The sequence below is a fragment of the Thalassospira alkalitolerans genome (assembly GCF_002115745.1).
In the GTDB taxonomy this organism is placed as follows: domain Bacteria; phylum Pseudomonadota; class Alphaproteobacteria; order Rhodospirillales; family Thalassospiraceae; genus Thalassospira; species Thalassospira alkalitolerans.
Genome location: NZ_JFKB01000018.1, coordinates 1 through 57,671 on the forward strand (window position 1 = coordinate 1; position 57,671 = coordinate 57,671).

The 57,671-nt window shown below is 53.0% G+C and carries 51 protein-coding genes (1 of these 51 running past the window's edge); 19 read left to right on the plus strand and 32 right to left on the minus strand.

Annotated elements, in window-relative coordinates; all coding sequences use genetic code 11:
* Nucleotides 1–2,286 (minus strand): CHASE domain-containing protein (locus tag TALK_RS18585; RefSeq protein WP_139833881.1); only part of this gene is annotated, 2,286 nt, incomplete at its 3' end.
* A gap of 252 nt (nt 2,287–2,538) precedes the next feature.
* On the opposite strand from TALK_RS18585, the gene glpQ reads away from it, so the two are divergent.
* The 5 genes from glpQ (at nt 2,539) to TALK_RS18610 (ending at nt 8,330) form a co-directional block, all read left to right on the plus strand.
* Entirely contained in the window at nt 2,539–3,585 is a 1,047-nt protein-coding gene (glpQ, locus tag TALK_RS18590) for a glycerophosphodiester phosphodiesterase (RefSeq protein ID WP_085620659.1), read from the plus strand.
* A 188-nt stretch (nt 3,586–3,773) separates the two neighbouring features.
* Nucleotides 3,774–4,376, plus strand: coding sequence for an NAD(P)H:quinone oxidoreductase (wrbA, locus tag TALK_RS18595; protein WP_085620660.1), 603 nt, complete (start codon nt 3,774–3,776; stop codon nt 4,374–4,376).
* A 219-nt stretch (nt 4,377–4,595) separates the two neighbouring features.
* On the plus strand, nt 4,596–5,459 hold the full coding sequence (locus tag TALK_RS18600) for a pirin family protein (protein ID WP_085620661.1): 864 nt from the start codon (nt 4,596–4,598) through the stop codon (nt 5,457–5,459).
* 223 nt (nt 5,460–5,682) lie between these two features.
* A complete protein-coding gene (locus tag TALK_RS18605; protein WP_085620662.1) occupies nt 5,683–7,374 on the plus strand; it encodes a methyl-accepting chemotaxis protein in 1,692 nt (563 codons plus the stop codon).
* Nucleotides 7,375–7,487: 113 nt separating this feature from the next.
* Entirely contained in the window at nt 7,488–8,330 is an 843-nt protein-coding gene (locus TALK_RS18610; protein WP_169715075.1) for a substrate-binding domain-containing protein, read from the plus strand.
* 130 nt (nt 8,331–8,460) lie between these two features.
* On the opposite strand, the gene TALK_RS18615 is transcribed toward TALK_RS18610, so the two are convergent.
* Entirely contained in the window at nt 8,461–9,675 is a 1,215-nt protein-coding gene (locus TALK_RS18615) for an NADP-dependent isocitrate dehydrogenase (RefSeq protein ID WP_085620664.1), read from the minus strand.
* A 408-nt stretch (nt 9,676–10,083) separates the two neighbouring features.
* Between TALK_RS18615 and TALK_RS22165 the strand changes: the two genes are divergently transcribed.
* Complete coding sequence (locus TALK_RS22165; protein WP_169715076.1) at nt 10,084–10,254, plus strand: hypothetical protein; 171 nt, start codon at nt 10,084–10,086, stop codon at nt 10,252–10,254.
* 53 nt (nt 10,255–10,307) lie between these two features.
* On the opposite strand, the gene TALK_RS18620 is transcribed toward TALK_RS22165, so the two are convergent.
* Nucleotides 10,308–10,967 (minus strand): TetR/AcrR family transcriptional regulator, encoded by a 660-nt coding sequence (locus TALK_RS18620; protein ID WP_085620665.1) that lies wholly within the window; start codon nt 10,965–10,967, stop codon nt 10,308–10,310.
* A gap of 94 nt (nt 10,968–11,061) precedes the next feature.
* On the opposite strand from TALK_RS18620, the gene TALK_RS18625 reads away from it, so the two are divergent.
* Complete coding sequence (locus TALK_RS18625) at nt 11,062–12,165, plus strand: HlyD family secretion protein (RefSeq protein WP_085620666.1); 1,104 nt, start codon at nt 11,062–11,064, stop codon at nt 12,163–12,165.
* A gap of 1 nt (nt 12,166) precedes the next feature.
* Nucleotides 12,167–13,762: a DHA2 family efflux MFS transporter permease subunit gene (locus tag TALK_RS18630; protein ID WP_085620667.1), complete on the plus strand. Its 1,596-nt coding sequence runs from the start codon at nt 12,167–12,169 to the stop codon at nt 13,760–13,762.
* Between the two features lie 128 nt (nt 13,763–13,890).
* Here the strand turns inward: TALK_RS18630 and TALK_RS18635 are convergent, their stop codons facing one another.
* The 8 genes from TALK_RS18635 to TALK_RS18670 form a co-directional block, all read right to left on the minus strand.
* Nucleotides 13,891–15,546, minus strand: coding sequence for an alkaline phosphatase D family protein (locus TALK_RS18635; protein WP_169715077.1), 1,656 nt, complete (start codon nt 15,544–15,546; stop codon nt 13,891–13,893).
* A 387-nt stretch (nt 15,547–15,933) separates the two neighbouring features.
* A complete protein-coding gene (locus TALK_RS18640; protein WP_085620669.1) occupies nt 15,934–16,896 on the minus strand; it encodes a DMT family transporter in 963 nt (320 codons plus the stop codon).
* A 159-nt stretch (nt 16,897–17,055) separates the two neighbouring features.
* Complete coding sequence (locus tag TALK_RS18645; protein ID WP_085620670.1) at nt 17,056–17,943, minus strand: carbohydrate ABC transporter permease; 888 nt, start codon at nt 17,941–17,943, stop codon at nt 17,056–17,058.
* Complete coding sequence (locus tag TALK_RS18650; protein ID WP_085620671.1) at nt 17,940–18,863, minus strand: carbohydrate ABC transporter permease; 924 nt, start codon at nt 18,861–18,863, stop codon at nt 17,940–17,942. The genes TALK_RS18645 and TALK_RS18650 overlap by 4 nt, the downstream gene beginning before the upstream one ends.
* Before the next feature lie 79 nt (nt 18,864–18,942).
* A complete protein-coding gene (locus tag TALK_RS18655) occupies nt 18,943–20,208 on the minus strand; it encodes an ABC transporter substrate-binding protein (protein WP_085620672.1) in 1,266 nt (421 codons plus the stop codon).
* 14 nt (nt 20,209–20,222) lie between these two features.
* Nucleotides 20,223–21,347 carry an ABC transporter ATP-binding protein gene (locus tag TALK_RS18660; protein WP_085620673.1) on the minus strand — a complete coding sequence of 375 codons (1,125 nt, stop codon included), beginning with the start codon at nt 21,345–21,347 and terminating at the stop codon, nt 20,223–20,225.
* Nucleotides 21,344–22,129, minus strand: a complete 786-nt coding sequence (locus TALK_RS18665) for a DeoR/GlpR family DNA-binding transcription regulator (protein WP_085620674.1) — start codon at nt 22,127–22,129, stop codon at nt 21,344–21,346. Before TALK_RS18665 ends, TALK_RS18660 begins: the two co-directional genes overlap by 4 nt.
* Before the next feature lie 202 nt (nt 22,130–22,331).
* Complete coding sequence (locus TALK_RS18670; protein WP_085620675.1) at nt 22,332–23,354, minus strand: NAD(P)/FAD-dependent oxidoreductase; 1,023 nt, start codon at nt 23,352–23,354, stop codon at nt 22,332–22,334.
* 210 nt (nt 23,355–23,564) lie between these two features.
* Here TALK_RS18670 and TALK_RS18675 point away from each other — a divergent pair, with 210 nt between their 5' ends.
* Complete coding sequence (locus TALK_RS18675; protein WP_085620676.1) at nt 23,565–24,059, plus strand: RrF2 family transcriptional regulator; 495 nt, start codon at nt 23,565–23,567, stop codon at nt 24,057–24,059.
* Between the two features lie 132 nt (nt 24,060–24,191).
* Nucleotides 24,192–25,118 carry a LysR family transcriptional regulator gene (locus TALK_RS18680; RefSeq protein ID WP_085620677.1) on the plus strand — a complete coding sequence of 309 codons (927 nt, stop codon included), beginning with the start codon at nt 24,192–24,194 and terminating at the stop codon, nt 25,116–25,118.
* A gap of 151 nt (nt 25,119–25,269) precedes the next feature.
* On the opposite strand, the gene TALK_RS18685 is transcribed toward TALK_RS18680, so the two are convergent.
* The 7 genes from TALK_RS18685 to TALK_RS18715 all read right to left on the minus strand — a co-directional run bounded on the left by TALK_RS18685 (nt 25,270) and on the right by TALK_RS18715 (nt 32,779).
* Complete coding sequence (locus TALK_RS18685) at nt 25,270–26,340, minus strand: cytochrome-c peroxidase (RefSeq protein WP_085620678.1); 1,071 nt, start codon at nt 26,338–26,340, stop codon at nt 25,270–25,272.
* A gap of 333 nt (nt 26,341–26,673) precedes the next feature.
* Nucleotides 26,674–28,038: an aminotransferase class III-fold pyridoxal phosphate-dependent enzyme gene (locus TALK_RS18690; RefSeq protein WP_085620679.1), complete on the minus strand. Its 1,365-nt coding sequence runs from the start codon at nt 28,036–28,038 to the stop codon at nt 26,674–26,676.
* A 3-nt stretch (nt 28,039–28,041) separates the two neighbouring features.
* The gene (locus TALK_RS18695; RefSeq protein ID WP_085620680.1) at nt 28,042–28,854 is read right to left on the minus strand and encodes a carbon-nitrogen hydrolase family protein; all 813 of its coding nucleotides are present in this window, start codon (nt 28,852–28,854) and stop codon (nt 28,042–28,044) included.
* Nucleotides 28,855–28,866: 12 nt separating this feature from the next.
* Nucleotides 28,867–29,910: an extracellular solute-binding protein gene (locus TALK_RS18700; RefSeq protein WP_085620681.1), complete on the minus strand. Its 1,044-nt coding sequence runs from the start codon at nt 29,908–29,910 to the stop codon at nt 28,867–28,869.
* A 33-nt stretch (nt 29,911–29,943) separates the two neighbouring features.
* Nucleotides 29,944–30,786 (minus strand): ABC transporter permease, encoded by an 843-nt coding sequence (locus TALK_RS18705; RefSeq protein WP_085620682.1) that lies wholly within the window; start codon nt 30,784–30,786, stop codon nt 29,944–29,946.
* Nucleotides 30,786–31,706: an ABC transporter permease gene (locus tag TALK_RS18710; RefSeq protein WP_085620683.1), complete on the minus strand. Its 921-nt coding sequence runs from the start codon at nt 31,704–31,706 to the stop codon at nt 30,786–30,788. The genes TALK_RS18705 and TALK_RS18710 overlap by 1 nt, the downstream gene beginning before the upstream one ends.
* On the minus strand, nt 31,706–32,779 hold the full coding sequence (locus TALK_RS18715) for an ABC transporter ATP-binding protein (RefSeq protein ID WP_085620684.1): 1,074 nt from the start codon (nt 32,777–32,779) through the stop codon (nt 31,706–31,708). The genes TALK_RS18710 and TALK_RS18715 overlap by 1 nt, the downstream gene beginning before the upstream one ends.
* A gap of 86 nt (nt 32,780–32,865) precedes the next feature.
* On the opposite strand from TALK_RS18715, the gene TALK_RS18720 reads away from it, so the two are divergent.
* Entirely contained in the window at nt 32,866–33,678 is an 813-nt protein-coding gene (locus TALK_RS18720) for a helix-turn-helix transcriptional regulator (RefSeq protein ID WP_085620685.1), read from the plus strand.
* A gap of 92 nt (nt 33,679–33,770) precedes the next feature.
* Here TALK_RS18720 and TALK_RS18725 read toward each other — a convergent pair whose 3' ends face one another.
* Nucleotides 33,771–34,355 carry an LOG family protein gene (locus tag TALK_RS18725; RefSeq protein ID WP_085620686.1) on the minus strand — a complete coding sequence of 195 codons (585 nt, stop codon included), beginning with the start codon at nt 34,353–34,355 and terminating at the stop codon, nt 33,771–33,773.
* 438 nt (nt 34,356–34,793) lie between these two features.
* Here TALK_RS18725 and TALK_RS18730 point away from each other — a divergent pair, with 438 nt between their 5' ends.
* The 4 genes from TALK_RS18730 (at nt 34,794) to pssA (ending at nt 38,920) form a co-directional block, all read left to right on the plus strand.
* Nucleotides 34,794–35,786 carry a hypothetical protein gene (locus TALK_RS18730; RefSeq protein ID WP_085620687.1) on the plus strand — a complete coding sequence of 331 codons (993 nt, stop codon included), beginning with the start codon at nt 34,794–34,796 and terminating at the stop codon, nt 35,784–35,786.
* A 212-nt stretch (nt 35,787–35,998) separates the two neighbouring features.
* Nucleotides 35,999–37,192: an Ig-like domain-containing protein gene (locus TALK_RS18735; protein WP_085620688.1), complete on the plus strand. Its 1,194-nt coding sequence runs from the start codon at nt 35,999–36,001 to the stop codon at nt 37,190–37,192.
* Nucleotides 37,193–37,334: 142 nt separating this feature from the next.
* Nucleotides 37,335–38,060, plus strand: coding sequence for a phosphatidylserine decarboxylase (locus tag TALK_RS18740; RefSeq protein WP_085620710.1), 726 nt, complete (start codon nt 37,335–37,337; stop codon nt 38,058–38,060).
* Nucleotides 38,060–38,920: a CDP-diacylglycerol--serine O-phosphatidyltransferase gene (pssA, locus tag TALK_RS18745; RefSeq protein WP_085620689.1), complete on the plus strand. Its 861-nt coding sequence runs from the start codon at nt 38,060–38,062 to the stop codon at nt 38,918–38,920. The genes TALK_RS18740 and pssA overlap by 1 nt, the downstream gene beginning before the upstream one ends.
* A 207-nt stretch (nt 38,921–39,127) precedes the next feature.
* Here pssA and TALK_RS18750 read toward each other — a convergent pair whose 3' ends face one another.
* From TALK_RS18750 to TALK_RS18775, 6 genes are all read right to left on the minus strand, one after another.
* Nucleotides 39,128–40,117, minus strand: coding sequence for a hypothetical protein (locus tag TALK_RS18750; RefSeq protein WP_085620690.1), 990 nt, complete (start codon nt 40,115–40,117; stop codon nt 39,128–39,130).
* 129 nt (nt 40,118–40,246) lie between these two features.
* On the minus strand, nt 40,247–41,119 hold the full coding sequence (locus TALK_RS18755) for a hypothetical protein (RefSeq protein WP_139833882.1): 873 nt from the start codon (nt 41,117–41,119) through the stop codon (nt 40,247–40,249).
* Nucleotides 41,120–41,296: 177 nt separating this feature from the next.
* Nucleotides 41,297–42,217, minus strand: coding sequence for a transporter substrate-binding domain-containing protein (locus TALK_RS18760; protein WP_085620692.1), 921 nt, complete (start codon nt 42,215–42,217; stop codon nt 41,297–41,299).
* A gap of 506 nt (nt 42,218–42,723) precedes the next feature.
* Nucleotides 42,724–45,918 (minus strand): efflux RND transporter permease subunit, encoded by a 3,195-nt coding sequence (locus TALK_RS18765; RefSeq protein ID WP_085620693.1) that lies wholly within the window; start codon nt 45,916–45,918, stop codon nt 42,724–42,726.
* Between the two features lie 27 nt (nt 45,919–45,945).
* On the minus strand, nt 45,946–47,127 hold the full coding sequence (locus TALK_RS18770) for an efflux RND transporter periplasmic adaptor subunit (RefSeq protein WP_085620694.1): 1,182 nt from the start codon (nt 47,125–47,127) through the stop codon (nt 45,946–45,948).
* A 98-nt stretch (nt 47,128–47,225) separates the two neighbouring features.
* Nucleotides 47,226–47,828 carry a PadR family transcriptional regulator gene (locus TALK_RS18775; protein ID WP_085620695.1) on the minus strand — a complete coding sequence of 201 codons (603 nt, stop codon included), beginning with the start codon at nt 47,826–47,828 and terminating at the stop codon, nt 47,226–47,228.
* Nucleotides 47,829–48,226: 398 nt separating this feature from the next.
* On the opposite strand from TALK_RS18775, the gene TALK_RS18780 reads away from it, so the two are divergent.
* Complete coding sequence (locus TALK_RS18780) at nt 48,227–49,483, plus strand: helix-turn-helix domain-containing protein (RefSeq protein WP_085620696.1); 1,257 nt, start codon at nt 48,227–48,229, stop codon at nt 49,481–49,483.
* Nucleotides 49,484–49,682: 199 nt separating this feature from the next.
* On the opposite strand, the gene TALK_RS18785 is transcribed toward TALK_RS18780, so the two are convergent.
* From TALK_RS18785 to queC, 6 genes are all read right to left on the minus strand, one after another.
* Complete coding sequence (locus tag TALK_RS18785) at nt 49,683–49,907, minus strand: hypothetical protein (RefSeq protein WP_085620697.1); 225 nt, start codon at nt 49,905–49,907, stop codon at nt 49,683–49,685.
* 4 nt (nt 49,908–49,911) lie between these two features.
* Complete coding sequence (locus TALK_RS18790; RefSeq protein ID WP_211274849.1) at nt 49,912–50,316, minus strand: hypothetical protein; 405 nt, start codon at nt 50,314–50,316, stop codon at nt 49,912–49,914.
* Between the two features lie 78 nt (nt 50,317–50,394).
* Nucleotides 50,395–50,574: a hypothetical protein gene (locus TALK_RS18795; RefSeq protein ID WP_085620698.1), complete on the minus strand. Its 180-nt coding sequence runs from the start codon at nt 50,572–50,574 to the stop codon at nt 50,395–50,397.
* Nucleotides 50,575–50,840: 266 nt separating this feature from the next.
* Nucleotides 50,841–51,632, minus strand: a complete 792-nt coding sequence (gene queE / locus TALK_RS18800) for a 7-carboxy-7-deazaguanine synthase QueE (RefSeq protein ID WP_085620699.1) — start codon at nt 51,630–51,632, stop codon at nt 50,841–50,843.
* On the minus strand, nt 51,629–52,108 hold the full coding sequence (gene queD / locus TALK_RS18805; protein ID WP_245830043.1) for a 6-carboxytetrahydropterin synthase QueD: 480 nt from the start codon (nt 52,106–52,108) through the stop codon (nt 51,629–51,631). The genes queE and queD overlap by 4 nt, the downstream gene beginning before the upstream one ends.
* A gap of 70 nt (nt 52,109–52,178) precedes the next feature.
* Nucleotides 52,179–52,928, minus strand: coding sequence for a 7-cyano-7-deazaguanine synthase QueC (gene queC, locus TALK_RS18810; RefSeq protein ID WP_085620700.1), 750 nt, complete (start codon nt 52,926–52,928; stop codon nt 52,179–52,181).
* 307 nt (nt 52,929–53,235) lie between these two features.
* Here queC and TALK_RS18815 point away from each other — a divergent pair, with 307 nt between their 5' ends.
* Nucleotides 53,236–54,309: a 2,3-butanediol dehydrogenase gene (locus TALK_RS18815; RefSeq protein WP_085620701.1), complete on the plus strand. Its 1,074-nt coding sequence runs from the start codon at nt 53,236–53,238 to the stop codon at nt 54,307–54,309.
* A gap of 168 nt (nt 54,310–54,477) precedes the next feature.
* Here TALK_RS18815 and TALK_RS18820 read toward each other — a convergent pair whose 3' ends face one another.
* Nucleotides 54,478–55,347 (minus strand): class I SAM-dependent methyltransferase, encoded by an 870-nt coding sequence (locus TALK_RS18820; RefSeq protein WP_085620702.1) that lies wholly within the window; start codon nt 55,345–55,347, stop codon nt 54,478–54,480.
* Nucleotides 55,348–55,923: 576 nt separating this feature from the next.
* Here TALK_RS18820 and TALK_RS18830 point away from each other — a divergent pair.
* Nucleotides 55,924–56,466, plus strand: a complete 543-nt coding sequence (locus tag TALK_RS18830; RefSeq protein ID WP_085620704.1) for a hypothetical protein — start codon at nt 55,924–55,926, stop codon at nt 56,464–56,466.
* Nucleotides 56,466–57,671: the 5' portion of a tyrosine-protein kinase family protein gene (locus TALK_RS18835; protein WP_085620705.1), read on the plus strand. Its footprint extends 609 nt past the window's final position; the window shows 1,206 of its 1,815 coding nt (coding positions 1–1,206); it begins with the start codon at nt 56,466–56,468; its stop codon lies beyond the right edge, outside the window. The genes TALK_RS18830 and TALK_RS18835 overlap by 1 nt, the downstream gene beginning before the upstream one ends.

The window sequence follows — 57,671 nt, forward strand, 5'->3', positions numbered from 1 at the left end:
GTTGGATTTTGCGACATTGGCCCTGTCAGCACTTTCTCTTGCTTGTTCTAGCAATTCTTCGCGACGTATCTGGTCGGTAATATCCCGGTTAAAACCGATGCCCCTGATCGGGGTGCCATTTTCGTTTCGTTCAACATTGGCGCCCGTCTGGATGGTGCGTTTTTCACCGGCGGGTGTCACAATGTTAAAACAGATATCAAAAACACCGGTGCCTTCTACCGTTGCAAACAGCCGTTTTTGGACGTCTTCAAGTTCATCCGGGGCAATACGAGACCGCCAATGTTCAAAGGTGACATCGTCATCTTGCATGGATTCTGGATATCCATAGATTTTGAACATGTGCTGGTTCCACTGCAGCGCATCGGTGCTGAGTTCCCATGACCACACACCCATTTCTGCAATATCCGCGGCCATTTGAAGCTGATTGCGTGCGGCCTCAAGTTGATGCCTGAAATTGTATTGCTGCGTAATATCGATCGAAACACACAAGAAGCCGCCATGACATCCATTTTCCGATTGAATTTCGGAAATCACCGTGGATGCAGCGAATTCTGTTGTGTCCTTCCTGATTTGTGTCCAGTCGTTCGCGGTCGGATTGCCCTTAAGGGGCTCATAGAACAACGCCTGGTCGTGGGGGATATCTGCACCTGAATTTGCGGACAGTTTTGCCGCATATTCTTTAAGCTCGGCCGGTGCGAACAGACGCGAAACGTGAAGTGTACGAATAACTTCAGATGCCTTGTATCCGAACAAATTCTCTGCACCGGAGTTGAAAACAGTGATGACACCATTTTCATTTGTCGCAATGATCGCGACCTCGGAGGCTGCACGCAAAATGTTCGTCAGCAAGAAATTCACATCTGTCAGTTTGGCGGTTCGTTCCTCGACTAAGGCTTCGAGATGGGTATTTATTTCGTTGATACGTTTTTGGGCTTCCTTCTGATCTGTGAAATCCCGCATCGTTTTTGACGAGCCGATGATTTGTCCTGTTTTTGATCTGATGGGGGATGCGGTGGCCGATACGTCAATGTGTGTGCCATCCTTTCTAAGACGCTGTGTCTCAAAGTTTTGGATGGGAATGCCACGTTCAAGTTGCCTTTGAAGTTGCAATTCTTCCTGTTGCAAAGATGGTGGGACCAAAAGTGCATCAAAGGATTGCCCCAGGGCCTCTTCCTCGGTGTAGCCAAACAGGGTGGACGCACCGGGATTCCAGGTTGTGATAACACCATCCAAGTTTCGACCGATTATGGCATCAAATGAACTTTCGACAATTGATACCAATTCGGCGCGTTGTGCCATGGCTTCACGTTTGTTCCGCCGGTTTGACATCACCACGGCAAATAGAACGCCAAGTCCTATACTGGCGGCGGACCCGATAGCCAGAACGGTTTCAGGTGGTAACAGATTAAGTTTGGCAATAAATTCGGGTGTTGCCGTAAATTCCATCACCCAAACTCTGCCAAACAGGTCAATCTTGCTGCTATTGGTAAAATCGGTTTTTTGCAGGGAAGTTGACGGTAGATTTCTGAAAAACGAGACGGCGTGGGTCGGGTCGGTTACGTCAATTAATTCAAGGTCAAAAGTACCGTCATAGATGTCCAGATCAGCAAGGACTTCTTCCATTAATAACGGCGCATAGCTCCATCCGAAGGCCGCGGCAACACGGGCTTGTTCTGTGTCGAGGGGCGCGTCTGCTCGATAGATCGGTAAAAGGATTAAAAAAGATTGTTTTGGGTTGCCTGTTGCCTGAACAAGTGTGATCGGCCCGGATAATTGGACCGTTCCGGTTTTCATTGCATCATCGGCTGCTTTGCGTCGCGTGGGTTCAGATCCAATATCCAGACCGATGGCTTGGTTGTTTCTGCCTGCGGGTTCGACATATTGAATGACGTAGCGTTCTACGGAATTGGGTGTCAGTTGACGTATTGAAAAATCCGTTGCGTCATCTGCGCGTGCGTGAAGCAAGAAAGCTGTTTCGTTATCTGTTGGAACGCGGCGGATAAAACCAAAGCCGCGTGCGCCGGGGAATTCTGTGTCGATGTTCTGGACTTGACTGTATTGAACGAATTTTTTGCGACTGATATCGTTTTCCCCAACGGTCAGAATCACGCTTTTCGTGCTTCGTAAACCGTATTGATACAGCTTGAAACGTTCATTTATCGCATTTGCTGTTACGCTGGCAGTCTCTTGCACAGCGGATTTTGCGTATTTTAGATTGCTTTTATGAAGTTCGTATGATCCCCAGGTTGCAATTAATGCGCCGACGATAGCGATGGCGATGGCCAAAATTTTTGATTCTGACAAGGATATTTTGGTTCTAAATGGCAACACCAATATTTCCAGTGCGACTGGTAATAAACTCTCAATTATAGATTGGGTTTTTAGTTGGGGATTTCTAGTTTTAGAGTGGCGGGTTCACGGCATGTTTTTGACTTGATGCTGTGATCATGTTTAACCCTTTGAGTTTGTGCCATGTTTCTGCGGTGTTTTATCGTCACAATCGTCGGTAAAATATTTACGAAAAGAAGGAGTTATCGGATGCGGATGAAAAGTTCTTGTACGGCTATTTTGGCGGCGATATTTGCAATCTTGCCGTTATCGATCGCACCGGCCCTTGCCCAGGACAGCACGTTGGAACGGGTCGTGATTGCGCATCGCGGGGCATCGGGATATTTGCCTGAACATACTCTTCCGGCCAAGGCGCTGGCCTATGGCATGGGGGCGGATTTCATCGAGCAGGATGTGGTCATGTCCAAGGACGGCGTGCCGGTTGTCCTGCATGACATCCATATCGATACCACCACCGATGTTGCAAAAAAATTCCCGGATCGTAAACGCGAAGATGGCCGTTATTACGCGATTGATTTCACACTTGCTGAACTCAAAAGCCTGAATGTCACCGAACGGTTCAAGGCCGATAGCGGTGATCAGGTCTATCCAAACCGTTTCCCCGGCGAATATGCCATATTCAAAATCCCGACCTTCGAAGAAGAAATCATGCTGATCCGGGGCCTGAACAAATCAACCGGGCGCGATGTTGGCATTTATCCGGAAATCAAGGATCCGGCTTGGCACAAGGCCGAAGGTCAGGATGTGACGGCGGCTGTGATCAAGGTGATGGAACATTGGGGTTATGGCTCGCGGGAATCGAATTCCTTTGTTCAGAGTTTCGACTGGTCGGAAACCAAACGTATCCGCAACGAGCTTAACTATCAGGGCAAGCTGGTGCAGCTTTTGGGGGAAAACAAATGGGGCGCGCCCGTTGGCACGGACTATGATTATCTGAAAACCGATGACGGTGTTGCTGAAATGGCGACCGTGGTCGATGGTATCGGCCCATGGTTGCCACAAGTCATCGAAGGGCTTAGTGCCGATGGCAAGGCGATCATAACGCCGACCCTGATTGCCGCCCAGCGCGCCCAGTTAAAAGTCCATCCTTATACCATCCGTGCCGATCAGTTGCCGAAATGGGCCGGGGATATGGATATCGCGCTTAAGGCGATCTTTGACGATGCCGGGATTGATGGCGTCTTTACCGATTTCCCCGATCAAGTTGTGCAATATCTTGCTGTAAGGCCCCAGTAATCCAATCATCCACTCACTCGGTCGCAGGATCAGAACCACGATCAGCCTGTGATTGGAACAGTCCGGTTTCCGGCACGTTCCAATATTCTAGGCCCCGTGCGAAATTGATTGTTTCCAATGTAATCGTTTTCTCTGGATAGCAATTGGCGCATGATTTGGGCGAAAGATTTTCAACCAAGGAGGCGAGATTGGCGAAGGTTCTGGTTCTTTATTATTCGATGTATGGGCATATCGAAACCATGGCAAATGCCGTGGCCGAAGGCGCACGTGGTGTCGCTGGCACGCATGTTGATGTGAAACGTGTGCCGGAAATCATGCCCGAAGACGCGGCCAAGGCGGCCGGTGCCAAAATGGATCAACCTGCCCCGATTGCGGCGGTTTCCGACCTTGCTGAATATGATGCGATCATCTTTGGCGTACCGACCCGGTTTGGCAATATGTCAGCCCAGATGCGCAACTTCCTTGATCAAACCGGTGGCCTGTGGGCCAAGGGTGCCCTGATTGGCAAGATCGGTTCGGTCTTTGCATCGACCGGGACCCAGCATGGCGGTCAGGAAACCACCATTACCTCGACCCATACCACATTGCTTCATCACGGCATGGTCATTGTTGGTGTGCCTTATAGCTGTTCTGGCCTGACCAATATGGATGAAATCACCGGCGGGTCGCCTTATGGCGCGTCGACGCTGGCGGGTGCCGATGGTTCCCGTCAACCATCGAAAAACGAACTTGATATTGCCAAATTCCAGGGCAAACACGTCGCCGAACTGGCCGCTAAACTGGCGGGTTAGGCCCAGTTTTCAAATTGATGACGGGTGCAGCCTTTGGGCTGTGCCCGGTTTTGGTTCGGTCGTGGTGATAGAGCTCTTTCAATAAATTGGTGAGGTTTGCGAAACAATCAGATGCTTGATTGCGCATTGTTTCGCGACAGTTTTGTGCCAAATTATCAGGCATAGAAGTTTCACAGATCGCGGCGGAGATCATCGATTGTCTGCCGACAGGAGAATCCGATGTCTGAACAGGCCAAAAAACCGCGCGGTGTTGCCCGCGTCCTGCGTGCCATGGATACGTCCGACGGTGCGGGGGTATCACTGAAACGGTCCGTCGGGTCGCCACAGCTTGATATGCTTGATCCGTTCCTGATGCTGGATTCAATTTCGACCGATAATGCCGATGATTACATCGCCGGTTTCCCCGAACATCCCCATCGCGGTTTTGAAACCGTGACCTATATGGTCGAAGGCGCAATGCGCCACAAAGACAGCATGGGCAATGAAGGTGTATTGCGGTCCGGTGGTGTCCAATGGATGACGGCGGGCAGCGGGATCGTTCATTCCGAAAGTCCGGAACAGGAAGATGGCCTTTTGCAGGGGTTCCAGCTTTGGATCAACCTTCCGGCAAAGGACAAGATGGTCGCCCCGCGCTATCAGAATATCGAAGGCCGCGACGTTGCAGAATTCAGCCCGGAAGATGGTGTTGATCTGCGTCTTGTTGCCGGTGAATTCATGGGCAAAACCGGCCCGGTGAATGGCATTGCGACCAAGCCGGTCTTTATCGATGCCAAACTGGCCGCCGGGCGCGAAGTCACCCTGCCGGTGCCGGTTGGTCATGCGGGGATGGTCTATGTCTTTATCGGCGATGCGATTGTCGCCGACAAGGCGGTCGCCACTCATCATCTGGCCGTGCTTAAAGATGGCGATAGCATCACGTTAAAAGGCGGCCCGAAAGGCGGGCGTATGTTGTTGATTGCGGCTCGTCCGTTGCATGAACCGGTGGTGCGTTACGGCCCATTCGTTATGAGCAGCAAACAGGAATTGAAGCAGGCCTTTGAGGATTATCAGCAGGGCAATTTCGTCCGCAAAGCAGCATCCTAAGCTAAATTTTCAGCCCATTTTCCAAAATCCCGGTCGTTTTTTCGACCGGGATTTTTTGATTTAAGACCAAGCTGCGCCTTTGAATTTTGGTGGTATTTTGGCCTGTAATTTTAGTAACTCAGAATATTAATTTGGCGATAGGACTTAAACTTATGGTTAGGGTGCACAATTTTACTCTGTAGGTGGTGCCAAATTTTGGCCGAAGCACCTTCAGGAGGGGAACGTGTCTGCATCAACCAAGAAGTCTCTAACAATTCGCGGCAGAATTATTCTGTCTATTGTTTTGTTCTTAGTGTGCCTTATGACACTTGGCGTGTTTTCGGTTCTGCAATTGCAAGCGGTCAATCAGTCAACCGAAGTCATTGCCAGCAATTCCAAGACCGTTCAGATCGTTCAGTCAATGGCGACCCTAAGCCAGGAGTTACGGGCTGTTGATGCGCTTCGACATTTTGCCCAAGACCCCGTTTTGCGCCAAGAGTTGGCCGCCGAAGGTCAACTTGCATATGCCAAGCTTTCTGAAAATTGGAGCCGATATATCAAGACGGTTTCATCCGAGGCAGAGAAAGAACTCGCAGGCAAGTTTCGTGAGGCCTGGCTTTATTTTCTGGCCGTTGAGGAAGAAGTCACCGCCCTTGATAAGGCTGGCGAGGTTAAATTGGCAGATCAGGTTCTGATGACCGATCTTGCTGATGCAACACAGAAATTTTCCGATGCGATGAATGAAGTCCTGGCTTATCGCGTAACCACAAACCAGAACGCGCTTTTGCAGGCACAGCACCTTGGGGATCAAACGGTTGTTTGGATAGCTGCTGGACTTGGTATCGCGACAGTGCTGTGTGGTTTGATTGGTTGGTACGTGATTTCGAGTGTCTCAAGTCCAATTCGCACCATCACACGGGCAATGCTGCGCTTGGCGGATCGGGATATGACAATTGAAATACCCGGTGTGGATCGTTCCGATGAAATTGGCGGTATGGCCGGTGCTGTTCAGGTGTTCAAAGATAACATGATCGAAGCCGATCGTTTGGCTGGTGAACAACAAGAAGCCGCAGAACAGCGTGATCAACGCAGCAAAAACCTCGAAGATCTTGTGCGGACCTTTGAAGGAAAAATCACAACGCTTTCCAAAGAACTGGCATCGTCATCGTCTGTATTGGAAGAAACATCGCGCGGCATGACTGTGACGGCAAACCATACGGGCGAACAGGCCGGTGCGGTGTCTGCTGCCGCACAGCGCGCGGGCGAGGGTGTTCAGACAGTAGCGTCTGCCGCAGAAGAGCTTAGTATTTCCATTGAGGAAATCAGTCGCCGGGTATCGGAATCTACCAAGGTTGCCGATGATGCGGTAAATTCCGCCCGCGAAACCGATAGCATCGTGTCGGCCCTGTCTGATGATGCCAAGCGTATTGGTGAAGTCGTGCAAATGATTTCGGATATTGCCGAGCAAACCAACCTTCTGGCGCTTAATGCGACGATTGAATCTGCGCGGGCAGGGGATGCTGGCAAAGGGTTCGCTGTGGTTGCCGGGGAAGTTAAAAGCCTTGCCCAGCAAACCGCCAAAGCAACCGACGATATTGAACAGCAGATCAATCACATCCAGAACACAACAGATCAAGCCGTCGAGGCGATCAAGTTGATCACGACAAGCATCACAGAGGTCAGCGAGATTGTTGTCTCAATCGCCAGTGCAGTCGAAGAACAAAGTGCCGCAACTTCGGAAATTGCCCTTAATATTCAGAACGTTTCGGTTAGCACAAATGAAGTGTCCGAAACGATTGCCAGTGTCAGTGAAGGTGCGGGATTGACCGGGGAAGCTGCGGATAAGGTTCTTAGTGCATCGGGCGGATTGGCACGCCAAGCCGACGGGTTGTCGGCTGAAGTCGGAACATTTGTCGCCAATGTACGGGCAATCTGAGAAAAATGAACAGGATACAAATCATGCGGTTTTTTCTTATTCTTTTGACAGTTGTGACCTGCACGTTGTCAGCTGTTCCGGATGCATCGGCGCAAACCCGTGTGGGGGTCGCGATGGCGCGGTTTAACGATCCATTTCCAAAGTTGTTGCGCGAATCGATTATCAAGGAGGCTGCTGATATGTCTGGCGTGATGCTGGACGTAAAAGACGCCAAAAATGATAAGGTCACACAGCTTTCCCAAATACAGGAATTCGTTGAGCAAGGCGTGGATGCGGTGGTGATGAATCCTGCTGTGGGTATGACAGCCGAAGACCTATTGGCTCTCGGGGATATGTTAACGCCGAAAAACATCCCGTTGGTCTTTCTGAATACTGCGCCAAAAGTTGACACTTTTCCTGTACCGTTTGCAATTGTGATTTCAAATGATTTGGTGGCTGGACGTTTGCAGATGCGCAAAGCGGCTGATCTAAAAGGAGGGAAGGCCAAGGTCTTCATCCTGAAAGGGCTCGAGAATCACAACGCAGCCATCGGGAGAACCAGAGGTGTCAAACAGGTGGCGGACTCCTATCCCGGTGTCTCTATTCTTGGTGAAGCAACGGCCAATTGGAGCCGTGATGAAGCCAGCGCGCTTATTGCAAAATGGCTGCAAGACGGTAATTCCGCTGATGTGATCCTTGCCAATAATGATGAAATGGCATTGGGGGTGATCAGGGGATATCAAACTGCGGGCCAATCATTGGATGATGTTGTGATCGGCGGTGTGGATGCCACCAATGATGGTTTGGCTGCGGTTGCCGATGGCTTGATGACCTTTACGGTCAAGCAAAACGCCGAGGCCCAAGGGCGTAAAGCCATTCAAGACGCGGTCAAATTGGTCAACGGTGATGTGGTGCCACAATATGACTGGGTGCCTTATGAGCTTATCACCGAGAAAAATCTGGCAAGTTATCAGTAAAGAGTGACCGGGCTACTTACGAAAAGGTTGTTCATCTTTACCAAGAAAAATAGGTCTTAAGATGTACAAACAAAAACCCCGCCAGAATGTTCTGGCGGGGTTTTCTTAAATCCGATCAATGATCTGATGATCAGGCCATTGCAGCTTTCAGACCTTCGTCAAGTTTGTCGAGGAACTGCGTCGTGGTCAGCCATTTCTGGTTCGGACCGATCAGCAGTGCCAGATCCTTGGTCATGAAGCCGGCTTCGACGGTGTCGACGCAGACTTTTTCAAGGGTTTCGGCAAATTTCACGACGTCCGGGGTGTTATCAAATTCACCACGGTATTTCAGGCCCTGCGACCATGCAAAGATCGACGCAATCGGGTTGGTCGAGGTTTCTTTGCCCTGCTGGTGCTGGCGATAGTGACGGGTAACCGTACCATGTGCGGCTTCGGCTTCGATGGTCTGCCCATCCGGCGTCATCAGAACCGAGGTCATCAGGCCAAGCGAGCCAAAGCCCTGTGCGACGGTGTCGGACTGAACGTCGCCGTCATAGTTTTTACAAGCCCAGACGAAACCACCATTCCACTTCATCGCACATGCAACCATGTCATCGATCAGGCGGTGTTCATAGGTGATGCCAGCGGCTTTGAACTTGTCGGCGAATTCTGCCTGATAGATTTCTTCGAACAGATCCTTGAAGCGCCCGTCATAGGCTTTCATGATCGTGTTCTTGGTTGACAGGTAAACCGGCCAGCCAAGGTTAAGGCCATAGTTCAGGCTGGCACGTGCAAAGCCCCTGATGCTGTCATCAAGGTTATACATCGACATCGCAACGCCCGATGACGGGAAGTCGAACACTTCGTGTTCAATGGCTTCGCCACCGTCTGCCGGCTGGAATTTAATCGTCAGTTTGCCTGCACCCGGAACTTTAAAATCGGTCGCACGGTACTGGTCACCAAATGCATGACGGCCGATAACGATCGGCTGGGTCCAACCCGGAACCAGACGCGGAACGTTCGAACAAATAATCGGCTGACGGAAAACGGTGCCGCCGATGATGTTACGGATGGTGCCGTTCGGCGACTTCCACATTTTTTTCAGGCCGAATTCCGTAACACGGTCTTCGTCCGGGGTGATGGTCGCACATTTGACGCCGACGCGATGTTCCTTGATGGCGTTTGCCGCATCAATGGTGATCTGGTCGTTGGTCTCGTCACGTTTCTGAACCGACAGATCGTAATATTTAAGATCAATGTCGAGATACGGCAGGATCAATTTGTTCTTGATGAAGTCCCAGATGATCCGGGTCATTTCGTCGCCGTCGAGCTCGACGACGGGATTCTTCACTTGAATCTTGCTCATGGAATACTCCCTTTCTGGCCGCGGCCAGGATACGGCGCGGCTGCCATTTAATATTTCATCCGGCGCGCGAGGGAGCGCCCTGGCCGCGTCGGGAGCCCGCAACATACAGGATGAAATCAGAAAATCAAAGAGGGCGGCATAACATCCTTGTTAAGACTTTCGCACCAAGCGGAAATCGGCGGGTTTGCAAAGGATAGGCCGTGCTGGTTTTGTTTCAAAAAATGCTGATGTGCCCGATATTTAGGCCGTTGCTTTGCCAAATAGAAAATCAAGGCGCGTGCGATAAAACATCAAATGTGATGTGATCCTGATCAAAGAATGCAAACATGGAATGGATCAAACTTGCAAATGTCGGGATCAAGAGGGAAGACTCCGGCGTCACCAACGTGAAATCTAAAGGGGGCTTCCATGACCACGTTATATGAAACTAATGTCATCATCGGACTTTGTATTGTCGGCTTTTGCCTTTTGGGGGTTGGTTACAACTTCCGTTATCGGGGCTGGGGCCTTGCCTTGGTGTGGGTTGGCGTGATCACGATGATGGGGCCGATTGCCTATCGTTTAATTGTGATGTTCTGATCCGGTTTTGTCGGTCAACGCCGTTTTCAGGCCTTGTGTCGGTACATCCGATATCAGGCTGTGACAACAGGGTGTTGATCGACAGTTTCGGGATCAAGCCCGTAACCGCGCAGGAACATGTCCACTGCGGCCAGCACATGCGCATGCAGGTCCTTTGCATGCGGTTCCCAACCGACATAGGTCATCTGACGAAAATCGTAATCAGCCTTGATCAGACTTGTGAAAAACACAGCCGCCTGTTTCGGGTCGCCTGCCGGAAATGTGCCTTCTGCCATCTGGCGTTCAAAATAGGATGCAATAATCCGGCGTCCGGTCATAAGGCCACTTTCATAAAACACCTTACCCAGATGCGGGAACCGGGGCACTTCGGATAGATACAGACGCATATAGCGGATGGTTTCCGGTGTGGTCAGAAGCGTCATCAACGTTTCGCCAAAATGGATCAGCGCGGAACGCAGCGGCATCTGCGACAGTTCCAGATCGGCCATGATTGATGTTACCCGTCCGGTGCAATCACGGATAACCGCTTCGAATACGCCATCCTTATTGCCAAACAATTCATAAATCGTCCGGCGTGATCCCCCGGCCTCGGCCGTGATCATTTCAAGCGTGGTGCCTGAAAGGCCATGTTCGCAAAAAAGTTCGCGTGCGGCGTCAATCATGGCCTCGCGGCGTTTTAGCGTTCTGGGATCAATCTTTCTTGTTTCGGACAAGCGGTCGTTCCAATTCTGCACTTGACGCTTGGTACTGACTGGTACCATAAAGGGTCAAATGGTACTGATCAATACCTAAAGGAACAAACGGACGATGAGTGTGAAAAAAATTATCCTGCCCCTGATTGCGGTGGTGATTATCGGTGTTGGTGGATATTACGGGTTCTATTGGGTGACCGAAGGTCAGTTCCACGAAACCACAGACAATGCCTATTTGCAGGCTGATGAAGTGGCGATTTCGCCCAAGGTATCGGGGTATGTTGGCGATCTTCGGGTTGTAGAAAATCAGCCGGTCCGCAAGGGCGCGCTGATGTTAAGCATCAAGGACGAGGATTACCGCGCCGAAGTAAAACAGGCCGAGGCCACCCTTGAAGCACGCCGTGCCGCTGTGCAAACCATGGACGAGCAGCTTAATCTGCAATTGGCAGCAATCGATCAGGCCCGGGCAAATGTGCAAATAGCCAAGGTCGAACTGGATCGCACGTCCGAGGATTTCACCCGTTATCAGGACTTGGTGAAAAAAGGCGCGGCCAGCCGTCAGAAATTTGATTACGCCAAGGCTGACCACCAAAAAGCGCAGGCAGAGGTGGCCGTGGCCAATGCGACCCTTGCGGTTGAACAGGGCCGGATCGGTGTTTTGCATGCCCAGAAAATCGAAGCCGAACGGGCCGTGTCACAGGCCGAGGCATCGCGTGATATCGCCCAGCAAGCACTTGATGATACCCGCATCTATGCGCCGTTTGACGGTGTGGTTGGCAACCGCTCGGTTCAGACCGGCGCGCTGGTTCAACCCGGTGAACAGTTGCTTGTGCTGTTTCCGTTGCCCGGCGTTTATGTTGTGGCCAACTTCAAGGAAACCCAGATCGGCCATATGGCGCCGGGGCAGAAGGTAAAGATCGAGGTCGATGCCTTCCCGGATGCTGAAATCACCGGCCGTGTCGAAAGCTTTGCCCCGGCCACCGGCGCACAATTTAGTTTGCTGCCGCCGGAAAATGCCACAGGCAACTTCACCAAAATCACCCAGCGCGTCCCCGTGCGCATCGCCCTTGATAACAGCGACCTTGCCGCGGCTCTTCGCCCCGGTCTGTCGGCTGTGGTCAATGTCGATATTCGGGATGCGGATGGGGCTGAACATGCCACCGGAACCGGTCTTGCCAGTGTCGTTGTGCCGACGCCGGAACTTTCGGAGCTGAACTGAGATGAGTAGCGCCGCCACCACCACGTCCGGCACTTTGGCAAAGCCTGCTGACCCGACGCAACATGTCGATACAGTCAAGTTTATCGGCTGGGTCGCGATGGTGGTCGGCATGTTTCTGGCGATCCTTGATATTCAGATCGTCGCAAGCTCGCTTGAAAATATTCAGGCCGGTTTGTCGGCAAGCCCCGATGAAATCGGTTGGGTTCAGACCAGTTATCTGATTGCCGAGGTCGTGATGATCCCGCTTTCGGGGTTCCTGTCGCGCCTGATTTCAACACGCTGGTTGTTTGTGTTTTCGGCCATCGGGTTCACGATCATGTCGATTGCCTCGGCATTTGCATGGTCAATCGAAAGCATGATCTGGTTCCGTGCTGCTCAAGGGTTCCTTGGCGGGGCGATGATCCCGACCGTCTTTGCCACGACCTATATCATTTTCCCGGCCGATAAACGCAATGCGGCCTCGGTGATGATTGGCTTGATTGCGACTATGGCGCCAACCGTCGGTCCGACTTTGGGCGGTTATCTGACCCAATCATTTTCCTGGCACTGGTTGTTCCTGATCAATGTCGCCCCGGGGATTTTGATTGCGCTTGTCGTTGCGGCAACTTTGGATATTGATCGCGGGGATCGGTCGCTTTTGCGCGGCTTTGATTTGCGCGGGCTTTTGGCGATGGCGGCATTTTTGGGCAGTCTGGAATATGTTCTGGATGAAGGTCCCAAAGACGACTGGTTTGATGAACGCGCCATTGTTTATGGCACCGTCATCTGCGTGATGTCGGGGATCTATTTCTTCCGGCGGATGTTTACCTATGACCATCCGATTGTTGATCTGCGATCGTTCAAGGATCGTAACTTTGCCATGGGCTGTATTTTCAGCTTCACGCTTGGCATCGGCCTTTATGGCAGCGTCTATATCCTGCCGCTGCTGCTAAGCCGGGTGCGGGGTTATGACAGTCTGGAAATTGGGACCATCATGGCGGTAACGGGTGTTTGCCAGTTTATTTCGGCCCCGATTGCCGGAAAACTGACCGCCAAATTACCGGCCCGTGTGGTTCTGGGCTTTGGCTTGGCGCTGTTTGCATTCGGTGTGGCGCTAAACGGTTTCCAAAACAGTCAGGTTTCATTCCATGAATTAATCCTGCCACAGGCCGTTCGCGGCTTTGCCCTGATGTTTTGCATGTTGCCGATCACCAATCTGGCGTTGGGGACCTTGCCACCGGAAAAAATCAAAAATGCCAGCGGGCTTTATAACCTGATGCGGAACCTTGGCGGGGCGATTGGTTTGGCGGCGATCAACACATTGCTGGATAAACGCACTGATCTTCATTTCGCCCATCTGTCCGAACATATCAATACCGCCAATTCCGGCTTCCAGAACTATTTGGCGACAATGACAGCACGCTACACGGCAATGGGCCTGCCGGACCCGCAGGCAAGTGCGATGAAATCCATCGTCAATATCGTCACCCGCGAAGCCAGCATGATTTCGTTTAACGATGTCCAATTGGCAATGGCGGGGATTTTCATTTTGGCTTTGCTGTTATTGCCACTTGCTCGCCCGGCGCGCACCGGCAAACCATCCGCCGACGCGCATTAAAACAGGATTGTCAAAACACACACAGAACAAGCCGCACATCGTTCCCCCGACCCCGCAAGCGAAAGCTTGAGTGCGGCTTGGCCGGTCCCCCGAATTCTCGCAAGAGTTATGGGGGACCGGCTTTTTTGTCAGGTTCCGAGCCGGATAACCTTTTGCGTTACACTTTCTGATCCGGGTTTGGCCCAATATAATGTCGCGCTAAGTTGTAATTCGCCGTCGCGGCAGTCGGCATTGATGACGGCAAAATTGTTTTCCCCGGCAAACCGAAACATCTGTTCAAACCGACCCCCGTCAAACCCGTCAATCGGGGCTGATTTTTGCATGGCAGCGGTGGCGATGCCCGGTGCGGGGCTGCGTGAAATCGCACTGGATGTTACGTTGAAAAGCCTGGCGCCCGGATATGTTTGGGTATGCGTAATCCCAAACGCGCTGGCACAATGGACATCGCCGCTCAGGATCACGATGGGGATGTCGTTTTCGTGGGAACGGGCCAGCAACAGCTCAAGTATTTTGTTGCGTTCGGCATGGTTGGTTTTATGGCCCCATTCATCCATGAAGTCATCTTTCTGGCCGCCAAAATCAAATGTGTTTACCGCACTTTCTTTCCAATGCACGACCGGAACGGGTGAACAGATAAAGATCGCCTTTTTCTTTTTAATCGATGCTGAATTGATCCAGCTTTCAAAGCGTTCGAACTGATCTGCACCGAGTAAACGTTGCCCGTCGGGTTGCTCGCAATCATGGTGGCCGCGAACGTCCAGCATGTAAAAGCCATAGGCTCCCTGATCAAAATTGTAATCCCAATGACTGGCACCGGGATCGCCGTTGATGATCATGCTGTCAGGGTTATGGGCGTGTTGATATTCAAGATAGGCTTGGGCCGCCGCCTTGAACATCAACATGACAAGTGCGTAATTGGCGTTTTCGTCATCATTTTGGAAAAAGTTTGCAAGCTTGGCCTTGCGTTCGTCCTCGGTTAGGGATCCCCAGCCATCCATGATTTCGTGGTCGTCCCAGATCATGTATTGCGGGAACCGGCGATAGACATAGCGCAGATGTTCAAACTGCCAATAAATCCGGTAATAGGTGCGATAAAGCTTGGTGAAATATTCAATGATGGGCGGTTCGTCGAGGCTACCATTCGCCTTGCGATATTTTGCCAGCAACGCATTCTTGTTATTCTTTAACCATACCCAGACATCCTGGATTTGCGATGCGTGATTGGTGTCGCAATAGACCTGATCGCCGCCGCCAATTACGAAATCAGCCTGACGTTCATTGAGCACATCATAAAACTTGTCCCATGCGCCTTCGTTATTGGGTTTTACGCTGAATGGGTCGTGGCAGGAATAAAACCCAAACAAAAGAGATTGCGGGTTTTTGGCCAAAGTGCGGAACCAATATTGATGGTCGCCGCCCAATTCAACCTTGCGTTCAAGCGCGAGGTCCGGATCATCCGATGCCAGATAATAGTAATAGCGCGTATCGGGGGTAAGGCCGCTGACCTCAAACGTCATGGTTTGATCTGTCGTACGCGTGATGTCGCGTTCTTCCAGAAAAACAATATCGCTATTATGCGCCTTCATCTGACCAAGGTCTTTGCCTGACAGGTCATAGGCGCTTTCGGGCAGTTTGGTCGTGCTGACAATCAGGGTCCATTTGCCTTGCCTGAAAGCACGAACCCAGATTTTCGTTGTGGTGTCGGTGGTATGACCAACAATGGCCGCACTGTTGATTTTGGCTTTGAGTGTTTCGTAATTGTCGGGTTGTTGAAGGTCTCTCATCTGATCTCTCCCCATATCGGGGTGCCTGTTTTCAGGACGTTTGTTTTACATAGATAAAGCTACCCCGAGTTGAAAATCAGTTTACGTAAAATTCGAAATTTATCAATTTCAAGTTTTGCGGCTCAGGGCTGGCAATTCTGTCGCCAAGGCTTGGCCCAAGCTGACAATAAGAAACGCCCGGGCAGGGAACCCGGGCGTTTCATTTCATCCGGCGGGGAGACACCCGGATGAAACAGGGTCGGCGGTCATGTGAATGGGGGGCTGACCGCGCCTTCAGCCAGGCCGGGGGATTTTGGCGGCCCTGCTGTAACGACCCTGCAGTGATCCCTGCGTGGTGGCGCGAGGGGAAGGCTCTGTTGGTGAAATCAAATCAAGAATACGGCTTTCTCAGGCGGTGGCTGTGGGGCTAAGCGCCAAGGCTTTGATGCGCTTGGCATGGCGGCGTTTGGACAGGGTGATCTGGATGATGCCCAGCATCACCAAAAGGGCGGACACCCAGAACACGCTGTCATGCGCTGGCGCGGGTGTCAGATCGAATTTGGCGGCCAGCATTTCAAGGCCGAGCAATATGAATGGCAGGATGCTGGTTGCGAGAATGTATTTCTCGATCCCGGCAGTTTTGATTGACCGCAGCGACAGCACCATCGCCGGTCCGCGCAATGTCGCGCCAAGGATCAGGCCTGCCAGCATGGTTTCCATACCAAAGAACCCGTCCATCGATGTATAGGGGATCGGGACCGGGCTGATAAAGCCGATCAGGGGCGGCAAAATCAAAAAGACAGAGGCGGTAATCAACAGCAACACGCCGGTAAACCGCAAATGCGACCAAGCGTCCTTGATCTGATTATCCGGGTGCTTTTCTGCCAGAACCGAGGATGAAATGGCCGTGACTTCGGATGACAGCATCAGCAATACAGCCGGATTTAAAAGTCCGCCGGGCAAATGCCAGGCCAGCCAGGCAGCCCCGATGATCAAGATGCCATGGCCCAGCCATTCTGATTTCCCCGGTGCGCGGCCCAGAATAAAAGTCGCAGCAAGGGCCGCCATCGGCATGCCGGTTTGTGATAAAATGCCGCTTTCGGGTGCGCTGATATAAACCAGCGCGGCGGTCCAGCTGACCCCGGTCAGAACGCGCAAAATCCCATAAGCCCAGTTGATGGGCAGGGTGAATTGTCGCCAGGGAATGGGGCGCCCGGGGGCCAGTAATACCAGTGCCAGCCCGCCAAACACCAGTTGCCAGCAGGTCATGGCATATACATCGACATCAAACGCCGTCAACGCGATCCGGTTACACACCAAAAGCAGCGCCCAGATAAATGTCGTGCCCAAAAGCAGGATCAAAACTGGCATATGAAGAAACTTTAAAAGTTATGAACTTCGTTAGTTTCTTGGATTCAAGAATGAATAGCCATGGCCGATGTTTCGTGGGCGTTATTCAAATTTGTATCACCAGATCCGATGTGCCCGATTTTGGCGCATCTGTTTTGACCCAGCCCTGCCCGGTTCGGCTTATCTGATCCCGGCGCGCAGGAAGGCCTGAATGAATTGGCGCTGGAAAATCAGAAAGCCGACCAGAAGCGGCAAAATCGTCATGATGGTAGCGGCACTGATGACCGAAATATCAACCCCGGTTTCCGGTGCGCCAAAAAGCGACAGGCCGACCGTTAACGGGCGGGTATCGGGTGAATTGGTTACAATCAGCGGCCAGAGGAAATTGTTCCAGTGGGTGGCAATCGACACCAGCGCATAGGCCAGATAAACCGGCTTGGCGGCGGGGACATAGACCTTCCACAAAACCGCCATCCAACTGCATCCTTCAATCCGCGCGGCTTCTTCAAGTTCAATCGGCACGGATTTAAACGCTTGGCGTAACAGGAAGATACCAAACGCACTGGCCATATATGGCAGGCCGATGCCAAGGGCTGTATCAAACAGGCCCAGTTTGGCAACGATGGCATAGTTTTCGACAATCAGGACTTCGGGCAGGATAAAAAGCTGTAACAGCACCAGCATGAAAAGCGCATCGCGTCCGCGAAATTCAAACCGGGCAAAGGCAAAGCCCGCCAGCGTGCAAAGAACCAATTGCCCGATCAATATCAGGGTGACAAGGATCAGAGTATTGATGAAATAACCCGCCCAGGGCACTGCGTTCCAGACATCGATAAAGTTCTGGAATGTCAGTGGTGCGCTGAAATCAAGCGCCAGCGCACTGCCCGATGGCTGTAACGCGGCCCAAAGTGCGAATAAAAGCGGCGCGATCCAGACCAGTGCCAGTACCCATGCGCCCAGTGTATCAAGGACCTTGGCAAAATCGGGGGCGTGCAAAGGCCTGCGCAATCGCGGTTGCAGACGCGGCTTGGCGATGGCGGATTGGGGGATTTGCAGGGGCGCGTTCATCGATAATGGGTCCGTTTTTCAACCAGTCGGAATTGCGCAATCGCAACGATGCCCAGCACCAGCAGAACCATCATGGTCATGGCCGCGGCATGCGGGCGGTCGAAATAGGCAAATGCCATTTCCCAGATCCAGTACAGGATCAGTTTGGATGCATTGTTCGGCCCGCCCTTGGTCAGGATGAACAAATGATCGATCAACTTGACCGAATTGATCAGCGCATTAACAAAAACAAAGATCGTGGTCGGCATCAAAAGCGGCAATAACACACGCCGGGTATAGGTCCAGCGACCGGCCCCTTCGATACGGGCCGCTTCGCGCAGGTCGGGCGGGATGGTTTGAAGGGCGGCCAGATAAAAGATCATGAAAAAACCGGCTTCTTTCCAGATCGTCACGATGATGACGGCGGCCAATGCGGTTTCGGGCTGGCCCAGCCAATTGGTTGGTTCGGCCCCGAAAAAGCCGGTGATGCGATCAATGATGCCAAGATCGGGCGTATAGAAAAACAGCCATAAATTGGCGGCGGCAATCATTGGCAGGATGGTCGGCGTGAAATAGGCACTGCGGATAAAACTGCGCGCCGGGATATGGGCATTGGCCCATAATGCCATGATCAGGGCAAAAATGATCGAAACCGGGATCGTCACCCCGGCATAGATCAGGTTATTGGATGCCACGGTCCAAAATGTGGGGTCAGCAAACAGGTCGCCATAGTTTTCAAATCCGGCAAAAACGCTGGGGTGGCGCGTGGTGCCACGGGAAAACAGGCTGCTGAAAAACGTTGCAATCGTGGGGTAAAATGCAAACAGGCTGAGCAATGCCAGCGCCGGTGCCATCAGCATCCAGCCATAAAGCGCCTGACGGCGTTTTTGCAGCGTGATCAGATTATTTTGTGGCCGATTGTTTTCTGGCAAACGCGTCATTGCCGGGGCGTCCTGAAATCAAAAGGGATAAACAAATAAGGCCGGGATGGGCTAAAACCCATCCCGGTTGCAGATCGGCTTATTGGAAAGCCTTCAGAAGACGGTTGGCATCTTCCTGGGCATCGGTCAGGGCCTGTTTCGGTGATTTTTCACCGGTCAGGGCCGCCTGAATGGCGTTGTTTAGTGATTCACGAACGCGTGCGGTTTCATAGGTCGAAAATTCCGGGATCGCGACGTCAAGCTGATCACGGGCAACCGCGGCCTGCGGGAATTCGCTGGCATAGGATTTCAGCGCATCGGTTTCATAAGCAGCCGGGGTGACCCCGACATAACCGGTTGCGATGGACCATTCTGCCGCACGTTCCGGTGCTGTCATGTATTTGATCAGTTCAAGCGATGCTTCCTGCTGTTCTGCACTGGAACCCTTGAACATATAGAAGTTGCCGCCACCGGTCGGGGAACCCGGTTTTTTATGGGCAGGCAGCATGGCAACGCCAAAGTCAAATTTGGCTTCTTTTTTAACAGCCGACAAATTGCCGGTTGAATGCCACATCATGCCGGTCTGGCCCTGAACGAAGGCCTGACGCAGCGTGCCCCATTCAATCGTGCCTTCGGGCATGATTTTTTCATCGGTCGCAAGGCCGCGCCAGTATTCAAGCGCCTCGATCACGGCCGGATCATCGAAATAGGTTTTGGTACCTTCGGCATTCATCAATTGCTTGCCATTCTGGATGGCAAAGCTTTGGAACATCCAATATGGATAACCGGTTGATGGCACCATCAGGCCCCATTTGCCGTCCTTGGCAAGCGCCTTGCCAGCCGACACCATTTCTTCCCAGGTTTTCGGCGGCATTTCAGGATCAAGACCGGCTTCGCGGAACATGTCCTTGTTATAGTACATGACGATGGTTGAACGCTGGAACGGGATGCCCCAGGTTTTGTTATCGACGTTCCCATTGGCCATCAGGGCCGGATAGAACCCGCTGAGCCATTCCTTGTCTTTGGATGTTTTGACAACATCGTCAAACGGAACAATCAGATCCTGTTCGATCAGGTCATAGACGTCGATCGAAAACATCACCGACAGCTGTGCCGGATCGCCACTTTTGATTGCGGAAACCGCACGCAGGCGGGTGTCGTCATAATTGCCGGCATAGATCGCATTGACCTTGACGTCGGGATGTTCGGCTTCGAAACCGTCGATCATACCGTCAATCACGTCGGTCAACGCGCCGCCAACGGCAATTGGGTAATACATGGTCAGTTCGGTTGCCGCCAATGCCGGAATGGCAGAAGTTGCAAGCAGACCGGCCGCAAAGGCGGCACTGGTGATGGATTTACGCATAGGTTTCAGTCCTTTTACAGTGTCGGAATTGCAGGATCGTTGTGAAGGAAAACAGAATGTGTTTGCGTTGCATCGTCGGGCATTGCCGCAGACAGGCGATGGCCGCGTTCGCGATCAAACCAGTGGGCCGCAGCGCCAGCCCAACTGAGCGAGACTTGCGTCCCGGGCGAAAGATGGACGCGACCGGGCAGGCGGGCGGTTGCGCCGTCCGTGCCATCAATCGCCAAATAAACAAAAGTTTCCGGGCCTAAAAACTCGGTTGAAACGACCTGTGCGGGGATGTTGTCCGCATGGCGGGGTGCCTTGGTTTGAAGTTTCAAATCTTCGGGCCGGATGCCGATGATCAGGTTTTCGGCACGTGCGCCGATGGGCAAAAGCTTAGGCGCCAAGATGGTTGCCGGTAACAATCCCATTGGCGGGCTGCCGACAAAACCGGCGGCAAAGGATGTGGCGGGTTTTAAGTAAAGATCGGCGGGGCTTCCGGCCTGTTCGATGCGGCCATCTTTCATCAGGATGACGATATCGGCCATGCTCATGGCTTCGGTCTGATCATGGGTGACGTAAACCACCGTGATGCCAAGGCGTTGTTGCAGGTCGCGGATATCCTTGCGCACGGAATGGCGCAGTTTGGCATCCAGATTTGACAGCGGTTCATCCATCAAACACAGCGGATGACCGGCGACAATCGCACGCGCAAGGGCAACGCGCTGGCGCTGACCACCGGAAAGTTCGGATGGTTTGCGGTTTTCCAATCCTTCAAGCCCGGTAACGTCAAGCGCATTGGCAAGGCGTTTTGCCATTTCGACCTTGTCGCATTTGCGCACTTTCAGGCCAAAAACGATGTTTTCCGCCACACTTAAATGCGGGAACAGGGCATAGGATTGAAACACCATCGACAAGCCGCGCTTGGAGGGCGGTACGGCGGTGACATCCTGATCATCAATCAGGATGCGGCCCTGATCGGCCGTTTCCAGACCGGCAATCAGACGCAACGTGGTTGATTTGCCACAGCCCGACGGCCCCAGCAGCACAACAAAACTGCCGCGCGGAATGTCAATCGACAGATCATGCACGCCATTGTTGCCATCAAAGACACGCGACACGTTTTCGATCTGGATAAAGGGTTTTTGGACCGTCATTTCAGAACTTCGCTTTTTGCTATTTGCAGGCGATCAAGGATATCGGTGCGTTCGAACAGTGTGGTGAAAACCTCGCCGGGCATCTGGTCGACCACGATGATGTCGGGATCGGTGATATGCCCGCCCTTGGCCGGGGCCGGACGGCCAAATTTCGATTGATCGGCAACCAGAATGGAATTGCGGCAATTGCGCGTGATCGCCTGACGCAGGGCGACTTCGCGGTGGTCAAAATCGGTTAATGTGCCGTCGGGTTCGATCCCACCGACGCCGAAAATGCCGAAATCGGCCTTATAGTTATGGAACATTGCCTCGGCATCGGGGCTGATCAGATCACGATCGGGCAGGCGCAATGTGCCGCCAGGAATAACAATGCGGTTGCCGGTATTGTTGCCCAGCGCCATCGCAACATTCAGATTGTTGGTAATGATGGTCAGGTTGCGGTGATCCACCAAATTAAGTGCCAGCAATTCAAGCGTGCTGCCAATTCCGATCAGGATCGATGCCCCATCCGGGATCAATTGCGCGACATGTAGTGATATTGCGTGCTTGGCGGCGATATTGGTCACCTGGCGGCTGTCATATGACAGGTTCATGCCCGGTTCACCGGCATATTCGACCCCGCCATGACGCCGGCGCACCAGATTGGCATCGCTTAGATTGTTGACATCGCGGCGCACGGTTTGCGGCGTTACCGCAAAATGATCGGCCAGTGCATCAATAGATGCAAAGCCATCACGGCGCAGAATGTCGATGATATCGCGTTGCCGGGTCGAGATGTTCATTTGATCGCTTGGTTTGTTGTTTTGAACGTGATTGCGATCATATAGGTCTTCGTTGTCACTAAGATTTCAGAAGAGTGACATTCGTATGAATGTTGATTTCTTGGGGCGGGAAAACCAAATCGGGCCGCCCGGAATGCTGGGCGACCCTTTGAAAATCATGGCGTTACGGCAAACCTGATGGTTGCTGTGCGTGGTTGCCGCGCTATGCGAAAATCAGCGATTGATGCGCCCCGACCCCGGCCAGAACACCCGCCGCCGATGCCAGCGTGGCATTATGGCGCGCGGTGGCGGCATCCCCGGCGGCAAAAACACCGGCAATGCTGGTTTCCTGCGAGTTATCGACCTTGATATATGGTCCGGTAAAGCCATCTTCGAAGGCACAACCCAGCATTTCGGCCAGCGGATTGGTCATTGAAACATGTGGCCCGGCAAACAATGCCTTGATGGCGATGGTCCGCCCATCGGTCAGTTTGATGCCGTCCAGTTCCGGGGATGCGCCGATCAGTTCCATGATCGGATTGCGTTCGATGGTGATCCGGCGTGCGGCCATGGATGCCAGCATATCTGGTTCGGGTTCATATATGCCTTGGGTGAAAAATGTGGTTGGGCCCCAGTCGGGGATCATCATGGCCTGATGAACCGACATCGGCCCGGTGGCCAGAACGCCAAGTGGTTGGTCGCGGACCTCGTAACCATGGCAATATGGGCAATGCAGAACGGTTTTCCCCCAGCGCGGGATCAGGCCGGGAATGGTATCGGGCAATGTATCGCGGACCCCGGTAGCAAGGATCAGGCGTTTGGCCTGTAAACGGCGTCCGTCTTCAAGGGTGATTTTAAAGCGCGTATCGCGGCTGTCATCACCATTACCATTGTCGCCATCCTTGCCAAGCCGGGTGGCGGTTCTTGCCGTCCCATGCGCGATGCAAACCGTGGCATAGGCTGTGATCTGATCGGTGGCGATGCGGCTGATCTCAGCCGGGCTTTTGCCGTCCAGACCGAAAAAACCGTGTGATGCGGCGGCAAAACGGTTGCGCGGCTGACCGGCATCAATGATGCAGATTTCCTTGCGTGCGCGGGCCAGTTGCATGGCCGCCGATAACCCGGCGAAACCACCGCCAACAATGATGACGTCATACAGTTTTTCCGGGTCCGGGCGGGGCGGCTGAATATGTGACGAAAGCGGGGCATGTTGGCGCGGTTGGGCATGGTTGGGGGCGTCGGACATAATCAATGTCTCCGATTGGGATATGGGATGGTGTTGATCCACCGCGTGTGATGGCAGCGGCCAATTCATGTAACTTTATAAGTTTCGTGAAAAAGCAGAGTCAAGCGTCTTGTAACTTTTTGTGTTGCGAGTTAGGCCGGGGAGACGCTAGTTTGAGCCGTTGATTTCTGTCCGTTTTAGTCTTTCAGTGCCGAACCAAGGAAACCACCCATGCGCCGCGATAGCCGCCTTTCCCGTATGTTGCACGTCCTGATCCATATGGATCGGCATGGCGATCCGATGACATCGGACATGATTGCGCAAATGCTGTGTACCAATCCGGTGGTCGTCCGGCGGACCATGGCGGGCCTGCGTGATGCCGGCTATGTGCAGTCGGAAAAGGGGCGTGGCGGCGGCTGGGTGATCAAGCGTGCATTGTCGCAAATCACCTTTTTGGATATCCACCACGCCTTGGGTGATCCGTCGATTTTTGCGGTTGGTGTGTCGGTTGAACATTCTGAATGTTTGGTCGAACAGGCGGTCAATGCCGCCCTTGGCAGTTCGTTCGAGGCCGCGGAAAATCTTTTGATGGAACGGTTCGGCGCGGTGACGCTGGCCGATTTGGCCGCCGATATTGATCGGCGATGGCCCGATACGGGCGATAAGGCGGATGGCAAAAATCCCTGGTCCATCGCCGGACATACCCATGCGGCAAAAGATACCTGATCGGGCATTGCGCAACCTTGGCTTGCGTGACGGCTGGTGATCCAATAATGAATAGCAGATGAAATAACTTCTAATCTGTTATTCAGATTTGTATCGCAAGCGGATGATTTTACCGCAAAGGCCGAGGTTTCGATGACGACAAAAAATCCGGATTGGGATCATATTCGTGTGTTTCTGGCCTTGGCGCGAACCGGCAGTTTGCGCGCCGCCGCACAGGAACTTGGCGTTAGTCAGCCAACATTGGGGCGGCATTTATCCGCCCTTGAAACCGCGGTGGGGGTGGTGTTGTTTGATCGCCTGCCCGAAGGTCTTCGCATGACCGAAGCCGGGCGTGATTTGCGCCCGCGCGCCGAAGCAATGGAAGAAGCCGCCTTTGCCTTTCACCGACAGGGCGATGCGATTTCGGGTATTCGGGACCGGCATGTTCGACTAAGCGCCAGTGCATGGTCAGCACTTTTTCTGTCGGGGCAGATTAAATCCCGGCCTGACGGGCTTTATCTTGAAATTCGCCAATCCGATGACACGCAATTGTTGACCAAGCGCGAAGCCGATTTTGCCGTGCGCCATGGTTTGCCCCTGACCGGGGATTTCATCACCAAAAGGTTGGGAACTGTTTCCTGTGCGGTCTATGCCGCGCCGGATTTGGCCGAAGACATGCGCGCCATGGACCCCGATGCGGTGTTTGCCGATGCCCCGTGGATTTGCTTGTCCGAGGAATTTGATCTGTATGAAAGTCAACGCTGGGTGCTGGCACATCTGGCGGGCACCAAGCCGGAATTTCGCGCAGGCAATACCGCGATGCTGCAACAGGCCTTGCGCACAGGCATCGGGGCGGGGATTTTGCCGTGTTTTTTAGGGGATCGTGATCCGGCGCTTTCGCGCATTAGCAAACCAATCGAACCGCTTGATTCTGATATCTGGCTGATCGTGCATCGCGATTTGCGCGGTGCCGATGGCATCAAACAAGCCACCGACTGGGTTGCCGAGATGTATAAAAGCCGTGCCCTGTTGCTAAGTGGCGCGCAGGGGCATCAATCGGGGCAGCTAAAACTGACGTGAACCTGACCTGACCGCTCAGGATCTGGGATCACGATGGGATTGTCCCAAAAGAAATGCCGCCCGGATTGTACCGGGCGGCAGGTTCGCAGTGGTTGTGCAGTATGTCGGGGATCACTGCGTGACTTTTCTGATTATCCACACCCCTGTGGGATCAGTTTGCGACCATCGTGGCCGGTTTAGGTGTGGTTGGGCTGCTGACTGGCAGGATCGGGTATTCCACACGTGGTGCTTCGCCGGTCAGGGTTATCAGGAAGGCGGTAATCGCCTTGATCTGGTCGTCGTCAAGTTCGGTTCCCAACTGGCTTGATCCCATGATTGCAACCGCCTGTTCCAGGTTCCAGACCTTGCCGGAATGGAAATACGGTGCCGTCAGTTCGATATTGCGAAGCGGCCCGGCGCGGAACACATAATCGTCGGTCGCTGTTTGGGTTACAGCAAAGCGGCCCTTGTCATCGGGCGGCAAAATATCCGATCCGGGCTGTTCAACCACACCGAATGGATAATAGCCGGTGCCACCGACGTTGACCCCGTTATGGCAAGATGCGCAACCGGTATCGATAAACAGTTCCAACCCGGCCATTTCACTTTCGTTCATGACGGCGTCATTGCCTTCGAGGAACTGGTCAAACCGGGATGCCGGGGTGATCAGGGTTGCTTCGAAAGCTTCGATGGCGCGGGCCATGTTATCGAATGTAACGGGGTCACTTTCGCCGGGGAAAGCAACGGTGAAATGTTTGACATAGTCATCCATGCTTTTCAGCACTTCGACGACGCGTTCGGGCGTGCTGGCCATTTCAACACCGGCCTGAACCGGGCCTTTGGCCTGTGCCTTAAGGTCTTCGGCGCGGCCGTCCCAGAACTGGGCTTCGTTAAATACGGCGTTCAAAACGGTCGGCGCATTACGCGGACCTTTCTGCCAGCCATGGCCGATGGATGTTTCAAGGTTGTCATCCCCGCCCATGCCAAGATTGTGGCAGGTATTGCACGAAATCAACGCACTGGACGACAGGCGCGGATCGAAAAACAGCATCTTGCCCAGTTCGACCTTTTCCCGGGTGACCGCATTGTCTTTGACGGCGGGAACCATGGATGGGATGACTTCGAAATATTCAAGCGCGGATGCACGAATTTCTGCCGGACTGGCAGCAAGTACGGGGCTTGTCATGCCAAAGGATACGACGGCGATGGCAACGGTACTTTGCAGGATATGGCGCGGTTTCATCTTACTCTCTCCCAAAACTGACTTGGTTAGAGAAGGGAACCAAAATGCTGCACCGCCATCGCTGATATATATCAATATAAGAATGTAGTATTTTTTTCAGTTAGATAGAATGGATTTGAATAAGAATAACCCGCTCTGCCGACGGTTGAATCTCAACAGTTTTATTCAAGCGGTTGAACCGGCATCGGGTTTTAAAAAATCTTTATATGAGGCGTATTTGGCGGGAAAATACCGGTGAATTCAGACAAGTAGCGGTCAATATCGGAAAGAATAACGAATCACAGGCAATGGCACGGCGATGGGTATCGCGGCCATTGCCTGTTTGTGGGGTGGTTAAAGCGTCTTTTGAACATCAATGATGCTGTCGCGCAGGATATCGGCGACCTGATCGATCATATCGGGGGTCATCACAAGGGTCGGCGACAGGATCAGGATATTACCCAGCGGGCGGGCAATCAGGCCGCGTTCCTGTGCGGCTTGCGATACTTTAAGGCCGATTTGATCGGCCGCGTCAAACGGGGCCTTGGTAGCTTTGTCGCGGACGAACTCAATCCCGATCATAAAGTGGCTGCCGCGCACATCGCCAACAATATCAAGATCGCCAAGGGCACGCAGGCCATTTTCAAACTGTTTGCCAGTGGTGCGGACCCGTTCGGGGATGCCTTCTTTTTCCATCAGCGCGATATTGGCAAGTCCGGCGGCGGCGCCAGCAGGATGCCCGGAATAGGTCATGCCATGCAGGAATGTGCCACCGGGGCCGGAAATAACATCATGAATTTCGTCCGAGATGATCGTAGCCGAAAGCGGCTGATAACCCGATGTCAGGCCCTTGGCGGTGTTGATGATGTCGGGCTGCACACCAAAAACATCTTTGGAGGCAAAGAAATGCCCCAAACGTCCAAAGGCGGTAACGACCTCGTCCGAGATATATTTGATATCGTTTTCGCGGCAAACCGCCGCCATGCGGGCGTGATAACCAGCGGGTGCGACAATGACGCCACCGGCCCCCATGATCGGTTCGGCGATGAAGGCGGCGATATTTTCAGCCCCGGTGGTTTCGATGGTCTGTTTCAGGTCATCGACAAGCCTGTCAAGGAATTCGGCCTCGGTCATACCATCGCCTTCGCGCCAGAAATGCGGCGACCGCAGGTGATGGACTAGATCGGGCACCGTGTCCCAGTTTTCGGAATATTGCGGCGTGGTCATCGTCATCGCCAGATAGGTTGACCCGTGATAGGCGCCGATCCGGCTGAGGATTTTCTTTTTGTTCGGGCGGCCCAGACGGTTGTTGTAATGGTGCAGGATGCGAATGCTGGTGTCATTGGCAACAGAACCGGAATTGGCAAAATACACCTTGTTTAAGGTGCCCGGTGCCAGACTTGCGATCTTGCTTGCCAGGGCGGCGGCGGCGGGATGGGTGAAATTGTAAAACGTTGAATAGAAATCAAGCGTTTCAAGCTGGTTGCTGATCGCATCAATGATTTCACGGCGACCATGCCCGACATTGACACACCACAATCCCCCGATCCCGTCGATCAGGTCGCGGCCAGTACTGTCACGGACCATCGGGCCTTTGGCACTGACGATGACGGTGCGGGCATTATCCTGTTTAAGGGCATTAAGATCGGCAAAGGATTGGATCAGGTGATCATCGGCGGCAAGAACATCATCGGTAGAAAGGTTTTGATGTGGGGTCATGGTTCAGAAACCCTTTGTGAAATCGGAAAGTTGTGTTGAAAGCAGTGCGCTATTGATCGGGTTGGTGATGGCAGCCACCAGAAGCGTTTCGGATGTGCCCGCGCTTGCGATGATATTGGCATCCGGCCCAACGATCAGCGACCTGCCGGCAAATTCCAGCCCCTGTTCGGTGCCGCAATAATTGGCATAGACGATGGTGATCGACATTTCTGTGGCACGCGCAGGGACCATCACGCGTGATACATGTTCAAACCCCTTTGGGTTGGCGGTCGGAACAAGGATCAGTTTCACCCCCCGATCCGCCAAAGCCCGGACATGCGGGGCAAACTCAACGTCATAGCAAATCAGAAGTGCCGCCGGGATGCCGTCCAGATTAAAAACGCAATAATCCGTGCCGGGGCAAAAGCTTTGATTTTCCATCGGCCCGAAAAGCTGGATTTTGCGGTAATGACCAATCATTTTGCCATTGGCATCAATACAGGTGGCGGCGTTGTAAATAGTGTTGCCATGATGATCGTCACTATTGGCATTACCATCTTCGTTTTGCCCGTCACCGTCGCGTTCGGCCCAGCCGATGGTCAGGCCGCATTTGGCATTTATTGCCATGGATGACAGGTGTTCTATCCACGCCCCGCCCTGTGTCTGGGCAAGGCGCGGATGAAGATCGGGCCGGTTGTAGCCGGGCAGAAAAAGTTCGGGAAAAACCACCATGGTCGCACCTGCTGTTGCGGCGGCTTGCAACTGGCTGTTGATTCGGGACAACGTCCTTTCGATATCACCGTCGGTCGGCGGTCCCTGATACAGTGCGATTTTCATGGGTGTTTGGCCTTACTTCTTCAGGTTGGTCCAGATGGCGTCATACATGACCTGCACTTCTTCGGGGCAGGCTTGGACAAAGACGCCTTTTTGGCCTTTGGGCGGGTTGGATTCCGGGCTGTTGGCAACTTCTGGCGTCAGGAACGGCATGACCCCTTTGACGCCTGCGCTGTAATTTGCGTAATTGGTCACGGCGGCGGCGTTTTCCGGTTCAAGCAGGAAGTTCATGAATTTCAGGGCGTTGTCGCGGTTCGGTGCATCTTTAAGCAGCGCAACATTGTCCATCCAGACGATGTAACCCTGTTTGGGGAATGCATATTCGACATTGGCGCCTTCGGCGCGTGCCTTGGCCGAGAAACCTGACCAGATCATGCCAACTGCCGCATCGCCGGAAACCAGAACATCCTTGGCAATATCGGACCCGAATGATGCCCAGTATTGTTTGGCATTCATCACCAGATCGTTCAGCGCCTTAAGCTGGGTGCGGTCCGACGTGCATTGCGGAATGCCCAGATGCAGCGATGCCAGCGTCAGCGTTTCGCCAGATGTATCAAGGACGTTGATCTTGCCTTTGAGTTCTTCGGGCGGATTGAAAACGATATCGGTGGTATCAATCGGCCCCTGATAGACATCGCGATTGACCGAAAATGATGTCGATCCCCACTGATAGGGGATGGTGCTTTTGCGGCCCTGATCAAAGGGAACGTTTAACCACTGGTCTTCGATATTACCCAGATTTGGCATTTCAGCAGCCGTAAAGGTATCAAGCATGCCTTCTTGTCTGAGGATATCGACCATGTAATCGCCGGGCACAGCAAGATCGTAACTGCCAAGTTTACCCGCCTTCAACGACGCCAAAAGCGCCTCGTTGCTGTCAAACGTATCCATGGTGACGTCGACGTCATATTCCTTGGAAAACTTATCCAGCAGGTCCTGGGGGATGTATTCAAACCAGTGATACAGGGAAAGTTTGCCTTCGGCATGGGCCGTACCAGCCATGCTAGCCGTCCCGGCTATGGCAAGAACAAATGCCGTTGCAGTCAATAAGTGTTTCATTTTGAAGCCTCCGATAAAGTTTCGGGTGGGTGATTATTTGGTTTCTTGTTGTGATTGCCCCGCCCGGCCAATCAGCCATGACAGGGAGACAAAGACCACCGACACGCCAAGCATCAGCGTGGAAATGGCCATAATGTTCGGTTTTATGCCCTGTTTGACCGATCCAAAGACCGCAGTGGGCAATGTTTCGATGCCAGCACCCTTGACGAAATTCGTGATCAGAAAGTCATCAAGCGAGATGATGAAGGCCAGCAAAAAGCCCGACATCAGGCCCGGCATCATGATCGGCAACAGAACCAGCTTGAAGGCTTCAAGCGGGGTCGCATACAGATCCATGGCGGCCTGTTCATAAAGGTCGGGAACGCTTTGCATCCGGGCCGAAATCGGCAAATAGGCAAACGGAATGCAAAACACGATATGGGCCAGCAAAATGGTGCCAAGCCCCGTGGTAAAACCGATGGTCGAAAAGAACACCAGACTGGCGACGGCGGTCACCACCTCGGGCACCATCAGGGGCAGGTTAATCAGCATAAAGCCCGATGTTTTGCCGCGAAATGCCCCGGTCCGGTTCATTGCAACCGCGGCGGCTGTTGCGATGATGGTGGCGGCAAAGGCGGCACAGACCGCAATGATCAGGGAATTGATGGCCGCCTGTTGAAATTTGGCGGCTTCGGGACCGAAAAAGACATCGCCATACCATGCCAAGGACCAGCCGCCCCAATTGGTGATCGAGGTCGATGCATTGAAGCTGTAAATCGCGACAACCATTAATGGCGCGTACAAGATGAACAGGCACAGCAATGTCACTGTGGTAAAGCCGGGCAGGCGGCGCAGATCGTTTTTGGGAGCCTTTAGCAGATATTTTTTGGAAGCCATTATTTGTCTCCCTTTGTTTGACTGCGGGCGTAAATCAGAAGCACCGCCATAACAATCGACAGCAGGATCATTGATGCCGCCGCCCCGAATGGCCAGTTCCCGGCATTGCCTTTGAACTGTTCTTCGATCAGCGATCCGATCATGAAGGTTTTGGCACCACCCAGAAGGTCGGGGGCCAGAAACGCGCCAAGCGAGGGAACAAAGACCAGAATGCAGCCCGCGATAATGCCGGGTTTGACGACGGGCAGGATCACCAACCGCAAGATGGTCCAGACATTGGCGTAAAGATCGGCTGCGGCCTCGGAAAGCGAGAAGTCATAGCGTTCAACCGCGGCATAGATCGGCAGAACCATAAACGGCAGATAGCTGTAAAACAGACCAAGCTGTACCGCAAAATTGGTATTAATCAGGCCAAGTGGTTCGTTGATCACCCCGGACCACATCAGAAATTCATTTAGCGGCCCGGTATCGCGGATCAGGAATTTCATCGACACAGTGCGGATCAACAGATTGACCCAATAGGGGATTGTGATCAAAAACAGCCAGATGCTGCGGGTTTTGGCATCGCGCGTGGCAATGAACCACGCGGTGGGAAAACCGATCAAAAGGCACATGATGGTGGCCATCCCGGCCTGCCAGATGGATCGCCAGAAAATGCCGATATAGGTCCATTCGATTTTGGCCGGATCATCCCCGAACAAGCCACGATCAAGGAAAAACTGGTCATAGGCGGTCAGGGTGAAATCCCAGATCACGCCGCCGCGAAATTCCTTGGTCAGAAAGGAATACACCCCCATCAGGGCCACCGGCAGTAACAGGAACAGGCCGATAAATACCCATACCGGCAACATCAGGCGAGGGCCGTTACCGGCATAGATGTCTGATTTTGATGAAGCGCCGTCCGGCGCGCCCGCCGCCATTAATCTGCCAGCAGGCGTGCGGCACCTGCCTCGATCTTAAGCCCGACAACCGTATCGATTTCAGGCAAGATGGTTGATTGCGCATTTTGCAGGCGAACAATCATTTTTTCGCCGTCTGCGACCCTTGTATGAAGTTGAATGTCGGTGCCCAGATAGACTTGGCTTTCGACTTTCACATCCAGATCGCCGCCGCCAGCGGGGCAAAGTTCAATGCGTTCCGGGCGGACCGAAAGATGGCCGGTGCCGTCGCTGTTGACTGTGGCGGCCGGGCAGCTAAACGGATGGCCGCTTGGCAGGATGACCTGTGCTGTGCCCTCAGAAACTGACTGGACCGTGACGTTCAGCAGATTGGTCTCGCCAATGAAATCGGCGACAAAGCGATTGATCGGGGTTTCGTAAATTTCGCGTGGGGTGCCGATTTGTTGCACATGGCCCGACGACATGACGGCAATCCGGTCTGACATGGTCAGGGCTTCTTCCTGATCATGGGTGACAAAGATAAAGGCAATGCCGGTTTCGCGCTGGATTTGTTTCAGTTCGACCCGGACGGCCTGACGCAATTTAAGGTCAAGGGCCGAAAGCGGTTCATCAAGCAATAGAACCTTGGGCCGCGGGGCGAGCGCACGGGCCAGAGCAACGCGCTGTTGCTGCCCGCCTGAAAGCTGGGCCGGTTTGCGGTCGGCAAAGTTGGAAAGCTGAACCAGTTTCAGGACGTCATCGGCGCGCGTTGCCGCCTCTATCCGTGACCAGCCGCTGCGTCGCAGGCCGAACATCACATTTTCCGTGACGGTCATATGCGGAAACAGGGCGTATTGCTGAAACACCGTGTTGATCGGGCGTTTATGTGGCGGCAGGGGGGCGATATCGTTGCCATAAAGGCGTATGGCGCCTTCGTTAACATCCTCGAAGCCGGCAATGCTGCGCAGCAAGGTTGTCTTGCCACAGCCCGACGGCCCCAGAAGCGTAAAGAATTCATTGGCGTGAATTTGCATTGAAACGCCGTGCAAGGCGGTGAAGGCACCGTATCTTTTAACAACGTTGTCGATATCGATTGCGATGTCGGAGCTGGTCATCTGATCCCCTTTGATGATACCCCCTGAAATTGTCTATTCACGCTATTTAGGTTTCAGCGGGGGGTATATACCCCCAAGGTGGTATCATGCAGGAATTACCAAATTCGGCAGAAGTGCATTTGGGAAAGGCCATTGCGGCCTTAAATGACGAGACGTTCGAGACGCTTTTTTATCATTGGCTCAGCCGGTCGATTGAAGTCGATAACACCACGATGCTGGCCTATTTTCAGCAACATCGGCCGCGTATTTTATTTGCCCATGCCTATGAGCGGCGTGTCCATGCCCGGCTGGACAGCGATTATGTGTCGGGTGCTTATCTGTTGGACCCGTTTCATGCGTTGCATGTCGAAAAAGCCCCGGAAGACCTTTATCAACTGCGTGATATCGCCCCGGATCAGTTTCAGCGAAACGAATATTTTGCCGCCTATTATCAGCAAACCACATTGATCGATGAAATTGCCTTTGTCGGTTATCCGGCCGATGGGGTGTCGGTTCATATCTGTTTGGGGCGTGATGCGGTGTCGGGGCGTCGGTTTTCAGCACGTGACATTGCCACAGCCCGGCGTTTAGCCCCGATTGCCTGTGGGTTGATCCGTCAACGATGGTCGGATTTGCGATCAAGTGGCGATTACAGCGAACAGGCGCTGGCGGAACGCCTGATTGAAAGCCTTTTGACAACGCATGGCATTAAACTTAGCCCGCGACAGGCGGAAATCGCCCTTTTGATCCTGCGTGGTCATTCGTCGGTTTCAATCGGTCTGCGTCTTGAAATCAGTTCGCAGACCGTAAAGGTGTTTCGCAAACAGCTTTATCGCAAATGTTCGATTTCATCACAGGCGGAACTGTTTTCTTTGATCATGCCGATTTTATCGGAATCTGTGTTGCACAAGCCGCGGTAAACAGAAACCCGACCCGAATGTTTTGGATATGAAAAGCCCGCAAAGTGCAGGTGCATTTTGCGGGCGAGATATTTGGGAATTGGTCGTGAAACTTAAAGAAGCTTTTCGCGCGGATCAAATTTCGGAGCTGGTTCGGCTTCCAGTTGTTCAAATACCTGCTCTAGCGTTTCAGCCACGCTGAACAGGTTGCGGTTGCTTTCACGCGCAAAGCCGTCGTCGATAATGCCTTCGATCATTTCAAGGCATTTGTCCCAATATCCAAGCGCGTTCAGGAACACGAGCGGCTTGTCATGAATGCCAAGCTGGCGAAGGGTTAAGGCCTCGAACGCTTCGTCAAGGCTGCCAAGCCCGCCCGCCAAAGTAACAAAGGCCTCGGAACGCTTGAACATTTCGACTTTGCGCTGATGCATGGATTTGCACACGATCAGTTCGCTTAGGCCCTTGTGCCCGACTTCGATATCATCGAGATGTTCGGGAATGACACCAATTACCGTGCCGCCATTTTTCATGACGGCGTCGGCAACAGCCCCCATCAGGCCAATGCGCCCGCCGCCATAAACCAGCGCGATGCCGCGTTCAGCCATCATTTTGCCAAAGGCAATGGCGTTTTCCATGTGCTGGGGATTTTTGCCGTTTGAAGCGCCGCAAAAAACACAGATCGATTTAACTCTTGTCATGGCAACCTGCCTCTTTGTTGTTATTGGGGGCGTGACCCATTGCAGGTAACTGTGCGCCAGATTGCACCACGGGGGCAGTCCGGCGATATGGCCCATTATCCATGCAAGCATAGCCGATTTCAGCCTGGCGCGGTCAATAGTTTCCTTTGCGAAGTTCCTGTGACAGGCCGTCAACCGCGCGGGTTAAGTGCTGTTTAAGGCTTGCATGATCCTTGCCGCATTTTTGCCTTGGCAATCGGCATGATCGGGCGCGATAAACCGATGATCAAAGGGGGATGCTTTGGGTGATGCAATAGGCGATACCATAGGATCGCTTTTTTCGGTGATGGTTAACAAGTTCTGAACCTGATTGTGGGATGGCTATTATTGCTCGCAGGTTTGCAATAAGGTCCGGCGCGGTTAGAAAAACGAAACAACAAGAAGGCAGGATCGCCCAACGTGTTTGTCGACAGTCCCTTTTGGCTAGCCATTCTGGTATCGGGTGTTATCGCCACAGTTCTGATGTTGGCCCTTTGGCTGGGGCTGGATCGGGGTGTTGCGCGCCGTATGGTTCTGGCCGCGGTGATCCCGGCGGTTGCCGTTGCGGTTCCGGCGGCGATTGGCCTGCCCGAAACCGCACGCGGTGGCGTGGGGGCGGCTCTTTTGATGCTGGTGCTGGGCGGGGTTTGCGGCGCGATCCTTGATTTTTCGCATTTGCGTCATCGGACATGCGCCATTGTCGCAGGTGTTTTAATGTTGTTGGGCGGCTGGCTGGTTCTGGCCGCACCTGTCAGCGGGCTTTTGTATCATCCGGGCGGGTTGGTGGTGCTGGTTTGGATTGCCTTTATCCTGATCGGGGCATGTTTCCTGTGGGTGACACGCCCGAATTTTGACGAGGATGAAACCCCCGTAACCACAAAGGGCAAGGGTAAAAAATCAACCAGAACACCAAAGGCCGCCAAAGCCAAAACATCGACAAAATCAGGTGGTACTGGTGACGGGGATATCGCAAAACCGGCCCCGGTTGCGACCTTTATGGCGCTTTCCATCGGGCAGGGCATTGTTGCCGCCCAGTTTGGCTTGCACGATCATGTGGTGTTTCAGGCCGGTCTTTCGATGGCGCTTTTGGTGGCGCTGATTTCGGAAAAGGCCGCACCGCAATACCGTGCGGCACTTTGGCTTGCGGTCAGTTGCGCCTTGATGGCCAGTGGATCAGGCGTGATGCTGGCCGTGCCCGCATCGGTTTTTGCCATGTGTGCTTTGGTGTTGGTGGTTTTTGCCGGATCGGGCGGGGCACGGATCGCAGACCTTATCCCCGCCGCCATTGGTGCGGGGACCGGGGCCGCTGGGGCGGTTTTGGCGATGATTGTGCGGCTTAGTGTGCTGGCATTACCGGTGCTGGTGGCATGGCTGATTGCCTATATCGGCGCAACAATGCAGGGTGTGTCGTAAGAATGCTTGACCAAAGGTGCTGATTCTATTCATCTTTGCCTAACAGTTGCGCTGTAACCTTGATTTGTTACGTTATGGAAACTGTGTGCGGAAAGTAGTACAAGATTTGAAATAACGCGTCGGGCGGGGCGCTTGGGGGAATTTATGATAGCTATTTGCCGGGTTTCGATACCGTCCGTAATAATCATAACCACCGTTCAAGGATATTACCGGTGAAAAGACCTTATATCCTCGTCATCATTGGCATTTTGCTGATTGTTGCTGCGATTTCACTGAATTACATGCTGACCCAATCGGCGGATGAAGCTGATGCACCGGCGCAAACCACGGCACCGCCGGCTGTGACGCCCAATGCCAGCGATATTGCGGCACAGCAGACGCCCGAAAACGATGCAGCACCCGAAGTTCGCAATCCGAGCTTTGACGTTGTGCGCATTGGTCCGGACGGCAATGCCGTGATTGCCGGTCGTGCCGAGCCCAACAGCACTGTTCGCATTCGCGAAGGCGACGAGGTGATCGGTGAAGTGACGGCTGATGAGCGTGGTGAATGGGTGGTTCTGCCGGAAAAGCCGCTGGTGAGTGGCGACCGCGAATTATCGCTTGAGGCCGAAGACAGCACCGGCGAAGTCCGCAAGAGCGACGACAAGGTTGTTGTTCTGATCCCGGAAAAACCGGCGGCGGTGGCGGCGGCAAAGCCTGCGACGGCCACGGACACAGCATCGGCTGATGCGCCGAAATCGGATGCAACGCCAAAGGGTGATGCCAAATCGACCGCTGGCGAACAGCCGATCATCGCCCTTCGTGTTCCGAACCAAGGCGGGGCTGCGACGGTCCTGCAAGGTCCGGCACCTGAAAAAATGAATGATGAAACCGTTCGGGAATTGGCCGAAGCCATGCCCGAGGGGGCCGAAATGCCAACCGGTTCCGAAACGCCGGTTGCCGTTGTGCCGCGCTTGTCGGTTGATGTTGTTGATTATGACGAGCAAGGCCGGGTTGCCATGTCGGGTAAAGCCGATGATGACACAAGCGTTCGGGTTTATCTGGATAACAAATTTGTCGGCAATGCGACGACCGGTGATGATGGTAACTGGGCGCTGACCATTGGCGAACCGATTGATCCAGGCCAGTATCAGCTTCGCGCCGATCAGCTTGATCCGGCAGACAAAGTAACTGCGCGGGTTGAATTGCCGTTTGAACGTGCGCGCCCTGATCAGATTTTGGAACCGGGTTCACGCTATGTCGTGCAGCCGGGCAACAGCCTGTGGCGCATCGCGCGCCGGACTTATGGCGATGGCCTGCAATACTGGGTGATCTATAACCAGAATCGTAAGCAAATCCGCGATCCGAACCTGATCTATCCGGGGCAGATTTTTGCCCTTCCTAATGATGGAACTGTTGCGCAGTAATTGCTGTTCTTTGCGAGGGGCGAAACACATGATAAGGGTGTTTTGCCCCTTTTTTATTCCGGGGCCTTCGGGTTGCGTTGCTCTTTGTCATCACTAGATGCTAAGAACGCGCCCGACCGGTAAAATCGATACCGGATTTGTTATGCCCATTACCCATGGCAACCAGGGAATTAAGACTTTGAAATCCGTTCTTGTGCCGATCAATCCCGAAGGCTGGAAATTCGTTGCGATCTTCGCGGCGATCACTGTGGTCCTGTTTTTGATTGCCGAGCCGCTGGGTTGGATCGGTGTGATCCTGACACTCTGGTGTGCCTATTTCTTCCGCGATCCGGACCGTATCACCCCGGTTGACGAAAACCTGGTGATTTCACCGGCCGATGGTCGCGTTTGTATGATTTCCAAGGCACCGCTGCCCAAGGAACTTGAACTTGACGATAAAACGCCACGCACGCGCGTTTCGATTTTCATGAATGTGTTTAACGTTCATGTGAACCGTTGCCCTGTTAATGGCGAGATCGTCGGCGAAGCCTATGTTCCGGGCAAGTTCGTGAATGCCGATCTTGATAAAGCATCGGAAAACAACGAACGCCAAGTTCTGTTGGTGCGTGACAAGGAAGGCCGTGAATTTGGCGTTGTCCAGATTGCCGGTCTTGTGGCGCGCCGCATCCTTTGTGATGTGGGCCGCGGGTCGCAACTTAAAGCCGGTGAACGTTTTGGCCTGATCCGTTTTGGATCACGTGTTGATGTTTACCTGCCCGAAGGTGTCGAACCCAACGTCATCGTTGGCCAAACCACGATTGCCGGTGAAACCGTCCTGGCCGATGTTTCGGTCAAGGGTGGTCAGGCCGCAATCGGGGAGATCCGTTAATGGCTGGCGGCATCCGACCTATCAACCGTCCGCGCAGGTTCAAGGCATTGTCCTTGACCCGCCTTGTGCCCAATGTCGCAACCCTGATGGGGATGTGTACGGGCCTGACGTCGATCCGCTTTGCCATGCAGGATCGTTGGGAAGCCGCGGTTGCCGCCATTCTGATTGCCGGGATTATTGATGGTCTTGATGGCCGTCTTGCCCGAATGTTGAACGCTTCAAGCCGCTTTGGTGCCGAACTTGACAGTCTTTCCGACTTTGTCTGCTTTGGCGTTGCCCCGGCGATGATGTTGTATTTCTGGTCGCTGCATGAATTGGGGCCGATTGGCTGGGCCTTGTCGCTTTTATTTGCGGTTTGCATGTCCCTGCGTCTGGCCCGGTTCAACACCCAGATGCTGGGCGAACCGGAAATGCCGACATGGGCCTATCGCTTTTTTACCGGCGTTCCGGCCCCGGCGGCTGCCGCCCTTGCAATGTGGCCAATTGTTCTGACCTTGCAGTTTGGCGAAGGCATTTTTGACAGCCCCTATATCGTTGCCCCCTATGGGGTTTTGATTGCGGTTCTGATGGTGTCGCGCATGCCGACCTATAGTTTTAAAAAGGTCAAAGTCCCGCGGGCGTGGGTTTTGCCCTTGATGCTGGCATTTGGGGCGTCGGTGGCGTTTCTGGTGTCGTCACCCTGGTTAACGCTTTCGGTGATTGCCGCGGTCTATTTCGCGACCCTTCCGCTTTCCTTCCGGTCCTATCGCCGGATGGGAGTCGAAAACCAGCAGGCAGAAGACCAGGCCGAGGAAGAAGATGATGACGGCGAACCCGACGATGATCCCGACGAGGGATTGAACCGGGTCCATCAGAACTGATCCCGACAGCCAATAAAAATACAACAGGCACCTTTTGACGGTGCCTGTTTTGTTTTGACTGATAGGTCAAAGACGGGTGGGGCAGAGTAATCGACCTTGCGGGTGTCAGCGTTCACCTATCCTGATCGCATTCAGGCGTGACCGGGGCATGGAGCTTGACCTGATCCGCATTTGATCATTGTGATCATTCTGACATTCCCCGGAGCGCTATTGCGCGTTGGAGGCGGTATCCGATATGTAAAAGGCTTTCAGCGAGGTTTTGAACCGCTGGTTATCGGCGGGGTCAAGATATTGAGTGTAATAATCCAGCCAGGGCATATCGGGATTGGATTTCAGGATCTTGTCAATTCGGTCAATAATCATGGCACCAGACCCAGACCGACTGCAGGCGATTACAAGATCAAGAAGGGCAGCCCCCCCTTCAATCGGTAACGAGATAACATCAAGATCAATGTTTTCAGCGCGGCGATGGAATTTGATTTCAGTGGGATAGGCCAGTGCCCAATCGATCCTGTCCAGTGCCAGCATCGACAGGAAGTTCGGCTGTTTAACCGTCCTTAGCACATTAGGGGCGGCGATTGCCCGGGCCAGAATGGTATCGATATGGGGGCCATATGATTGTGATATGGAAAGGGCGGTATATAGCGTCCGATCCTCCAGCAGGGCCCTAAGATTGATATGGCCTCGTTGGTTTGTGACATTTTGAAACTGGCCGATGGCATCGTGCCGGATGACGATCGAGATCGGCAAGGTCGGTACGACGGTTTGGCTCATTAAAAGTTCGCGTTGCCGTTCGGGGCTGCGCGCCAAGCCGGGAAGACAAACCGCCTGATCCGCCCCCTTTCCCACGCGCAGGGCGTCAAGAGCCCGGCGACGGGGCAGGGGTACGATTTGATGGTCATAATCTGGCAGGCGGGTGATAAACCAGTCCAGCATTTGAATGCCGTAACCGTTTAGCGGGTCTTCGACCTTGATAAAGTCAGGCGCGATGACATCCGCGACCCAGGTGATATTGGTCGTATTTATCCGAACATTTGCATTTTCGGTTTTTGCGATTGGCTGGATTGGGCTTTGAATGACAACTGAAGTATTGTCATGCGCGTGCGCGTCGTCCGGGGTCAACAATGCCATCAGCAATGCTATGGGCACTGCAATCGGTCTGGCGGCAAGCCGCCATGTGAAAATTTCCCTGCACATATTCAATTTTCCGGCTGCCATTGATCGCCGGTCCGTGTTGATTTTTGATACTTATACAAAAGTAGAGGAAATATCAGCGCTGTCAATAGTCATACAATATAAATATCGACGGGAACCAAAGAATTCACATCATTGATCGGCAGAGTTCAAGGGAAAATCCCCTGAATTGGCAACAAATTGTTCCTGGGCTTTTTCAAACCAGCGTTGATCACTTTTGGATAGGGACCGGGCGTAGAAATCTGTCCATGGCATGTCAGGGGCGGTCGCAACGATGGCATCGATCTTTTGGATGATCATTGCGCCCATTGTTGTGCGGGTGCATGAAATTGATGCGGGCAATGGGTCGCTGTTGCCTGCAATTGGGGATGAAATAAATTCAAGTTCCGGGGCGCTGTTGCGGCGATAATATTCGGCCTCGGCCGGGAAATAAAGGGTCCATTCTTCACGTCCAAGCTCGATCATCGACAGAAAATGCGCATCATTGCCGACCTGTTCCAGAACCGGGGTTCCGGCAAATTGCTGTAAAATGGGATCAATTGCCGGACCATAGGACCGGGATGTTCGAACCGCACCGTGGAATCGTCCGCTTGCCAGCAAGTCTGCAAGTTTAATATTGCTGTTATCGTCACGGAACGGCCCCAAATCGGCGGTTTTATCGGCGCGTGTGATCAATGCGACAGGAAGATGTGGCAGGACAGCCTTGGAAAAAATCAGGAATTGACGCCGTTCGGGGGTGGGCACCAGGCCGATATTGCAAACGGTGCCGGGCATGGTCATTTTTTGCATTAAACGCGCAAGTGGCACAATTTCCTTGGTGTGCGTTATGGCGGGCATGCGGGCAATGAACCAGTCCAGAATATCGACGCCATAGCCAACGATTTTGCCGTCTTTTTCGATCATGGCCGGTGGCAGGGGAGTTAACGCCCATATCATGCTGTCTTCTGCCCGGGCGGGTTGGGGCGAAAACGGCAATGCAAGCATGATCACGACAGACAACGTCATGATGCGCGCCACGATGAAACGCCGGGGCAATCGGATGGGAAAGCGGTGCTTTGTCGGCAAAATCACGCGAAGCCAATCTGTTTTGGTTAAATCTGGCCAGTTTGATATATGCGCGTAAAATCAAAGATATCAATTAGCTGGACGTTGATTTTATTTCAGTGCGGTGATTTCGGCGGATCAGTGTTCGGGTGCGAGCAGGACTTCGAACTGGTTGGCATTGATGTAATGCATACGTGCTGCCCTGAACCAGTTTCGATCATCGGGCGATAGCCATGCGGCATAAAATTCGGTCCAAGGCATATCAGGATTGTTCGCGATAACCTGATTGATCTTTTCGATGGCCTGTGTGCCCGCAGGGGTCCGTGCACAGCCGATGGTTGCCTCAAGCAACGGGGGATTTCCGGCAATTGGTATCGATTTGATCTGTTGGTCCGGTGTTAGGGAACGGCGGAAATATTCAGCCTCGGACGGGAAATAAAATGCCCAGTCGATGCGATTAAGTTCCAACAGTTTCAAAAGTTTGGCATCGTCGGCCACGGTCGTGATATGTGGCGCATCGCGAAAACGCCTGATATAATGATCAATCAGTTTGCCATAGGATCGGCCAATGCGAATGGCGGTGTTTAAGGCATCGTCCGCCATCAGGGTATCGAGATGAATATTACCTTCCTCATCAAGGAAAGGTTTGAATTTTGCTTCGTCAGCACTGCGGATGACGACCGAGATCGGCAAATGCAAAAGGACGGTATTGGCAAAACTGATATATTCCCGGCGCTCGTCCGTCGGGATAAGGGTCGAGCAGCAGCGAATGTCATCACCGCCACTGCGCATTTCAGCCAAAAGACGGGCCAGCGGCACTTCCATGGTTTCATGATTGTAGTCGCCAAGCTGGCTGACAAACCAGTTCTGGGTGGCGGCACCATAACCGGTAAGGATACCGTTTTCCGAGATAAAGGCCGGGACAAGGGGCGGAACAGCCCAGGTGACGGTCGTCTGTTCATTGGCGGTGACGGTCCGGTCCATAAATGGCAAAGCAATCAGCCCGACCATGGCGGTTATGGCGGCACGTATTGGCCTGAAATTGTTCCGCAATCCCATTTATTGTCCTTTGGGTAGAGGCCGTCGCTACTTTTTTAAGGCAGCATAATGACCAATGTCTTAGCAATTTATGTAAGGGGCCGGCGATTACAACCTGGCATATAGACATAAAATAAATTTGCACACTTTTTTTCAGTGGAACTGCCATTGTGACGTCTTATGGGTACGTTCGGCATACGACTTTCGATAAAATCCAAAACCCAATTGTTCATTGTTCCAAATGGGGGCGTGCCCGTTTCGGTTTGCCGACTGGGACGATGGTGATAACGACGTTGATATCCTGACGGCCCTTTTCGTCCGATAGTCATGACCCGCAAAGACTGCAATCCCATCTCATCCTATCTTATCTCATTCCCAAACCAAAAAAGCGACCGGCCCCCGGTGCATAGCTGGGGGCCGGTCAAACCGCGCGGCGGGGTCGGGGGAACTCACGCGCGGTTTTCTGTTATGGCTTTTTCGACCAATCCAAATTGATCGGTCCGATCAGATGGGGTTTATGGCTATGTTTATGCCCCGTGATCTGCTGATTGCGGTGTGGTGCCGCGATTAAATTTGATCGCCGCCCATGATTTAAGGTTGCGCCAGCCAAACCCCATCCGGTGACGCATCATCAGCGCACAGGGGGTAAAGACCAGTGTCAGTACAGTCGCAAAGGCCAGACCAAACGCGATCGAGGTCGAAAGCTGCACCCACCATTGGGTCGATGGCGCACCAATCGACATGGCGCGTTCGGCAAAGTCGATATTGATCTGCAAAACCATCGGTATCAGACCAAGGATCGTGGTGACAGTGGTCAGCATCACTGGGCGCAAACGCTGTGCCCCGGTTTGCAAGATGGCATTTTCAATACTGTCAGCGGTTTGTTTAAGCTGGTCGAAGGTGTCGATCAGAATGATGTTGTTGTTCACAACGATCCCGGCCAGCGCAACAACCCCGATCCCGTTCATGACAATGGAAAACGCCTGTCCGGTGATCATAAGTCCAAGGAACACGCCCGCCGTCGACATCACAATCGCGATCATGATCAAAAACGCGCTTGAGATGCTGTTGAACTGGGTGACCAGAATGACGAACATGATGAACAACGCGACTGAAAAGGCATTTTTCAGGAAGTCTGCCGATTTTTGCTGTTCTTCATCCTGTCCCTTGAATTCGACCGATACACGCGGATCGATTTCAAGGGTTTTCATCCATTCCTTGACCTCTTGCAGTTTGGTGTCGACCAGAACGCCTTCGGAAACATCGGCCTTGACGGTTAGGGCGCGGCGGCTGTCAACGCGGGTCAACGTGCCGGTTTTGGGTTTGGCTGTGCGTTTGACAAAGTTCGCCAGCGGCACCAGACCCTTGTCGGTCACGATCTGAAGGCTTTGCAATTCTTCAAGCGACCGATGTTCGGCGGGATAACGGCCAACGATATCGATTTCCTCGGTCGAATCATCCGGGCGATAGGTTGATAGATTGATGCCGTTGGTCACCAATTTGATCACATTGCCGATCTGGGTGATATCAGCCCCGAACTTCAAGGCCTGAGCACGATCAACGCTGTATTCCCAATCGATGCCCGGCGGCGATTTTCCGTCTTCGAAATTGTAAAGCCCCCCCATTTCCTGCAAGCCGGTCATGATCTTGCTGGCAGTGGTGTCCAATGCGTCGGGATAAAGGGAACGCAATTGAATTTGGATGTCTTTGCCCTGTGGCGGACCGGCTTCTTCGGCCCGGATTTCAACATGGATACCGGCAAGATCGGACGTTGCGTCAAGGATGCGGTGTTCGATCTCGGATGCTTTCGGGCGCAATTGCCAATCGGCATATTCAAGTTGCACCACGCCAATCACATCTTCGGATGCTTCGCGGCCCCCGGCATCGCGGCCGGAACGGGCATAGATGGCATCAAACCACTTTTGGCCTTCATGATGGGCTTCAAGGGCAAGAATACGGTCTTCGACTTCTTTGACCAACGCATCCTGTTCATAATAGGACATGTTGCCACGTGCCCGGATCTGAACGGCGGCCTGATCGGGTTCGACCGAAGGGAAAAATTCCACCCCGCGTCCAAATGCGCCAAATCCGACCCATACAGAAATAAGAATGACAAAGGCCGCGGGGACCACCAGCCAATGGAAACGAAGTGCGCCTTTGAGCATGCGGACATAAAAGCCCGTTCCGCCCTTAAGCTCGCCCAGATGTTCCATGCGGCCGGCTGCAACGGCGTCAAGCGCCTCGCTTGATTCCGCACCCGGTTTCCCGAACCATGCGCCAACAGTCGGCACAAAGATCAGCGCCATCGCCAAGGATGCCGACAGGGTGAACAACACCGTAATCGGCAGGAATTTCATGAATTCCCCGACGATATCAGGCCAAAAAGCCAAGGGCAGGAAGGCCGCCAGTGTCGTTGCGGTCGAGGCAATAATCGGCATTGCCATGCGTTTGGCGGCAAGTGGATAGGCTTGTTTGCGATGCAGCCCGTCGAGCATTTTGCGATCTGCATATTCGGTAATGACGATCGCGCCATCAACCAGCATCCCGACCGACAGGATCAGGCTGAACAGAACGACGATATTAACCGTCATGCCCAAGGCCCAAAGAATCAGAACCGCGGTCAGGAAGGACCCCGGAATGGCAATTCCAACCAAAAGGCCCGACCGCCAACCCAAGGACCAGATGACGACAATCATCACCAGCAGGATCGCAAGGATCACGCTGTTTTGAAGGTCTGTCAGCATGGTGCGGATGTCGGATGACTTATCCTGTGAATAGCTGACCGTGACATTACCCGGGAATGTTTCGGCGGTTTCGGCGGTGATGGTTTTGATGCGGTCAATGACATCGATGATGTTTTCACCGACACGTTTGGAAACCTCAATCGCAATCGCGGTCTGACCGTTCAGACGGGCAAAGCTTTCGGCGTCTTTAAAGGTCCGGCGGACGTCGCCGATATCGCGAAAGCGAATAACGGAATCGCCATCAACAATCAGCGGCATGTCAAGAATGTCACCGACGGTTTCAAACAGGCCGGGAACCTTGATGTTAAAGCGTCCCGATCCGGTATCGATGGCACCGGCTGCGACCAGCGAGTTTGAATTGCGCACCAGCGATACAAGATCGACCCCGTTCAAGCGATAGGCTTCGATTTTCATCGGGTCGATGATGAATTCGACAAGTTCCTCGCGGTCACCGGCCAGATTGGCTTCAAGAACCGCCGGGATGCCTTCGATATGGTCTTTCAGGTCACGGGCAAGGCGCAGCAATGTCCGTTCAGGGACATCACCGGCAAGGGTTACGACCAGAACCGGGAACAGCGACAGATTGACCTCGTGGACTTCGGGATCATCGGTTTCGTCGGGCAGTTCTGATTTGGCGATATCAACGCGTTCGCGGACATCCGCCAAGGCGTCGTCGATATCGACATCGGAATAGAATTCAAGCGTGACCGATGCGCCATCCTGATAGGATTGCGATGACATTTCCTTCACACCTTCGACGGTACGAAGTTCCTGTTCCATCGGGCGCAGCAAAAGCCGTTCGGCATCTTCGGGCGAAATACCATCATGATGCATCGACACATACAGAACCGGAATTTGAACATCCGGGTCGGCTTCTTTGGGGATCGAATTATATCCAACCCAACCCGTTGCCAGCAGCAGGATCAGGGTCAGGATAACGGTGCGCGAGCGATCAAGCGCAAGATCAATCAGGGACATTTTTTGTCTCCGGCTCCTTGTGTCACGCTAGTGCGCGACCGTTTCCTTATTGGCGACCATATCGGTGACATCCGTTGGGGTGTTTTTCCCCTCCAGACGGGTCACATCGACGGTCGCACCTTCCTTGACCCAGTCATGGCCAACCACGATCAGGTCGATCTTATCGGGCAATCCCCCGATCCAGATGCCATCGCGATTGCCGCCCTGAAGCGTGACCGGATAAAAGACGACCTTGTTTTCATCGACAATACCGCGCACGCCAACTTCGCCGTCATCGTTAAGCGTCAGGCTTGAGGGGGCAACCCGATGTGCCATTCTGGTGCCGACCGGAATTTGCAATTCTGCGGTCATGCCATCGGGGATGGTTAGATCGGTATTGTCGATTTCGACTTCGATGCGATAGGTGCGGGTGGAATTATCCGATACGCGTGCGACATAGCGCACAACACCGTCGGCTTCGCGTCCGTCAAAAAGCCGGATACGGGCAAGTTGGCCGGTCTGTACGTTGCCGACGGAATGTTCGGGGATATGGGCAACCACCAACATCGGATCGGCCTGGATCAAGGTGGCAACAGGATCGCCATCGGATAACAGATCGCCAATTTCAGCCGGACGTTTTTCAACAATGCCGTCAAATGGGGCACGGATTTCGGTGTGGCTCAGTTCGATCTGCGCCAGTTTCAAATCCGCGCGGGCTTCTTCAAGAAAGGCATGGGTTTCGGCGACACCGGTCTTGGATCGGTAATTTTTTGCGGCAAGACTTTTTGCGGCAGAGTTTTCAAGTTCACGCTGGGCGACAAGGGCGCGGGCCTTTTCAACACGCGCGGCGCGGTCTTCGACGGCAAGGCGAACCAAAAGATCGCCCTTTGCAACGCTTTGGCCCTTGATTGCGCCAATTTCCACGACAGTGGCGTCAATTTCCGCCCGAATTTCAACCGAAACCACGGCTTCGGTCCGACCGGTAATGCGCAGCATATCGACATGTTCGATGGCTTCGCTGGTTTTGACACGTACCGAGGCGCGCGGGGCATTGCTGGCTGCCGGGGGGCTGTTATTTGCACCGTCATCGGCAGGATGATTGGCTTCGCCAGTGTCGGATGCGGTGATTTCTGAATTTTCGACCGACGGATCATCGGCAAATAATCCCGATCCAACCCACAGTATGGCCCCAAGGGCCAATACGATGGCGACAAGGCGTGAAGCATTCATGGTTCTGTTCCCTCAGATATGCCCAAACGGAATGCGTAAGGCACTTGATACAGTGGCACTTTGTTAATGACCTTGCGGTTCTTGCTTTTGTTGGCAGATCAGGTCTTTTTGTCTTTACGGGTTCGCAATTCCTCGATCAATCCGTCCTTGTTGCGGCGGATGAAATCAAGGGTGGCTTCGCACATGGCCTGACCAAGGCCGGCAACAAAACGACAGCCCGGACTTGGGGCGCCGTTTTCATCACGACCATGGGCAAGCGGGCAATTGTCTTTTTCCGGGTTTTCAGGATCAATCTGGATTTGCGTCATTTCGTGACGCGCGGCAAATTCATCAATCAGCGCCTCGGTCAGTTCAACCGGCAGTTCTTCGGCGAACGTCAGCATGAACAAGATATCGGAACGATAACGATCCTCGCCCGGACGGGTTTGTAACAACGTGCGCAGGAATGTCCGACGGCCTTCGCTGGTCAGTTGATAGACCTTTTTGTCGGGGCGATTTTCCTGTTCGCGTTCGACAAAGGTCACCATCCCGTCTTGGGTCAATTTGGTCAGCGCCGGATAGATCGAGCCAAGAGACGCGATCTGGAAATGGCTGAAGGTGCCATCCTCAAACATCTTGCGTATCTCGTATCCGGTCGCTTCACTCCCCATTAGGGCGCCAAGGCAAAGGGTGCGTACATCCATGGTCTGTTTAATATCCATCTTGTTATGTATCTCGAGCCGACCGTCATTCCGATGGCTATATCTATCGGTTAGACTATATCAGTTCGATATATGTAGATTCTTAGTGTATCGAACTGATATAGTCAAATAAATACAATTAGCGGTTTCATGACGATCGACATGCCCCGTTTATTACAACTCGACCCGGTTCTTTAAGTTGTCTTGATCAAGCTTATCCAAACAGGTTTGATCCAGGCCCGGCTTCCCAAATTTTGGTTCGCCAAGTCCGGTTTGTCGAACCTGACCGATTTTGGGCGGTCGGGCGTCCGATTATGCATTCTCGGGCGCCGATTGCGTTTGTTTATGCATATTGAAACGATAGTGACGGCAAGGTGACGGAACAAAATGGCGTCAGCGAAAAGGACAGGTAATTTGATATGACGGTGGAATTTGCCAAGTATGCAGATGTCACAATCGCGGTGATCGGGCTTTTGCAGGGGGGCTTTCTGTGCCTGCTGCTGCGTGCCGAAGGCGTGCGCGCCTTTGCGGCAAACCGCTGGATGATGCTTTTCCTTGGCGGGGTGATGATCAATTTGTTCGATGATATTCTTGAACTGTTTGTCGACGGTCGCGGCGAAGCGCTGGCTGTCTTGTTCTCCTTTCCGGTCAATTTCATGATCGCGCCGGCAATTTATCTTTATTTCCGGGAAATATCGGGCACAGCATCGCGTCGGCCGTGGATACATTTCCTGCTGGCCGGTTTGATTTTTAATCTGATGGCCTGGTTGGTGGCCATTGATGGGGTCAATGGTGTTCCCGTATCGGGGGATTATGTTATGCAATCGGCCGCGATCAGAAGTTTTTGCTGGTTTGCGATTTTTATGCAGTTAACCCTGTATATCTTCCTGCTTTGGCGGGTGTCGTGTCGCTATTTCCGTCAGACCCAAACACAGCTTGGTGCGGACCGGCGTGCGATGCAGCGCTGGATGGGTGTTATTTTGGGCGGCATCAGTCTGATTTTCGTCACCGTCGTTGTTAGCAAGATCATTTCGCTCTATCTGCCCGATGAATTGGAAATGACGGGCTCAGGGGCGGCCTTTGTGCTGGTGCTGTTTGCGATGAGTTACGTAATCGCGACCCAACCGGTGCTGTTTGTCATGCCCGAATGGCCCGGTGATGGCGATGGCGATGATGATCGTGGCGATGATGGTGACGGCGGGGCGGACGTGGAAAATGGCGCCCAGGTCAAAAATGACGCGCTAGGTGTTGGGATTGGTAATTCCGGCGCGGCAGTTCTTTCCCGTCCCTTGCTTGACGATGCCGGGGTTGCCACAGCGCGTCGACGGCTTGATGAAATTCGCAAGGCTGGCGATCTTTTGTTTGATCCCCTGATATCTTTGCCGAAACTGGCGCGTGCGGTGGGGATATCGTCCAATCAGCTATCTTATGTTTTAAACCATCATGTCGGGCAGAATTTCTTTGATTACGTCAATGGTGCCCGGATCGAGGAAGCCCGTGCGGTGCTTTTGGCTGAGCCGGACCGCACCATTCTTGATGTCGCGCTCAGCGTTGGTTTCAATTCGAAATCGACCTTTAATCTGGCGTTTAAAAAGATCACCGGCGAAACGCCAAGTGCGGTCAGATCAGGCGTTGGGGGGCTGATTGCGAGCGGGGCAGAAGATGACCGTAAATAACGGCATCGCAAGGCCGGGGTTAAATCGCTAGCCCAGAACGAACCAGAACAAAAACACGGTTGCGGTCAAAAGCGACAGGGCATTGGCGCTCATCTGGAAAAATTCGGTCATATCAATGGACATGGGGCTTCCTTTGTCTTGGCGGGAATTTTTCCGCCATCGGCACATAATGGGGAAATCAAGGGGCGGCGGGGAAGGATCAAATCGGGTTGGTCGAGGTAAAGCGGGCCTGATAAAGCTCGTTCCCCTGATCGTCGAAAAGGGCAAAGGCATCGGGTTCTTGCGGCATTCCGGTATCTTTTAAAAGGCTTTCTGCCTGTGTGATCGCGTCTTTAAGGTTGGGCGATACGCAGTAAATCCGGTTTAACCGTGCACGGGCTGTCGATCCGTTATGCAGGCGAAAGAACTCGATCCTGATTGGCATGATGTCAATGCGTCCGTTGATCGGGCTGTGTTTGGGGCGATGCCAAATCCGGGTCTGTTCCATTGGTGGTGGTGCTGTCGCTGGTGCTGGTGCCTTCATCATCCATTTCGGCTTTGCCAATCATGCGCGCACGTTCCTTGTCGCGCATCGGATCGGAATCAAGCATCAGGGCGGCTTCAAGGATGGATGGGTCGATGCTGATGGTGTGCTCGGCAAGGTCTTTGCCGCTGCCTGACCAGACAGTCATCTTGCATTCGACCTTTTTATAGCTGCGCGTTGCCGCCATGATGTCAAGTTCTTCAAGGGTTTCGACCTCATAGCTGCCCGCCGAGTACAGGCCGTCGTGTCCTTCCAGCCGGAACGGATAGAAAAAGTTTACGGTTCTGTGGGTGGTTCGGGTGATGGTCATAATCCAAGCTCCTTGCACGTCTGCAGAAGGAACCAAAACCGGCGGGGGATTACTCCCTTCGCCGGTTTGTTGAAATAGCTATTGCGCAGGTGCCTGTGTGGCGGCGGGGTTTGTCGCCTGTTTCACTGTTGGCGGGCCTTCAAGCGGTGAATGCTCGGGCTGCGCAACCGGAATTTCAATCGGTCTGCCTTCCAGCGGTTCCGCGGGCTTCTTCTTCTCGGAATTCACATGGCTCAGAGAAAAGCTGCGAAAAGACATTTTGTCCTGCTTTCTGTTGCGGAGGGAAAAAGAAGCCTCCACTCATAGAAATGGTCAGGATGACCTGCAAAAGCAAACCTGGCGCTGCCTGATTTCCCGCTAAAGTCGTGTAATACCTTGATTTACCTTGCGGATTTCAGGATTATTTATTTTCAATCTTGGGATTATCAGTTTGCAATTAATACGCGCATAGGAAGTGTTTTTCCGCTATGTTTTTAAGGATATAATGGAAATTTTCCGGGAATTGACCCGAAATTGCAGGCGGATCACATCCCGCGCAGATTGCCCCAGACATGAACATGCCATTGCGGCAGGACGCGGATATCAAACCATTTGCGCGCCGATACCTCGTCCACCAGCCAGCGATAGCGTGCGGTCAGGCCCGCGATATCAACGCCATTTGCCCCATCGGGATGCGGTTCTGCCGGGGTGGTGTTGACCGGTTGCAGGCAGACCGGAATATCGGGATGCAATTTGCGGACATAATCGGCAAACATCAAATCATCGGCGTCGCGCACCGGGAATTTAAGCGTAATCGCCGGGCCGTTCAGCACACCATTGGTCCGTGCGGCATCAATACAGGCCGCAAGGGCGTCGGGATCAAAATCGGTGCTGGAACTTGGCGGTTTGGGGCTGATTGTCAGGTAATCAAGATCGGCAAACCAGTCACGTGCGATGCTGCCCTGGGTTTCAATGGCAAAGGTAAAGCCATCGCGGTGGCCCATGGCAATTAACCCGCCCAACGGCTGGATCGCCGGGTTACCGCCCGAAAGCGTGACAAGGATCGGCTTGCCGCCCGAAAGCGTTTTGACCTGTGACAGGACATCACCCGCACTGCTTGGTTTCCAATCGGCGCGAAACGCCGGATCAACCGCATAAAGCGTATCGCACCAGGAACAGCGAAAATCACAGCCCCCCGTTCGGACAAATACCGTCGGCACGCCAATAAGGCTGCCTTCGCCCTGAACGGTTGGGCCAAAAATCTCGGATATGCGGATTTTATCGCGGTAATCGGTGGTGTCGTCATCGGTGTTATGGCGGATGTCACGGGCCGTCATGGTCGGTATTCCGCCCATGTTTTCGGGGTTTCAGAAACCCGCACCGCCGTGACCTCCGGCCAGCGATCATGGGCCCAGTCGTAAAAGAACAGCGCAAGTCGTTCCGCCGTTGGATGATCATGACCCAGCACCTCGTTCAAATGCCGGTGATCAAAGACGTCATCGATCATGGTTTTAAGCGGGCCAAGTTCGCGGTAATCGCGGACAAAACCGCGTGCGTCAAGGCTGGCTCCGCGCAGTTCGACCTCGACAATATAATTATGCCCGTGCAGGCGCGAACACGGGTGATCGGCATCCAGCCCGGCCAATTGATGGCTGGCGGAAAAGGCGAATTGTTTGGTGATGGTGAACATCTGTATGCTTTCGATACGGCGCGCCCATGCCCGCGATATGGCGGAGGGCCTGCGGCCGGGTTGGTTTTGTTTAAAGGTTGCTGTCTTGGCTGTGGCGTGACGGATGCCCGCCGCAGCAGACATGACGAGGATGAGGCGCCGTCACTCCCGCGCATGCGGGAGTCCATGGTGCCCCGTGTTCAGTCCAGCAGGCTCAATCCCCGGAAGGCGGGCTTTCGGCTTCTGCTTCTGCGCCAAGGGTTCGCGCCATATGCGCCGCACGGGCCTGTTTCCAATACTCGCGATCTTCATACACCGTCGGATCGGGCACACGGGCCAGTTCAAGCGCCTCGCGCCGCTCCACACAGGTGCCACAGCGCCCGCAATGGGTTTCATGGCCCTTGTAACACGACCATGTGCGATCAATCGGCACCGCCAGACGCCCGGCTTCAAGCGCGATGTCGGCCTTGGATACATTCACAAATGGCGTATAGAGTGTCACATCACGCACCCCTTCAAGGGCGTGGTTCTGCATGGTCTGAAACGATGTGATAAAATCGGGACGGCAATCGGGATAGATGAAATGATCCCCGCCATGAACCGCCGCGGCCACGGCATCGGCCCCGGCGGCGGCCGCTGCGCCAAAGGCCACGGCGAACATGATGGCATTGCGGTTGGGCACCACGGTAATGCGCATGGTTTCTTCGGCGTAATGGCCATCGGGCACATCAATATCATCACTGGTCAGCGATGATCCGCCCAGCAACGCGCCAACCGATGTCAAATCAACCACATGGTGTTTGACGCCAAGATCGGATGCGGCACGGGCGGCATAATCCAGTTCCTTTTTATGGCGTTGGCCATAATCGAACGAAATCAGGGAATGCAAGCTGTGCTCGCGCGCGACCTTATAGGCCAGCGTGACGGAATCCAACCCGCCAGAGCAGACGACAATCGTCTTCATATGTTTAGTCTTTCGTGTTTTTAACCTGGTGCTACGACAGGGGGAGGGGACGCAAAGCAATACGTTTCCTCGCCAGACGGGCCGTTTGTCATGTGTGCGGCGTAAATGCAAGGCGATTTGGCGCATGGGTCAAATGCATTTTGCAAAACCAGTCGCAAAACCCAATCGCAAAACCATGGCGTGTTTTACGCATTGATCCGCGCCATTTTATTTCAATGAATATTGGTCATTTGTTGACCCATATCAGCGCGCTGAATCTGGAATGCTTTTAACCTGCTGAATAGATTAATAAACACAGGAGACGGCAATGAAAGCACTTCGTTTCTACGCGGCAAAAGATTTGCGTATCGAGGAAATACAGGAGCCGTCACCCGGACCGGGGCAGGTAAAAATCCGCAATCACTATGTCGGGATTTGCGGCACGGATTTGCATGAATATCTGCATGGGCCGATCTTTATCCCCAAGGAAAATGAATCCCATCCCTATTCCGGCGCGACCATCCCGCAGGTTCTGGGCCATGAATTTGGCGGCGTGATCGAAGAAATCGGCGACGGTGTTACCAATGTCAAAGTCGGCGACCGCGTTTCGGTGCAGCCCTTGGTGATGGCACGCGAAGGGGAATATTTCTCGGATCGCGGGATGTTCCAGCTTAATACCGGTCTGGCGCTTGTCGGGCTAAGCTGGCAGTCGGGCGGTATGTCCGGGGCGGCTGTGGTAAATGATTATAATGTGTTCAAGGTTCCAGACGCGCTAAGCGATCAGGAAGCCGCCCTTGTCGAACCGACGGCGGTTTGTGTTTATGCCTGTGATCGCGGTGGTGTTACCGGCGGGCAATCGGTGTTTGTTTCCGGGGCCGGGCCGATTGGCATCCTGACCTTGCTGTCGGCCAAGGCCTTTGGCGCGACGCAGCTTTTTGTCTCGGACCTCAATGATACGCGCCTTGACCTTGCACGTGAAATCCTGCCCGAAGTCATTACACTTAACCCGGCACGCGATAATGTTGGCGATGTTATCCGCAGCAAAACCCTTGGCGGGGTTGGTTGTGATGTGGCGCTTGAATGTGTTGGCAATGAAAAGGCGCTGCAATCTTGTGTTGATGCGGTGCGCAAGCATGGTGTGGTCGTGCAGGTTGGCGTCCATCCCGGCGAGGGCAAGATCAACTGGTTTGATGTGACCTTTAAGAATATCGATATTCGCGGGTCTTGGTGCTATCCGACCTATCTGTGGCCACGCGTCATGGATTTGATCGCAACCGGTGCCATTCCGGCGAAAAAGGTCGTGACCAAAAACATCAAACTTGATGATGCCGTGACCGAGGGCTTTGACACGCTGTGTGATCCGGCGGGCGCGCATCTTAAAATCCTGATTGATGTGACCTGACCTTCAAAAAATCCCGATGCAGTCCGGCACGTTCGGGCCGTATCGCGGAATGCCTGATTTCAAATACCCCTGCCATCTGGCGGGGGTATTTGCTTTTGGGGCCGGGATTTTTGCCGTGACTAAGGCTGGTGGTGCTGCGGTTGATGCGGCGGCGCGGCGGCGACCTGCTTAAGGCTTGCGGCCTGAAAGCACATGAAAACACATCGGAACCCGAAAATACCCGTCATCGATATGCGGGCGCAAGGCTTCGAACATTGCACCATCAATCGTGCCGCGCGCGCTATCGCTGGCATCGCGCAGATGATGCCCAAACAACATCTCCATCTGCGGCTTCCAAAATGCGGCGCGCTCGGGAATGCGCCCGGCGGGTTTATGGTTGCTCAGGCTTACATTCGAAAAACCCGCATCGCGCATTCGCGCACATGCCCCGTCCGCATCAGCAAAACCAAACAGATCAAGTCCGGTATCGGCAAACCCGGTGCCCAGAATATTGCTTAAAACCGCATCCATCGCACAAAATAACGGATTATCGGCCATCGGTGCCCAAAGCATAAAGGCGGCCCGCCCGCCAGACCGCAAAACCCGATTACTTTCACGCAATGCCAGATCGGGATCAGAACAAAACATCACACCAAACCGGCACGAAATCGCATCAATCGAACTCGGCCCAAAGGGCAGCTTCTCCATATCCGCGGCCACAACCGATAAATTGGCAAGCCCCTCAGCCCCGGCTCGCTCCGCCAGCCCGGCACACATGCCCGGCACAATATCGGATGCGATGACATGGCCGCGCAAAGGCGCATCGCCAACATTGCCGTCATTGTCAGCATCCCCCGCCAACATCCGCGCAATCCCAAAGGCCGGCTCCCCAACCCCGGACGCCAGATCAAGCATGCTCAATTCGCGATCTTTCGCCGTCTGCGCCAAAGCAGGCAGATCCAGCGCCTTAATCAGATGCCGGTTGATCTTCTGTGCTGCGGGGGCCAGTTGGTCCGCCCAGTTCAGCCAGTCTGAGGAGAGGTGGTGCCAAGAGGTCATTCTACTTATCGCCAAAAGAATTAATGTAATCGCTAGAGCGGGTTTATGAAGAACAGTTGGTGCAATTTTATGGAAAAGATATCAACTTGCAATTTAAAGATGTTGATAGTCTAATAAATGTACTTATTACTAGTTTTTTGTGGGGGGCGGTCTTGACTAAAACAAATAACCGATCATATGATCGGTCTCGGATGGGGTTTGGGAGTGGTGGCTGACCAAGAAAAGTGTCCGCGAGATGAGGCTGTATTGGCCTTTCGGAAAAGGAGGTGGAGTCAAGGGATACCTCCTAAAGAGCCATCACAAATCCAGCCGCATCTCGTTATCAATCCTGAAAGTCATTTTCCGTTCACGGTTCGAACGGCTGTGGCATGGTTGGCTGATCAAATTGAAGATGGCATTGAGCTTCAAAAGGTAATTCTGCGATTTCCTCCAGGGCAAGTGGCTTGGGAATTGGTCTGTGACCTTCCGCCAAACCTCAAACCTTTGTATGCAAAGTTTGTTGTCAAAGGTGGGACGGTAATATTGAGAAGTTTTCATCCCAGTGAAAGATAACTTTAAGGTTCAAGGTGTCTCAAAATGAGCGTCGCTAGAAAGCATCAAGAGCGCAGGGAATTCAAGGGGTGTCCCGATTGTGGCAAGTCTCTTGAAGTCCAGACGCGTAAGCAAACTACCGATTTTGGTGGGGCAAATGGTGTTAATGTTGTGTCCTTCATCGAGCCATATGTTGTTTGCAGTGCCTGTGAAATGGAATTTATATTAATTGAAGGTGCGGACAATCAGCACGATGCTGTGTGTCGAGCATTGGGGCGGTTGACTGCTGTTGATATATTGCGTGTGGTTCGCTCGTTTAATGGAACTCGTGAGGAATTTTGTAACTTGATTGGTGTTGGAGAGGCTTCTCTCCGGCGTTGGATACGTCGTGCCGCAATTCAGGATGACTCGAATGATCGTTTGTTGCGGTTGGCTTCAATTCCGTCAGGAGTCCATGAATTGCGAAAGGTTAAGCATCAGGCAGAGCTGGATATGGCTTTAGGAGATGTGGGAATTGTTTTGAGAGCTAATTGGAAGCATGGAGATAGAGAGCGTGCGGAATCTCAAATGAAACGGTTTGCACTATAATGCATGTAGTTACATTTTATAGCTTCAAGGGTGGGGTTGGACGTACTCAAGCTTTGGTTGAGTGTGGATCTCATCTTAGTTTGGCAGGTAAAAAGGTTCTTGTTGTTGATTTTGATTTAGAAGCACCTAGCTTACATCATATTTTTGGCAGTCCAGCATGTAATGGTATTGTTGAGTTTATTTCACAATTTGTCTCTACTAGGGAAGTTCCAATAATACAGGAATTTATCCAGTTATGTGAGATCAAAAATAATATTAGCGGTGAAAAATCTTTTATTTCTGTAATGTCGGCGGGCTGCTTGTCAGAAGATTATGGTCGTCGTCTGGAGTACATAAATTGGCGAGATTTGTATCAGAAGCATCAAGGGTTCATGCTTGTTGAGGACATGAGGGCTCAGTGGCGGGAATTGAAATATGACTATGTATTGGTAGATAGCCGGACAGGTCATACTGACGTTGGCGGGATATGTACGCGCCAATTGCCAGATACGCTTGTTGCAATGGCCTTCCCAAATTATCAGAACCTAGATGGGCTTGCTGGGGTGGTTCGTGACGCTCAATTGGAGCATGCTCGTTATGAGAGAAGTGCGCCACCAGATGTTAAATTAGTTTTATCTAGAATACCAGATTGTGATGATGAAAATGGTGTTCTTGAGAAAATTGAGGCGAAGTTTTCAGAGAAAATAGATTCCAATGGTACTTTTTACATACATGCATACGATAGTATGGACTTGTTAAATAATTCCATATTCTCAATATCACGTCCTAGAAGTCAATTATCTCTTGAATATCGGAAGTTAGCGGATGCGATTAGAGCTTCAAATATTGAAGACCGAGAAGGTGTTCTGATTCGCTTGAATGAATTTGAATTGGATAATGCTGGAGGTTTTATATCTGAAATAACCGAAGATATTGATTGGTATTGGATCGATAAAATTGAAGAGATGTACCAAGACGATATCGAAGTTTTAAAAAGTATTGGATTTTATCTTATTCAGTGCAGTGAGTTTGATAGAGGTGGGCAATTTCTTGAGGCAGCTAATATACTTGGAGATACAGATGTTCTGCTTCCACTGGCTATCTCAAAAATGTACAACGGCCATCCAAGGGAAGCTGCGGATCTGGCTGTGATGGCGTTGGATTTCGAAGGTACAATGCAGAGTGTTTTGTCTGGATTGCAGATCATCTTTGACTCCGGTGAGGAC

What these genes read in the sequence shown, in the direction of transcription:
- glpQ (WP_085620659.1), top strand. Translation starts at nt 2,539, where the DNA reads ATGCGGATGAAAAGTTCTTGTACGGCTATTTTGGCGGCGATATTTGCA.
- TALK_RS18600 (WP_085620661.1), top strand. Translation starts at nt 4,596, where the DNA reads ATGTCTGAACAGGCCAAAAAACCGCGCGGTGTTGCCCGCGTCCTGCGT.
- TALK_RS18610 (WP_169715075.1), top strand. Translation starts at nt 7,488, where the DNA reads ATGGCGCGGTTTAACGATCCATTTCCAAAGTTGTTGCGCGAATCGATT.
- TALK_RS18615 (WP_085620664.1), bottom strand. Translation starts at nt 9,675, where the DNA reads ATGAGCAAGATTCAAGTGAAGAATCCCGTCGTCGAGCTCGACGGCGAC.
- TALK_RS22165 (WP_169715076.1), top strand. Translation starts at nt 10,084, where the DNA reads ATGACCACGTTATATGAAACTAATGTCATCATCGGACTTTGTATTGTC.
- TALK_RS18625 (WP_085620666.1), top strand. Translation starts at nt 11,062, where the DNA reads ATGAGTGTGAAAAAAATTATCCTGCCCCTGATTGCGGTGGTGATTATC.
- TALK_RS18630 (WP_085620667.1), top strand. Translation starts at nt 12,167, where the DNA reads ATGAGTAGCGCCGCCACCACCACGTCCGGCACTTTGGCAAAGCCTGCT.
- TALK_RS18635 (WP_169715077.1), bottom strand. Translation starts at nt 15,546, where the DNA reads ATGAGAGACCTTCAACAACCCGACAATTACGAAACACTCAAAGCCAAA.
- TALK_RS18640 (WP_085620669.1), bottom strand. Translation starts at nt 16,896, where the DNA reads ATGCCAGTTTTGATCCTGCTTTTGGGCACGACATTTATCTGGGCGCTG.
- TALK_RS18645 (WP_085620670.1), bottom strand. Translation starts at nt 17,943, where the DNA reads ATGAACGCGCCCCTGCAAATCCCCCAATCCGCCATCGCCAAGCCGCGT.
- TALK_RS18650 (WP_085620671.1), bottom strand. Translation starts at nt 18,863, where the DNA reads ATGACGCGTTTGCCAGAAAACAATCGGCCACAAAATAATCTGATCACG.
- TALK_RS18655 (WP_085620672.1), bottom strand. Translation starts at nt 20,208, where the DNA reads ATGCGTAAATCCATCACCAGTGCCGCCTTTGCGGCCGGTCTGCTTGCA.
- TALK_RS18660 (WP_085620673.1), bottom strand. Translation starts at nt 21,347, where the DNA reads ATGACGGTCCAAAAACCCTTTATCCAGATCGAAAACGTGTCGCGTGTC.
- TALK_RS18665 (WP_085620674.1), bottom strand. Translation starts at nt 22,129, where the DNA reads ATGAACATCTCGACCCGGCAACGCGATATCATCGACATTCTGCGCCGT.
- TALK_RS18670 (WP_085620675.1), bottom strand. Translation starts at nt 23,354, where the DNA reads ATGTCCGACGCCCCCAACCATGCCCAACCGCGCCAACATGCCCCGCTT.
- TALK_RS18675 (WP_085620676.1), top strand. Translation starts at nt 23,565, where the DNA reads ATGCGCCGCGATAGCCGCCTTTCCCGTATGTTGCACGTCCTGATCCAT.
- TALK_RS18680 (WP_085620677.1), top strand. Translation starts at nt 24,192, where the DNA reads ATGACGACAAAAAATCCGGATTGGGATCATATTCGTGTGTTTCTGGCC.
- TALK_RS18685 (WP_085620678.1), bottom strand. Translation starts at nt 26,340, where the DNA reads ATGAAACCGCGCCATATCCTGCAAAGTACCGTTGCCATCGCCGTCGTA.
- TALK_RS18690 (WP_085620679.1), bottom strand. Translation starts at nt 28,038, where the DNA reads ATGACCCCACATCAAAACCTTTCTACCGATGATGTTCTTGCCGCCGAT.
- TALK_RS18695 (WP_085620680.1), bottom strand. Translation starts at nt 28,854, where the DNA reads ATGAAAATCGCACTGTATCAGGGACCGCCGACCGACGGTGATATCGAA.
- TALK_RS18700 (WP_085620681.1), bottom strand. Translation starts at nt 29,910, where the DNA reads ATGAAACACTTATTGACTGCAACGGCATTTGTTCTTGCCATAGCCGGG.
- TALK_RS18705 (WP_085620682.1), bottom strand. Translation starts at nt 30,786, where the DNA reads ATGGCTTCCAAAAAATATCTGCTAAAGGCTCCCAAAAACGATCTGCGC.
- TALK_RS18710 (WP_085620683.1), bottom strand. Translation starts at nt 31,706, where the DNA reads ATGGCGGCGGGCGCGCCGGACGGCGCTTCATCAAAATCAGACATCTAT.
- TALK_RS18715 (WP_085620684.1), bottom strand. Translation starts at nt 32,779, where the DNA reads ATGACCAGCTCCGACATCGCAATCGATATCGACAACGTTGTTAAAAGA.
- TALK_RS18720 (WP_085620685.1), top strand. Translation starts at nt 32,866, where the DNA reads ATGCAGGAATTACCAAATTCGGCAGAAGTGCATTTGGGAAAGGCCATT.
- TALK_RS18725 (WP_085620686.1), bottom strand. Translation starts at nt 34,355, where the DNA reads ATGACAAGAGTTAAATCGATCTGTGTTTTTTGCGGCGCTTCAAACGGC.
- TALK_RS18740 (WP_085620710.1), top strand. Translation starts at nt 37,335, where the DNA reads ATGCCCATTACCCATGGCAACCAGGGAATTAAGACTTTGAAATCCGTT.
- pssA (WP_085620689.1), top strand. Translation starts at nt 38,060, where the DNA reads ATGGCTGGCGGCATCCGACCTATCAACCGTCCGCGCAGGTTCAAGGCA.
- TALK_RS18750 (WP_085620690.1), bottom strand. Translation starts at nt 40,117, where the DNA reads ATGTGCAGGGAAATTTTCACATGGCGGCTTGCCGCCAGACCGATTGCA.
- TALK_RS18755 (WP_139833882.1), bottom strand. Translation starts at nt 41,119, where the DNA reads ATGACGTTGTCTGTCGTGATCATGCTTGCATTGCCGTTTTCGCCCCAA.
- TALK_RS18760 (WP_085620692.1), bottom strand. Translation starts at nt 42,217, where the DNA reads ATGGGATTGCGGAACAATTTCAGGCCAATACGTGCCGCCATAACCGCC.
- TALK_RS18765 (WP_085620693.1), bottom strand. Translation starts at nt 45,918, where the DNA reads ATGTCCCTGATTGATCTTGCGCTTGATCGCTCGCGCACCGTTATCCTG.
- TALK_RS18770 (WP_085620694.1), bottom strand. Translation starts at nt 47,127, where the DNA reads ATGAATGCTTCACGCCTTGTCGCCATCGTATTGGCCCTTGGGGCCATA.
- TALK_RS18775 (WP_085620695.1), bottom strand. Translation starts at nt 47,828, where the DNA reads ATGGATATTAAACAGACCATGGATGTACGCACCCTTTGCCTTGGCGCC.
- TALK_RS18780 (WP_085620696.1), top strand. Translation starts at nt 48,227, where the DNA reads ATGACGGTGGAATTTGCCAAGTATGCAGATGTCACAATCGCGGTGATC.
- TALK_RS18785 (WP_085620697.1), bottom strand. Translation starts at nt 49,907, where the DNA reads ATGCCAATCAGGATCGAGTTCTTTCGCCTGCATAACGGATCGACAGCC.
- TALK_RS18790 (WP_211274849.1), bottom strand. Translation starts at nt 50,316, where the DNA reads ATGACCATCACCCGAACCACCCACAGAACCGTAAACTTTTTCTATCCG.
- TALK_RS18795 (WP_085620698.1), bottom strand. Translation starts at nt 50,574, where the DNA reads ATGTCTTTTCGCAGCTTTTCTCTGAGCCATGTGAATTCCGAGAAGAAG.
- queE (WP_085620699.1), bottom strand. Translation starts at nt 51,632, where the DNA reads ATGACGGCCCGTGACATCCGCCATAACACCGATGACGACACCACCGAT.
- queD (WP_245830043.1), bottom strand. Translation starts at nt 52,108, where the DNA reads ATGTCTGCTGCGGCGGGCATCCGTCACGCCACAGCCAAGACAGCAACC.
- queC (WP_085620700.1), bottom strand. Translation starts at nt 52,928, where the DNA reads ATGAAGACGATTGTCGTCTGCTCTGGCGGGTTGGATTCCGTCACGCTG.
- TALK_RS18815 (WP_085620701.1), top strand. Translation starts at nt 53,236, where the DNA reads ATGAAAGCACTTCGTTTCTACGCGGCAAAAGATTTGCGTATCGAGGAA.
- TALK_RS18820 (WP_085620702.1), bottom strand. Translation starts at nt 55,347, where the DNA reads ATGACCTCTTGGCACCACCTCTCCTCAGACTGGCTGAACTGGGCGGAC.
- TALK_RS18830 (WP_085620704.1), top strand. Translation starts at nt 55,924, where the DNA reads ATGAGCGTCGCTAGAAAGCATCAAGAGCGCAGGGAATTCAAGGGGTGT.